Source organism: Pseudomonas sp. LS-2 (genome assembly GCF_003605735.1).
GTDB lineage: Bacteria > Pseudomonadota > Gammaproteobacteria > Pseudomonadales > Pseudomonadaceae > Aquipseudomonas.
Genome location: NZ_QXTJ01000039.1, coordinates 252,173 through 298,112, shown reverse-complemented (window position 1 = coordinate 298,112; position 45,940 = coordinate 252,173). Strand labels below are relative to the sequence as shown.

Sequence of the window (45,940 nt, the reverse complement as noted above, 5' to 3'; positions counted from 1 at the left end):
GAAAGAGCTGCGTTCATCGGTCCCAATAACAGCAACTTTGCGAGTCTGCCCGGCAATCCAGTCTTGAGGGAAATACAGGAAGAGCTCTATGCCCGATTTGCGGCACAGCGGGATGCGCTGACGCAGTTGAAAGGCGCCAGTCCAGACCCTGCCACGGGGCTGGACCCCTATATGGTGAAGATCTTCGAAGTGACAGGGCCGCGTTTTTTCCTCGACACATTGAAGCACTTGCGGGCGGATATTGGAGCCGTGCTCGATGGATCGCTAAAGCCAAAGTGGGGAATACGATCATTGATCTATCGTGAGTATGGCGATGACTTGAGAGACTTCTATGCCCCGTTCAGGCATCGTCTGCCCATCGAGGCAGGCCGTGAGAACTCCTGGCTGTCTCCTGCCACGTGAGCCGAGCCAGTAAGGGCGACGGGAGGACGCGGCTGTCCTCTCGTTGACCTTGGCGCAGCTTTTGATCGAGGGCGTTAAAACCAGCTGTTCTGCATCGTCAGGCAGACATCATCACGCGCCTCCAGAATCGCCAACTCGTGATGACAGGCCGGTACTTCCCAGGTCAGGAAGTACCGCGCCGCTTGCAGCTTGCCTTTGTAGAAATCGACGTCGGCCGTTTTACCTGTCGTCAATCCTTGTTCGGCACGAATGGCTTGCTCCAGCCAGCGCCAGCCAATGACCGCGTGGCCGAACGCTTTCAGGTACAGCGCTGAGTTGGCGAGTGTCGCAGTGACCTTGCCCTCGGCCAAATCTGTCAGTAACTCAACGGTTACCGATTGCAGGCGAGCGACCAGGTGTTCAAGGGGGTGGCGCAACGGGTCCAGCGACTCATGGGCTTGAGCCCGCTCGCAAGTGTCGGCAATCAGGCGGATCAGTTGCTTGAGCCCCGCGCCACCGTTCTGCGCCAGCTTGCGGCCCAGCAAGTCCAGCGACTGAATGCCGTGAGTGCCTTCATGAATCGGGTTCAGCCGGTTATCGCGGTAATACTGTTCGACCGGATATTCGCGTGTGTAGCCATGGCCGCCGAGGATCTGGATCGCCAGCTCGTTGGCCTTCAGGCAAAACTCGGAGGGCCAGGATTTGACGATGGGGGTCAGCAGGTCCAGCAGTTCGTGGGCCAGTTTGCGTTGATCTTCGGTTTCCCCGGTTAGGGTGTCGTCGAACAGGCGAGCCGCATACAGTCCGAGATCGAACGAACCCTCGACGTAGGCTTTCTGGGTCAGCAGCATGCGTCTGACATCCGCGTGCTGAATGATCGAAACGGGTGCGCTTTCAGGATTCTTGCTATCTGGCAAGCGGCCTTGAGGGCGTTCGCGGGCGTACTCCAGTGAATACAGATAACCGGCGTAACCCAGCATGACGGCGCCCATGCCGACGCCGATCCGCGCCTCGTTCATCATCTGGAACATGTAGCTCAGGCCTTGATGCGGTTTGCCGATCAGGTAGCCGACACACTGGCCATTGTCACCGAAGTTCAGCGCTGTAGAGGTCGTTCCGCGCCAACCCATCTTGTGAAAAAGTCCGGCCAGCAGTACGTCGTTTCGGTCGCCGAGGCTGCCGTCGTCGTTCACCAGAAACTTCGGCACGATGAACAGCGAGATGCCTTTCACGCCCGCAGGCGCATCCGGCAGTTTGGCCAGTACCAGATGCACGATGTTTTCCGACAGTGGGTGATCCCCGCCGGAGATGAAAATCTTGTTGCCGCGCAGGCGATAGCGGCCGTCTTCGGCGGGTTGAGCGCGTGTCCGGATGTCCGAGAGCGAGGAGCCTGCGTGGGGTTCGGTCAACGCCATCGTGCCGAAAAAACGTCCCTCGATCATCGGTTGCAGAAAGCGCTGTTTCTGCTCCTCACTGCCGAAGTTTTCGATGAGGTTCGCGGCTCCCATGGTCAGAAACGGGTAGGACGTGGATGCCGCGTTCGCCGACTGAAAGTGCGCAAAACAGGCTTGTGACAACAGCGTCGGCAATTGCATGCCGCCGGCTTCGAAACTGCGTGCAGCATTGAGAAAGCCTGCTTCGAGAAACGCGTCTACCGCCGGCTTCACTTCCGGAATCAGCACCGCTTCGCCGTTCTCGTAGCGCGGCTCGTTTTCGTCGTTCTTGCGGTTGTGCGGCGCGAAGAACTTCTCGGCGATGGTCCGTGCCGTGTTGATTGCCGCGTCGAATGTCTCGCGACTGTGTTCCGAAAAACGCGCGCGCCGGGTCAGCGCTTCAGCATCCAGCACTTCGTAGAGCTCGAAAGCCAGATTGCGGGAACTGAGCAGCATCTCGGACATGGCGGCGTACCTATTGTTGGAGTGCCGTCGAGTCTAGGTGGGCGAGGAAGGGGTGAACAGGAACATTGATCTGGGTGATAGAGGGGTAAAGCGCGGGGTAGATGCGGCGCTGGAATCAGTGAATTTCCCGTAGCAGTCCGGCTTGCCGGCGGTTGCATCCTCAAGGACGTCACCGCCGGCAAGTCGGACTGGTACGGGAGCAGGCCAGCCGTTACCGGTTCGATTACCCGATCGTCATCAGGCTCGCATTGCCACCGGCGGCAGCCGTGTTGACGCTCAGCGCACGCTCGATCACCAGACGCTCCAGCGCAATCCCGGTTTCGCCTTTGGAAAGGCCGTGAACTCCGATGATAGCGCCGCTGCGTCGGGCGACTTGTTCGCAGATGGCGCGCAGTTGATCGGAGTCGCCGTGGTGCAGAACGGCTTCGATGACAACGTCGTCCTTGCTCCAGTCGCCGACCAGCTTGATGCGCGCCTGCACTTCCTTTGGCAGGCGCTTGTGCAGCGGCTTGCTCAGCTCGTTGTCCGGCACGACGGCGGTGCTGCCCACAGCCAGGACGGCGGCCAGTTGCGTTAGCAGATCGGCCTCGTCTTCGGCCAGGCACAGCACATGCTCGCGCGGCAGAATGCTGTAGCTGTTGCGCTCGCCGGTCGGGCCAGCCAAGAGTCGACTGATCCCGCTTTGCGATTGCTCTGCGAACTGGCTGCACAGGGCGTCCAGCTCGGATTGCTGATTGCTCGCTGCCCAGGCTTTGAGGGCGTTCAGCGGCTTGAGCAGGCTTTCACGCAGTCGGGTATCCGGTGCGGTCTCGGCATCGCGAGAGGCGAACGACTTGTGCACGGCATCGGCCGGACGGGTCGACAGCAGTCGGTACAGGTACAGCGGGCCACCCGCTTTCGGACCCGTACCGGACAGACCTTCGCCACCGAACGGCTGCACACCGACCACGGCACCGACGATGTTGCGGTTGACGTACATGTTGCCGGCGTTGACCGAGTCGATCACCTTGGCGATGGTCTCGTCGATTCGAGTGTGAACACCCAGTGTCAGGCCATAGCCGGAAGCGTTGATCTGACCGATCAACTGATCCAGCTCCTTACGCTTGTAACGTACGACATGCAGAACCGGGCCGAAGATCTCGCGCTGCAATTCGTCGAAGCTTTCCAGTTCGATCAGGGTCGGCATCACATAAGTGCCGCGCTTGATTTCGTCGCTGTCGGCGATGGCGACCTGATACACACTCCGGCCTTTGTCGCGCATGGTCTGGATATGTTTCTCGATGCCGGCTTTGGCTTCGGCGTCGATCACCGGGCCGATGTCCACCGAGAGACGCTCAGGGTTGCCCAGGCGGTTTTCGGCCATGGCACCTTTGAGCATCTCGATGACGCGGTCGGCGGAATCTTCTTGCAGGCATAGCACGCGCAGGGCAGAGCAGCGCTGGCCGGCGCTGTCGAACGCCGAGGACACCACGTCGATAACCACTTGTTCGGTCAGGGCGGAAGAGTCGACGATCATCGCGTTCTGGCCGCCGGTTTCGGCGATAAGAGGAATCGGACGGCCCTGAGCGTCGAGGCGACCGGCGATGTTGCGTTGCAGCAGGCGAGCGACTTCGGTCGAACCGGTAAACATCACGCCTTTGACGCGATCATCACCCACCAGGCGCGCGCCGACAGTTTCGCCACGACCAGGCAACAGTTGCACGACGCCTTCCGGGATGCCGGCTTCGAGCAGCAGGCGAACGGCCTGAGCGGCGATCAGTGGGGTCTGCTCGGCAGGCTTTGCCAACACCGGGTTGCCGGCCGCCAGGGCTGCGGCGACCTGACCGCTGAAAATCGCCAACGGGAAGTTCCACGGGCTGATGCACACCACGGGGCCCAGCGGACGATGAGCATCGTTGCTGAAGTCGTTGCGGGCCTGCACCGCGTAATACCGCAGGAAGTCCACGGCTTCGCGCACCTCGGCGATGGCGTTGGCGTAGGTCTTGCCGGCTTCACGGGCCAGCAGACCCATCAGCGGTTGAATCTCGGCTTCCATCAGGTCGGCGGCACGCTCGAGAATCGCTGCGCGCTCGGCTGGCGGCGTGGCTTGCCAGATGGGGCCTGCACTCAGGGCGCTGAGCAGAGCGTTGTCGACGTCTTCCAGGCTTGCTTCCTGAACATGGCCGACCACGTCCCGCAGGTCGGACGGGTTCAGAACAGCTGCTTCAGCGCCGGCGCTTACCGCACTGCCCAACATCGGAGCGGCTTTCCAGTCGTTGTGCGCGGTGGCCAGCAACGCGGAAGACAGCGATGCCAGACGATGTTCGTTGGCCATGTCGATGCCGGCCGAGTTGGCGCGTTCGCTGCCGTACAGATCACGCGGCAGAGGGATGCGCGGATGTGGCAGACCAAAGCCGCCTTCCTGAGTCGCCATGCGTTCGATGCTGGAGACCGGGTCGGCCACCAGTTCCTGGATCGAGATCGATTGATCGGCGATTCGGTTGACGAACGAGGTGTTGGCGCCGTTTTCCAGCAGACGGCGAACCAGATACGCCAGCAGGGTTTCGTGAGTGCCGACCGGGGCGTACACGCGGCACGGTCGGTTCAGCTTGCCATCGGCAACTTTGCCGACGACCTGCTCGTACAGTGGCTCACCCATGCCGTGCAAGCATTGGAATTCGTACTGGCCGGGGTAATAGTTCTGACCGGCGATGTGGTAGATCGCTGACAGGGTATGGGCGTTGTGTGTGGCGAACTGCGGGTAAATCACTTCCGGAACTGAAAGCAGTTTGCGGGCGCAAGCGATGTAGGAAACGTCGGTGTACACCTTGCGGGTATAGACCGGATAGCCTTCCAGACCCTCGACTTGAGCGCGCTTGATTTCGCTGTCCCAGTAGGCGCCTTTCACCAGACGGATCATCAGGCGGTGGCGGCTGCGACGAGCCAGGTCTATCACGTAGTCGATCACGTACGGGCAGCGCTTCTGGTACGCCTGAATCACGAAGCCGATGCCGTTCCAGCCGGTCAGCTGAGGTTCGAAGCACAGGCGTTCGAGCAGGTCGAGCGACAGCTCAAGGCGGTCGGCTTCTTCGGCGTCGATGTTCAGGCCGATGTCGTATTGTTTGGCCAGCAGGGTCAGCGACAGCAGGCGCGGGTACAGCTCTTCCATGACACGCTCGTATTGAGCGCGGCTGTAGCGTGGGTGCAGCGCCGACAGCTTGATGGAGATGCCAGGGCCTTCATAGATGCCACGGCCGTGGGAGGCCTTGCCGATGGAGTGAATGGCCTGCTCATAAGACGCCAGGTATTTCTGTGCGTCGTGCTCGGTCAACGCCGCTTCACCCAGCATGTCGTAGGAGTAGCGGAAGCCCTTGGCTTCGAACTTGCTGGCGTTGGCCAGTGCTTCGCCGATGGTTTCGCCGGTGACGAACTGCTCGCCCATAAGGCGCATGGCCATGTCGACGCCCTTGCGGATCATCGGTTCGCCGGACTTGCCGATGATGCGGCTCAATGACGAGGTCAGACCGGCTTCGTTGTGGGTACTGACCAGTTTTCCGGTCAGGAGCAGGCCCCACGTAGCCGCGTTGACGAACAGCGACGGGCTGTTGCCCAGATGGGGGTGCCAGTTGCCGGTGCTGATCTTGTCGCGGATCAGCGCATCGCGAGTACCTTTGTCCGGGATCCGCAACAGCGCTTCGGCCAGGCACATCAGAGCGACGCCTTCCTGAGACGACAGGGAGAATTCCTGCAGCAGGCCTTGAACGATACCGGCACGGCCGCCGGTGCTCTTCTGGTTGCGCAGTTTTTCGGCAATTGAAGCAGCGAGTTTGTGGGTGGCATCGGCCATCGGCGCAGGCAGCCGAGCCTGTTCCAGCAGCATCGGTACGACTTCAGGCTCAGGACGACGATAGGCCGACGTAATGGCAGCGCGCAGCACCGACTGAGGCAGGATGCTCTCTGCGAATTCGAGGAACGCCTGGTGGGCGTTGTCTGCTGGCAGCTCGCCCTGATCGTCGGCGTCTTTGCTGCTCAGGCCGTTGAGGTCATTAAGGGTTGCACCACCCTCGAGCTTTTCCAGGTAATTGAAAATCGCCTGCTTGATCAGCCAATGCGGAGTCCGGTCGATGGACTGTGCGGCAGCTTTCAATCGCTCGCGGGTCGGGTCGTCGAGTTTGACACCCAGGGTGGTGGTCGCCATGTTTTGTCCTCATAAGAGCCACCGTTCGTGTGGCTGTAGCTGCCGCCAAGATTAGCTGCGCCTCAAGTCGGGTGCAACCGGGTGCAACCTGTTTTTTCCAGATATTTCGCGCNGACGTGTGCGGATCCCCGAAAATGCCCAAATAAAGCGCAAAAGAGCCAGGCTGTTACATTTTTTAGCGATAAAAGGTGCAACTAGTTCTTCTCTTCGGGTTGCGCCGGCGCCGTAATCTTGCATAGCATGCGCGCCCTTGGTGCAACCAATTGTTCCGAACACTGTCTGGCGGCCGATTCGCTTTTGCGGACTCGTCAGGCACGGGCGATCGAGAATGCCGGCGACAGACGCGACATTACTCGCAACGCTCCGACCATAAAAACAACGCACGGGCATACACAATGAGCGTCAGCAACCCAACTCTGATCACTTTCGTGATCTACATCGCGGCGATGGTCCTCATCGGACTCATGGCCTACCGCTCCACCAACAACCTTTCTGACTATATTCTCGGCGGCCGAAGCCTCGGCAGCGTGGTCACCGCATTGTCGGCCGGCGCCTCGGACATGAGTGGCTGGTTGCTGATGGGGCTGCCAGGTGCGATCTACATGTCCGGCCTGTCGGAAAGCTGGATCGCCATCGGCCTGATCGCCGGTGCCTACCTGAACTGGCTGTTCGTCGCGGGTCGCCTGCGGGTGCAGACCGAGCACAACGGCGATGCACTGACCCTGCCGGACTACTTCTCCAGCCGTTTCGAAGACACCAGCGGCCTGCTGCGGGTGATCTCGGCCATCGTTATTCTGGTGTTCTTCACCATTTACTGCGCGTCGGGCATCGTCGCTGGCGCTCGTCTTTTCGAAAGCACTTTCGGTATGTCCTACGAAACGGCCTTGTGGGCCGGAGCTGCCGCAACCATCGCCTACACCTTCATCGGCGGCTTCCTGGCTGTGAGCTGGACGGATACCGTGCAAGCCACCCTGATGATTTTCGCGCTGATTCTGACGCCGATCATCGTGCTGCTCGCCACGGGCGGCATCGACACGACTTTCCTGGCGATCGAGGCGAAAGACCCAACCAACTTCGACATGCTCAAGAACACCACCTTCATTGGCGTGATATCGCTGATGGGCTGGGGCCTGGGGTATTTCGGTCAGCCACACATTCTGGCGCGTTTCATGGCGGCAGATTCCGTGAAGTCGATTGCCAAGGCGCGCCGCATCTCCATGACCTGGATGATTCTGTGTCTGGGCGGCACCGTCGCTGTAGGCTTTTTCGGGATCGCGTACTTCTCCGCGCATCCGGAGCTTGCCGGCCCCGTGACCGAAAACCATGAGCGTGTGTTTATAGAGCTGGCGAAAATCCTGTTCAACCCGTGGATCGCGGGTGTGTTGCTGTCGGCCATTCTCGCGGCGGTAATGAGCACGCTGAGCTGCCAGTTGCTGGTGTGTTCCAGCGCGCTGACCGAGGACTTCTACAAGGCTTTCCTGCGCAAATCTGCCTCGCAGCGTGAGCTGGTGTGGGTTGGCCGTGGGATGGTCTTGTTGGTGGCACTGATCGCCATCGCACTGGCGGCCAATCCGGAAAACCGCGTACTGGGCCTGGTCAGTTACGCCTGGGCCGGTTTCGGCGCAGCGTTCGGCCCGGTCGTACTGATTTCGGTGGTCTGGAAAGGTATGACTCGCAATGGTGCATTGGCCGGTATTCTGGTGGGTGCTATCACCGTGGTTGTCTGGAAGCATTTCGAACTGCTGGGTCTGTACGAGATCATCCCGGGCTTCATCTTCGCCAGCATCGCAATCGTGCTGTTCAGTCTGATGGGCAAAGGCCCTACGCCAGGCATGCAGGCACGTTTCGAGGCAGCCGAGAAAGAGTACAAGGCGGCGTAAGCACTCCGTCGTAATGAAAAGCCCGCGTTCCTCTGGAACCCGGGCTTTTTTTGCATTTTGTGGAAGCCAGCAAGCCGCATCCCACAGAATGTCTCGCGTTCGGCGATCAGCTCTTGTTGTGATCGATGTCCAGATTGAAGAACATTGTTTTGCCGCCTTCGCTGGTGTAACCCGTGTGATCCTGGGTGTAGACGCCCGCCTTGAAATAGAGCTGCTGTTTGCTCCAAGTGGCGCTGATACGATCACCCCAGATCATATTGTTGGCCTTGACGGTAAGCAGGCCGGCCTTGTTCAAGTGAATGACGTAATTGAAGGTGTCGTTGAGGCGAATGCCTTCGGCAATCGTAAAGATCCGGGCCTTCTTGTCGTCCGGGTGGAATCGGACCTTGGCGACGATGATGCCGTCTTTGGTAGCGTCCTTGTATTGGTACTCGACTTTCAGCAGAGGTTGAGTGCTTTCATAGACATGGATCTGACCAATGACGACTCGCCCTGAAGAGGGCACCTGCAAGACCTTGAGCTTGGCATTGAGGAAATTATCGGCGTCGGGGTAGTACCAGTTGTGCAAGGTGCCGTCGGACCAGGTTTCCCGCAGTTCGGTACGCGGATAGATCGCATTGGCGGTCTTGCTCCCGGTCACCGGAGCCCAGAAGGTGACGTTCGATGTCCCGGATTTGAAATATTTGTCGTCGTAGCCCTGAAGCAGTTGGCGTGTTTCGATGGTGGCGGGTGGCGAGCCCACTGGAATGCTCAGATTCCAGGATCCCAAATCAATCATTGTGTCTATCGTCCGATATGTCTCATTGCCAGCAACGTGTCTGGCGCAAGGGTTTGAGGGGTGCTCCTTATACGTTTCAAAACGTTGTTTGTTAACGTGAATCCGTCGAATGGCTGGCGTCAATGTGCCGCCATTTCTCGTGTGCGGTGGCTGGTAGAGGTGGTGCAGGGTGAGTACCGTTAGTCGGGTTGCCGGTGCTTTTTGGATGGCATAACGATGGCCTTACTTCTTTTTTTTTTATTCCAGACTAGAGTAAATTCCATTCGGATCATGGGCGGAGCCCTTTCACCAGGCAGTAATGTGAATGAGTAGCAGCATGGAGTGCGTGCAAACCCAGCCACCTGATGGCAAGTCGGTTTTATTGGTCGTCGATGACTATCCGGAAAATCTGGTCACGATGCGTGCGGTCCTGCAGCGGCAGGACTGGGAAATCGTCACGGCCAGTTCGGGCATGGAGGCGCTGGGCCTTTTGCTGGACGTAGACGTCGATCTCGTCCTGCTCGATGTGCAGATGCCGGAAATGGACGGGTTCGAGGTGGCGCGTCTGATGCGCGGCAGCCAGCGAACCCGTTTGACACCCATTATCTTTCTGACGGCCAACGAGCAGTCCCGCGACGCTGTGCATAAGGGTTATGCCAGCGGGGCAGTGGACTACCTGTTCAAGCCCTTCGACCCCAATATTCTCAAGCCCAAGGTTCAGGCGCTGCTGGAGCACCAGCACAACCGCCGGGCGTTGCAAAAGCTCAGCCGCGAACTCGAGTCGGCGCGGGCTTTCAATGCGTCGGTGCTCGCCAACGTCGCCGAGGGCATCCTGGTGGTCAAGGAGGATGGCCTCATCAGTTTTGCCAACCCCGCGATCTGCAGGTTGCTGGGCATGACCGATGGCGAGCTGCGGGGTACTGCTCTGAGTTGTTATCTGCAGGAGCCCGTTATTCAAGACTGGACCGATTCCGGTTTCTACCATCACTATCGCCGTGCGGATACCTACCGCGTGCACGACGCCATCATGCGTACGCCCGAAGGCCATCAGGTGCCTGTGGCCTTATCCTGTGCGCCGCTACCGGACGAGCAGAAAGCCATGGTGCTGAGCGTGCTCGATATGTCGGTGGTGCGCGATCTGTATCGACAGCTTGAACAGCAGGCCGTTACTGACTCCCTGACAGGATTGCTCAACCGTCGCGGGTTCTACCAGACGGTGGAGGGGATGCTGCTGCGCAACGAGCACGCCGGGAAATATCTGGTGGTGTTGTATCTGGATCTGGACGGATTCAAGCATGTCAACGACTCGCTGGGCCACGACGCCGGAGATCAGGTGCTGGTCTGGGTCGCCGAGCAGTTGAAGGAATGCCTGCGGCCCTATGACGTGCTGGCAAGAATGGGCGGGGACGAATTCGTCGTGGTCATCGATGGCCTGGACTTCCCTGAACATGCGGCCAAAGTCGCGGAAAAGCTGATCGAACGCGTATCCGCTCGGCGTCATGTCGACGGTATCGAGGCGACTCTCGGTGCCAGCATCGGCATTGCGGTATACCCGGACTGCGGCACCAATCTGGACGGGCTGCTGCGCGCTGCGGATATCGCGATGTACGAAGCCAAGCGGGCAGGGCGTCAGCAATACCGCTTCTATGACCAGTACATGAACGGTCGTGCCCGCTCGCGCCTGATGCTCGAGGAAAGCGTGCGCACGGCTATCGAGGGTAAGGATTTCTCCATCGTCTACCAGCCGCAGATCAACGTGGCGACTGGTCGCACCCGAGGATTCGAGGCATTGCTGCGCTGGAATCATCCCGATGCAGGCGATGTGCCGTCGAGTCTATTCATTCCTCTCCTGGAAGAGACGCGATTGATCAACAAGCTCGGCGGATGGATCTTCGAGCAGGGTGCCGCTCAACGCCAACGCTGGGACGGTGTGTTTCCAGATGATCTAGTGATGAGTGTCAGCGTCAGCCCGGCTCAGTTCAGCATGCCGAATCTCGCCGCCGAGTTGCAGCGTGCCATTCATATTCATGGCCTGCAGCCACGGCAGCTGGAAGTGGAAATCACCGAGCCGTCGCTGGTGCATAACCTGGTTCATAGCCGTAAACAGCTGCAAAGCCTGCATGACATCGGAGTGCGGGTCTCACTGGACGACTTCGGGGCGGGGGACAGTTCGCTGGCGCACCTGCGCAATCTGGACCTGGATACGCTGAAGATCGATCGGCATTTTATCGGGGGGATGATGAGTTCTCCCCGGGACCTGGCGGTGGCGCGCAGCATCATCGACCTGTGCCGAACCCTGGACATCGAAGTAATCGCCGAAGGTGTGGAAACGCTAGAGCAGTATCAATGGCTTGTGGCGAACGGGTGTCAGATCATTCAGGGGTTTCTGTTGGCGCATCCGCTAGCGCCGGGCGATGCGTTGCGGTTCGTCGAACCGATCGAGCTACCGACGGCTCACCCGCTGCTCAGCGAGAGCTGACGCGGTAGACTGGCGCCTTTTCGGCTATTCGATCTGACCATGACTTCCACCGCAGCAGCGCCGCTCAAATACCTGCAGGCCTATCCCGCTTCGTTGCAGGATCAGGTCCGGCAGCTGATTGCCCAGGACAAACTGGGTGCCTATCTGGAGCAGCGCTATCCTGGACGTCACGACGTGCAGAGCGACAAGGCGCTCTACGCCTTCGCGCTGGCGCTCAAGCAGGAACACCTGCGCAATGCGCCGAATATCGACAAAGTGCTGTTCGATAATCGCCTGGACCTCACCCATCGGGCCTTGGGTCTGCACACCACGGTGTCCCGTGTGCAGGGTGGCAAGCTTAAGGCCAAGAAGGAGATTCGCGTAGCGTCCCTCTTCAAGGACGCCGCGCCTCAGTTCCTCAAGATGATCGTGGTGCATGAACTGGCGCATTTCAAAGAGACCGAGCACAACAAGGCGTTCTACAAGCTGTGCGAGCACATGCAGCCCGGCTATCACCAACTGGAATTCGACCTGCGCGTCTACCTGACGTGGCGGGATATGCAGCAGGGTTAGCGATCACTTTTCTCTTCGACAAGGACCTGACGATGGACGTCAGCAAGACCAAAAGCAGCTTCTATCGGCGTCTTTACGTCGCTTACCTGATCGACAGCGAGGTCGCCAGCAGCGTTCCTGCACTGACCGATGTCACAGGTATGCCGCGCCGTACCGCGCAGGACACTATCGCTGCATTGGCCGATCTGGATATCGTCTGTGAATTCGAGCAGCTTGATGGCGCTCGCAACCACGCCGGGGGGTATCGGATACGTGAATGGGGCGCGATCGACAAGCAATGGATTGCGCAGAATCTACAGCAGATCAAGGCGGTACTGGGCTATCCGTGAGTTATGGGCGCGACTCGGCGCATAGGAACCCGCGATTTCAATCCAGATCCCGACGCATGCCGATGCGCGAGATGCCTTCCTCGACGTAAACATCCCCCACCGGGTTAAAGCCGTAGCGGCTGTAGTATCCCTGCAGATGCGGCTGTGCCGAAAGATAGATCGGCTGGTCCGGCCAGTTGCGTTCGGCATGTTCCAACGCCTGCACCATCAGTTCATGGCCCATGCCCTTGTTGCGCATGGACGGGGCAGTCACTACACGGCCAATGGTCACGTCGCCGTCCTGTTGTATCGGGTCGAGCAAGCGCAGATAAGCCACCAGCTCTTCATTCTGCCAGGCCATCAGATGCCGCGTATCGCCCACTAAATCCTGACCGTCGACGTCCTGATACCAGCATTTCTGCTCTACGACGAACACCTGCGCGCGCAGCTGCAAGATGGCGTACAACTGCTCTTTGCTCAGGGCAGTGTGGTGTTTGCAAATCCAGTTGATAGACATGACGCCGGCTCACGAAATGAAGTCCATGGCGGATACTAAACGCATATTGCGCTCATCCCAAAGTAACTGCGTAATGACCTGAAAGCGAATGAACGAGACATTGCGCTTTTTTCTTGAACTGCGACACAAACAGCGCTTTGTTATCGGTTGTGGAAAACGCGGAACAGGTCTTCAATGAAGGCCACTTGCTATCCACGTACGTCGCTCACACCCGTTTGTCTCGCTGGTCGTTGCTTGTATCAGGGATGTCACGGTGCCGCTTTATCGCAGCTGAAATCGTCGCAGGCTGTTCGTCTGCCTAAGGATCTTGAGCATGTCGCGTTTGCTTCGAGCCATGGGACTGCTGGGAATGCTGCTGATCGCGCAAGATGCGTGGGCGCAGAAGCTACGTCTGGCAGGCGATGCATGGGCACCTTATGCCGATGTTTCGCTGCTCAATGGCGGCTTGTCTATCGACCTGATCCGTACCGCCTTGACCCGTGCCGGTTACACCACCGAATACGAGCAGGTGCCTTGGGCTCGCGCGATTCACGGCGTCGGCGAGGGGCGTTACGACATCTTGATCAATGCCTGGTACAGCCAAGAGCGCACCCACATCGGGCAGTTTTCCGGCGAGTACCTGATCAATCGCCTGCGTTTTCTCAAGCGCAAGGCGTCCCCCATCGAGTATCAGGATCTGACGCAACTGCACCCGTATTCCATCGCGGTGGTGCGCAGCTACGCCTACTCGCCCGAGTTCGACAGCGATGCTGATCTGAAGAAGGTACCCGTGGCGAGCTTCTCGACCGCCGTGCGGATGCTGGCCGCCGGTAGAGTCGAACTGACTGTCGAGGATGAATACGCCGCGCGTTTCGCCCTCGGCGGCGAGCCTGATGAAGTGCGGACCAATGTGGAGTTTCTGCCAAAGTCACTGAGCGAAAACAGCCTGCACATCCTCGTCAGCCTGAAGAACCCCGATCATGGGAAAATCGTCGCGGATTTCGACAGGGCGATCGCTGCCATGAGGGCCGATGGCACCTACGACAAGTTGTTCAAGCTGCACGGCCTGTGACGTCCGGCTCTTTTTCGGGTGCCTTGATCAGATGCGCAGCGAGTGTGCGCAGCGGCCCCAGCTGACGGCAGATCAAGGCCAGTTGTGTCTGCACCAGCCGCTGGCCCTCGTCGATTTCTTCGGGCATTTGTTCCAGTTCCGTCGCCAGAGCTTCTTCAACGTCACTCTGTACCGCCACCGGCTCGCGCATGGCAAGACTCTGGGCGATTTCATCGATACTCGCGGCCAGATTGGCGCCGGCGCCTTCGATCAATTGTTCGCGTACCTCGTCGGGCAGTTGGGTTTCCCGGTGGGCGCCCAGGCCGGAAAGGTAGCTGAGCAGCGTGTGCGACAGCACCAGAAAGCGGAAGCCCACATCGGCCTCTTTGCGGAAGTGCCCTGGCTCCATGAGCATGTTGGCCAGCGTGGTCGACAGCGCCGCATCAGCGTTGTGAGCGTTGCGCCGGGCCAGGCGATACGCCAGGTCGTCGCTCTTGCCCTTGGCGTATTGCTGCATGATCTGGCGCAGATAAATGCTGTTGCAGGAGAGGGTGTTGGCCAGCACCTTGTTCAAGCGGCGGCCCTGCCAGTCCGGCAGGAACAGGAATACCGCAAGACCTGCGATCAGGCTGCCGAGCAAGGTGTCCATCAGCCGTGGCAAGAACAGCCCGTAACCGTTGCCGACCTGATTGAAGCAGAACAGGATCATCACCGTGATCGCCGCTGTCGACAGCGTGTAGCGCGTGGTTCGGTTGACGAAGAACACCACCCCGGCCAGAACCGCGCACATCGATTGCAGAACGGGCGTGGTGATCAGATCGAACAGAATCCAGCCTGCCGTGAGGCCGATGGCCGTGCCGATGATCCGCTGGCCGAGCTTGCGCCGGGTTGCGCCATAACTCGGCTGACAGACGAAAACCGTGGTCAGGATGATCCAGTAGCCTTGCGACGGGTGAATCAGGTGCAGCGTGATGTAGCCGATCACCAGCGCCAGCGGCAGGCGCAGAGCGTGGCGGAACAGCAGTGAGGTGGGCGTCAGTTGCAGGCGCAAGCGCGTCCAGACATCCTTGAAGTTGCGTGGCGAACGATCCAGCAGGCTGCTGTCGGTGGCATCTGCCAGCGCGTCAGGGTTGCTCGCATCGCTGAGCAGCCGGTCCAGTGTCGCCAAGTTGTTAGCAAGTGCGCGCAGCGAGCGCAGCAGGCCGCGCCAGGCCGGATTGCTCTGAATGCGCAGGTGCTCCAGTGATGCGCGCAAGTCTTCCAGCGCATGGGCAAAGCTGTCGTCGTAGATGAATGGCTGGCGCAGCTGGATCGAAACCGACAGATCGCGACAGGCGTTGCCCTGTTGGCGCAGGAGGCGCTGACAGCGGAACAGCACGTCGCTGTGAAAGAACGCTTCGGCCAGGGAGTTGTAGGGATAGTGCGAGGAGCTGGCGCGCTCGTGGATGTCCTGGGCGAGAAAGTACAGCTTCAGGTAACGACTGACCTTCGAGCCGGGGCGGCCACTGCCTACGCGGTTGAGGATGATTTCCTTGGTGACGTTGAGCGCGGCCACGACCTTGCCGTTCTGCTTCGCCAGTTCCAGACGGCGGGCTTCGACGTCCAGCGTGCGGATCGGTTCAAACAGCTCGGATTTGATCTTCAGGTAGAGCCCCAGCTCACGGAAAAGCCTGGCGAGTGCCTGTTGCACGGGTTGATTGGAGAACAGCATTTGCCACAGCACCGACAGCAGGCCGTACCAGGCGGCGCCTGCGACCAGCAGCATCGGCTCATGCCAAAAGTTGGTGACCTCACCGCCCCGTTGGTCCACGCCGATCATGGTGTAGACCGAGAGGATCAATGTCGCGTAGGCAATCGCCCCATAGCGTTCACCCAATGCACCCAGCATCGTCAGGCAGAACGCGGCGAAGGCGAAGGCGCAGATGAAGAGGACGGGGTAGGGGAACAGCAACTCCACGGACAACGCCGCGATGCTGAAACACACCAGCGTGACCGCCAGCGCATTGAGGCGACCCTGCCAGCTGTCGTCGGTTTCGGACAGGGCACTGGCGATAATCCCCAGGAACAGGGGGATCAGCAGCGACATCTCGTTTTGATACCAGCACAGCGCCATGCTGCCGGTCAGCGCGATGAATACGCGCACGCTGTAGGAAAACTTGTCCAGCGCCCAGAGGCGCCGGAAGGTATTGCGCAACGATTTCGATGCCATGAACGCTGACGGCCTTGTTCGCGATTTTTCGATTTTGCTGAGTGAGTATGTACAGCGCCGAATGCCCGCTGTACATCCGCGAAGCAAAATTTATTCCGCAAGCCTTGCGGCAATTGTTGTTCGAACACGAAACCTGTAGCAGTCCGGCTTGCCGGCGGTGACATATTTGAGATCGCTACCGCCGGCAAGCCGTGCTGCTACAGGGGAGGTGTAATTCCGAAGGTTAAACGTACTGCGCCGCCGCATAGGCGGAGGCCCAGGCCCACTGGAAGTTGAAGCCACCCAGATGCCCGCTGACATCCAGCACTTCGCCGATGAAGTACAGCTTCGGCGACTTCAGGGACTCCATGGTCTTGGACGACACTTCTCGTGTGTCGATCCCGCCCAGAGTCACTTCGGCGGTGCGATAGCCTTCGGTGCCGGCCGGAACCACCTGCCAGCTCGCCAGTTTTTCGGCGATGTCGGCCAGCTCGGCGTGGGTGTACTGCTTCATCGGTTTGGAGACGAACCATTGCTCGGCGATCAGGTTGGCCATCTTCTTGGTGAAGATTTCGCCAAGCAGGGTCTTCAGTTCGCTGTTGGGACGTTCGGCCTGTTGCTCGGTCAGCCAGTTGTGGGCGTCGAGATCGGGCATCAGGTTGATTTCGACTGCGTCACCCGGATTCCAGAACGAGGAAATCTGCAGGATCGCCGGGCCGCTCAGGCCACGGTGGGTGAACAGGATGTTCTCGCGAAAGCTGGTGTCGTTGCAGCTCACCATGCAGTCCACCGAGGTGCCGGTCAGTTCGGTACAGAGTTCTTTCAGCTGATCGGTGATGGTAAACGGCACCAGGCCTGCGCGGGTTGGCAACAGGGTGTGACCGAACTGCTTGCCGACCTGATAACCGAACCCGGTGGCGCCCAGCGTGGGAATGGACAGCCCGCCAGTGGCGATCACCAGCGATTCGCAATTGATGTTGCCCAGAGTGGTTTGCAGCAGATAGCCGCTTTCGGTCTTCTCGATGGACTGCACCGAGGTGTCCATGTGCAGACTCACGCCTGCGCCATCGCATTCGCTGAGCAGCAGGCCGAGGATGTCGCTGGACTTGTTGTCACAGAACAGCTGGCCTAGTTTCTTCTCGTGGTACGGCACGCCGTGTTTGCCCACCAGCGCGATGAAATCCCACTGGGTGTAGCGGGCCAGAGCCGACTTGCAGAAGTGCGGGTTCTGCGAGAGGAAGTTGGCAGGCTCGGTGTACAGGTTGGTGAAGTTGCAGCGGCCGCCGCCCGACATGAGGATTTTCTTGCCCGGCTTGTTCGCGTGATCGATCAGCATCACCTTGCGGCCACGATTGGCGGCGGTGAATGCACACATCAAACCTGCGGCGCCGGCGCCGATGATCACAACGTCAGTAACGGGCAAAGCGGTGTCCTCGGGGGGGTATTGGGAGATCTGTGTTCGATCGTTCCCACGCTCTGCGTGGTAACGCATATTGCGACGCTCTGCGTCGCAGGGACGCGGAGCGTCCCGCACGGCATTCCCACGCGGAGCATGGGAACGATCAATGGATAGCGGGTACTTACAAAATCCGGACCCGCAACGACTTGCCCTTGATCTTGCCGTTGTTCAGACGCTCCAGCGCCTGCTTGGCGATGCTGCGCTCAACGGCCACGTAGGCCTGGAAATCAAAAATCGCGATCTTGCCGACCTGAGTGCCAGGAACCCCGGCTTCGCCCGTCAACGCACCAAGGATGTCGCCTGGACGCAGTTTGTCCTTGCGGCCCGAGCCGATGCACAGGGTGGTCATCGGGGGCAGCAGTTTGCCGCCTTCCTTGCGCGTTAGCTGGTCGTACTGTTGCCAGTTCAGCGGCGCCTTTTGCAATTCTTCGACCGCGCGGGCCCGCTGGCTCTCACCCGGCGCCACGAGGCTGACGGCAATGCCGGTCTCGCCTGCACGACCGGTACGGCCGACGCGGTGAATGTGGATTTCCGAATCACGGGCCAGTTCGACGTTGATCACCATGTCCAGCGCATCGATGTCCAGGCCACGGGCGGCAACGTCGGTGGCGACCAGTACCGAGGTGCTGCGGTTGGCGAACATTGCCAGTACCTGATCACGATCACGCTGCTCCAGGTCGCCGTGCAGGCCAACTGCGGACATGCCCTTGGCGGTCAGGTGATCGACCACTTCCTGAACCTGCTGCTTGGTGAAGCAGAACGCCACGCAAGACTGCGGACGGAAATGGTCGAGGACTTTCACCACGGCTTCCAGGCGTTGCTCCGGCGAGATCTCGTAGAAAATCTGCTCGATCTGACTGTCGGCGTGCAGCGCTTCGACCTTCACGGTCTGCGGGTCACGCATGAACTTGGACGCCAGTTGCTTGATGCCGACCGGGTAGGTAGCCGAGAACAGCAGGGTCTGACGGCGTTCCGGGGTTTGTTCGATGATGTCGGCGATCGAGTCGTAGAACCCCATGTCGAGCATGCGATCGGCTTCGTCGAGGACCAGCGTGTTCAGGCCGTCCAGCACCAGTGAACCCTTGCGCAAATGCTGCTGGATGCGGCCCGGCGTGCCGACGATGATGTGCGCGCCATGCTCCAGTGAGCCGATCTGCGGGCCGAAGGACACGCCGCCGCACAGGGTCAGGACCTTGATGTTGTCTTCGGAACGGGCCAGGCGACGGATTTCCTTCGCCACCTGGTCGGCCAGTTCGCGGGTCGGGCACAGCACCAGCGCCTGACAGCCGAAATAACGCGGATTGATCGGGTTGAGCAGGCCGATACCGAATGCCGCAGTCTTGCCCGAGCCGGTCTTGGCCTGGGCGATGAGGTCCATGCCCTTGAGGATCACCGGCAGGCTCTGCGCCTGAATCGGCGTCATCTCGGCATAACCAAGGGATTCCAGGTTAGCCAGCATGGCGGCGGAAAGGGGCAATGAGTTGAACGCGGTGTTAGTCACAAGAGTGGCCTGCAAAACAAAATGTCGCGCAGTGTATCAGGTCGCAGCCCCTGCCTTGGGGCTGCGGGCGATAAATGGTGGCGCTTTATGATGATCCATGCGGTGAACATCTGTAGCCGTGGCGGAATCACTACGCCTCGATCTCAGGCTCGGTTTGCGGTTTGCGCGGTGGATTCTCAGGCGGCATGCGGGGCGAGAGCTGCAGGAAAATCGACGCCGCCAGCATCGCCAGCACCCCGACACACAGGAACGTCAGCTGGAATGCCCCCAGAACGCTGCTGACTTCGCCCGTCGAGACATCATCGGTGAAGCCACCCAGCAACGCCGCCGCGCAGGCAACGCCGAGGCTCAGCGACAACTGCGCGACCACCCACAGCAAGCTGTTGCCGCTCGCGGCGCTGGCGTCGTCCAGGTCGATCAGGGTCACGGCGTTCATCGCCGAGAACTGCAGCGAATTCACCCCGCCCAGGAACGCCAGATGAATGAGCAGCATCCAGTAAGGCGTGTCGGCGCCCACCAGCGACATGCTTGCCAGCAGAATGCCCAGCAAAAGGGTGTTGCCTGTCAGCACGATCCGGTAACCCAGACGCTCGATGGCCCGAGTCGCCAGCGGTTTGGCGAACATCGCCGCCAACGCCAGCGGGATCATGCTCATCCCTGCGTGGGACGGCGAATACCCCAGCGCCACTTGCAGCATCAGCGGCACCAGAAACGGAAGAGCACCGCTGCCCAGGCGGGCGAACAGGTTGCCCATGATCCCCACCGCGAAACTGCGTGTGCGAAACAGCGAAGCGGAGAACAGCGGCGCTTCCACATGCCCGGCGCGCAGCCAGTATGCAGCCAGACAAGCCATGCCGCCGAACAGCAGCATCACCACGCGCAGATGCGGCAGATGCAATTCACCCAAGCCTTCCAGCGCGATAGTGATCAGCACCATCGAGGCGCCAAACAGCGTGAAACCCACCAGATCGAAACGCGTGCGCCCGCCGCCTTGCAGGTCGGGAATGAACTTGCGCACCGCGAAGCAGCCGAGAATTCCTACCGGAATGTTGATCAGGAAGATCCAGTGCCAGCTCAGGTATTCCACCAGCCAGCCGCCCACTGTTGGGCCCATCAGCGGGCCAAGCAGCGCGGGCATGGTGATGAAGCTGAGGATGCGCACCAGCTCGGTCCGCGGGTAGGCGCGTAGCACGATCAGCCTGCCGACCGGCATCATCAATGCGCCGCCGAGTCCCTGAATCACGCGCGCGGCGACCAGCATGCCGAGGGTGTTGGCAGCAGCGCAGAGCAGGGAGCCGAAGCTGAACAGGAGAATGGCGCTGAAGAAGATGCGCTTGATGCCGAAGCGGTCGGAAATCCAGCCGGATGCCGGGATCAGCAGAGCGATGGTCAGCATATAGGCAATGATGACGGACTGCATGCGCAGCGGATCTTCGGACAGCGAACCGGCCATGGACGGCAAAGCGGTGTTGAGGATCGTGCCGTCCAGGCTTTGCATGAAAAAGGCGATTGCGATGACCCATGGCATCCAGCGCAGGGTTCTGGCGTCCAGTTGCGGCGTCGAGGTCGGCATGTGAATCGTGGGTCCTTATTGGTTTTCCTGGGAGTCGGAGCGCGGTGCATTTTTGTAGGAGCGCGCTTGCCCGCGATAGCGGTATGTCAGTCGGCATTTTCGGTGCAGACAGATTGCATCGCGGGCAAGCGCGCTCCTACAGGTATGCCGGGTTTATCACAGCGTCAGCGTCAACCTGCTCACCAACGCCCCGGGCAGCAGATTCGAGGCTGTCTGGCGTTGACTGTAGGTGCTCGCCGAGAGGATGAGTTCCCTTTCCGTCGTCAATTGTTCCAGCGAGCCGCCGAGCAGGCTGAAGATGCTGTCATCAAAACGCATGGTACTGACCGGTGCCTTGATCTTGCCGTCCTCGACCCAGAAAGTCGCAAACCGGGTCATGCCGGTAATACGTCCGGCCGTGCGGTCTGAGAAATTCAGGTACCACAGATTGCTGATGTACAGGCCGGTGCCCAGCTCTTTGAGCACGTCGTCCAGCGCCAGTGAGCCGCCGTTCATGCTTAGCGCGCTGGGCGACTCGCCCCAGCCCGCGCCGTTGGCAGCCAGACCGTATTCGGCTGCGCTGCGTGAGTCGATCAGGCGATCCTTCGCAGCGCCTTCGTCGATCAGAGACAAGTCCGAGCGGGGGTAGCCTTCGCCGGAAAACGCGGGCGACAAGGAGCCGGTCACCTGCTCGTCAACACTCACCAACGGATTGAGCGTGGCCTGGCCGTCATACAGCCGCTGCAACGGGCTGGTCTTGTCGGCCAGTGATTGCGCTGAAAATCCGCCCCAGCACAACATGCCCACGATTTCTTCCAGCGCGGCCGGCGCCAGGTAGGCCCGGTATTGGCCGGGCGCCAGCGTGTGCGACGGCTGGCCGAGAAAGGTCAGTTGCTCGCGCGCAAGCTCCAAGCGTCTGGCGAAGGTCTCGTCGCTCCATTCATGACCGGCGTAGTTGGCTTTCACAGCCTGCCCGTTCTCGTGGAACAGGCTCCAGTCGAAGTTGAAGCTGTTCGCCTGATGCCATCCCATGGCGCCATTGGAACTGGCGAAACCACGGTAGATCGGTCCTGCGGCGTAGATACCCACCAGATCCAGCCCTTCGCTCAGCTGCGCAATTCGTTCGGCCACATATGCGCTGTCGGGCAGCGGCGCGTCTTGAACGTTGGTGCTGTGCCAGGCGTCATCGTTGAGAAGCAGGTAGGGGTCTTCCGGCAGCAGCGTCAGGGTCTCGCGCAACTGATCCAAGGCTTGCGCGAGGCGCTGACGGTCGACGGCCTCATCGCCGGACAATGTCAGGCTCAGGTCGGCGTGACGCCCATTATCGATCAGCTTGAACTGCACGCTGGCCTGCTGCACATGACCGGCCTGACGCACCTTGGCGTGGTTGAACCGAATGAAATCCGAAGCCTCGGCGTTGTAGCTGAGGGTGAAGCGCTCCGGACCCGTGATGGCACTGTTCAGCCAGTCGGCCAGAGCGTTGAATCGAGCTTGATGGGACATCAGGCGTCACCTCCAAATACATCGACATTGGCGAATACACACGCGGGCGAAGCATGGCCGACGCGCACCACCTGATTGGGTTCGCCCTTGCCGCAGTTCGGCGTGCCCAGGACCTTGAAAGTGCTGGCATCACCGACCGCGCTCAGGTTGCGCCAGAATTGCGCGGAAATCGCCCGGTAGTTCGGGTTCTTCACCACCCCCTTGAGTTCGCCATTCTCGATCAACTGACCCCACTCGCAGCCGAACTGGAATTTGTTGCGCGCGTCGTCGATTGACCATGACCGGTTGGTGCTCATCAAAATGCCGTGCTCGATGCCGCCGATCAGTTGCGCCATCGACTTGTCGCCCGGTTCGATGTTGAGGTTCGCCATGCGGTCGATGGGTGCGCGGTTCCAGCTGCATGCACGGCTGTTGGCCACGCCTTCCATGCCGGAACGGTACTGCGACAGCGCGCCTCCCAACGGCCGCTCGAGAATGCCGTCCCTGATCAGGAACTGCTTGCTGGCCGGGGTGCCATCGTCGTCGAAACCGTAGCTCGCCAGTTGCTCGGGGATCTCGGGGTCGAACGTCACGTTGAGCAGGTCCGAGCCGTACCGCAGGGTGCCGAAGTCGCTGGCTTTGACGAAGCTGGTGCCGGCGTAATTGCGCTCGTCGCCCAGGATGCGGTCCAGCTCCAGCGGGTGGCCGATGGATTCGTGGATCTGCAGGATCATCTGATCCGGCGTCAGCAGCAGGTCCCGCGGGCCGGCCGGCGTGTTCGGCGCCATGATCAGTTGCAACGCCTGATCGGCCACATTGGAAGCAGCACCGATGATGCCGCAGGAAGTGATGACTTCCGCGCCGCCCTGTTGGCCGAAGTTTTCACGACCCAGGCTACGGGTCTGGCTGTCCTGGCCGTCATAGGCCGTGACGCTGAGACCCGGGAAGACAAAGCGCTGGGCCTGACGAATCTCGGCGCCGGCGCTGTTCAGGTAAATCTGCTCGACGTTTTCCAGGCCCAGGCTGACCTGCCAGTTAACCAGACGCTCGTCTTTGGGCACGGACGCGGATTCGCTACCCAGCAGTGCATAGCAGTCGCTCAGCGAGGGGAAAGCGTTGGTCAGGTTCGGCGACAGATAATCTGCGCGGCTGGTGGCGACGGCGTGTTCACGAAGATCGAGCAACGAGTGCGGGGCGAGCATTCGGGCCAGCGATTCGGCCTGCTCGAGGGCGGCCTGCAAGCCACGCTGCGAAATATCGTTGGTGGCCGCATAGGCCTCGACGCCGTTGATGCGCACGGTCAGCATCGCCCCTTCGTCGGTGCTCAGTTGCGGCGGCTCAGGGACGTTTTTGCGGACCGACAGGTGCTGACTGGTCTGTTTGACGTAACGCAGGGAGAAAAAACGGGCGCTGCTCTGCAGGGCTGCAAACCGCTGTTTGAGTTGAGCGGAAAAGTCGAACATGCAGGAAAACTCCTTGGCGATTCGGACGGGCAACGGTCCGAATCATAGCGCGCTTGAGCGGTTCGGCGGGGGACAGATGTCCAGCAACCTCCTGAGCGACGCCATGCATCTGTAGCAGCACGGCTTGCCGGCGGAGGCGATCTCAGGTCCGCTACCGCCGCAAGCCGTGCTGCTACAGGCCAAGGGGTGTCAATTTGCAGCCGGAGCTACCTCACGCATTGGCTTGCCGCGCACCGGTGCATCTCCGGCCACGTAATACTTGGCAGTGCTGCGTGGCAGTGGCGAACGCCCACGGATTCTGTCGGCGATCTTCTCGGCGATCATGATCGTTGGCGCGTTCAGGTTGCCGGTGGTGATGATCGGCATGATCGAGGCATCGACCACTCGCAGGCTCTGCATGCCATGTACGCGGCCCTCGTGATCGACCACCGCCATTTCATCGGTGCCCATCTTGCATGAGCAGGAGGGGTGAAACGCGGTCTCGGCGTGCTCGCGGACGAACTGGTCGAGTTGCTCGTCGGACTGCACTTCCAGGCCAGGGCTGATCTCGCGGCCCCGGTATTTGTCCAGCGCGGGCTGCTGCATGATCTCGCGGGTCAGGCGGATGCCGTCGCGGAATTCCTGCCAGTCCTGCTCGGTGGACATGTAGTTGAAAAGGATGCTCGGGTACTCGCGCGGGTTCTTCGACTTCAACTGCACGTGGCCACGGCTTGGCGAGCGCATCGAACCGACGTGCGCCTGGAACCCATGCTCTTTCACGCCATTGCTGCCGTTGTAATTAATCGCCACCGGCAGGAAATGGTACTGAATGTTCGGCCACTCGAATTCTTCGCGGGAGCGAATGAAACCGCCGGCTTCGAACTGGTTGCTGGCGCCGATGCCTTTGCCCAGGAACAGCCATTTGGCACCGATGGCCGGCTGGTTCCACCAGAGCAGGGAAGGGTACAGAGAGACCGGTTCCTTGCAGGCGTATTGCAGGTACATCTCCAGGTGGTCCTGGAGGTTTTCGCCGACGCCCGGTAGGTCGTGAACCACCGGAATGTCGAGCTTGTTCAGCAGCGCGGCAGGGCCGACGCCGGAGCGTTGCAGGATCTGCGGCGACGCGATCGCGCCGCTGCACAGCAGAACTTCTTTGCGCGCACGGGCTTCGACGCGGGTGTCGCTGTCGCCGACCAGATACGCCACGCCTACCGCACGCTTGCCCTCGAACAGGATGCGATCGGTCAACGCGTGGGTGACGATGGTCAGGGTCGAACGCTTCTTGGCTTCATCCAGATACCCGCGCGCGGTACTGGCACGACGGCCGTTCGGGGTGACCGTGCGGTCCATCGGGCCGAAGCCTTCCTGCTGATATCCATTGAGGTCGTCGGTGCGCGGATACCCCGCCTGCACGCCCGCCTCGACCATTGCGTGGAACAGCGGGTTATTGCCGGCTTTGGGCGTGGTTACGCTGACCGGGCCTTCACCACCGTGGTAATCGTTGGGGCCGATGTCGCGGGTCTCTGCCTTGCGGAAATACGGCAGGCAGTCCAGATAGCTCCAGTCTTCCAGACCGGGCAGCTTTGCCCAGCCGTCATAGTCCATGGCGTTGCCGCGGATGTAGCACATGCCGTTGATCAGCGATGAACCGCCCAGGCCCTTGCCGCGACCGCATTCCATCCTGCGGTTGTTCATATGTGGCTCTGGCTCGGTCTCGTAGGCCCAGTTGTAGCGACGGCCCTGCAGCGGGAACGCCAGCGCGGCAGGCATTTGCGTGCGGAAGTCGGCGCGGTAGTCCGGGCCGCCGGCTTCGAGCAACAGGACGGTGACGCCCGCGTCTTCGGTGAGACGGGCCGCCAGGGTATTACCGGCCGAGCCTGCGCCGATGATGATGTAATCGAATTTCTGAGGCATGAAATCCTCCGTTCAGAAAGTGGAGCCGGGAAATTCCATGTAGGAGTGAGCTTGCTCGCGACTGCAGTGTGTCGGACAAAGATGTTGAATGTGCCGACGCTATCGCGAGCAAGCTCACTCCTACAGTTTTGGGTGTAGGCGTAGGGCTTTAGAAAACCGACGCGTAATCGCCCAGCTCGACCTGTACCGATTTGATCCGCGTGTACTGCGCCAGCGAGCTGATGCCGTTCTCGCGGCCGACGCCTGATTGCTTGTAACCACCTACCGGCATCTTCGCGTCGGACTCGCCCCAGGCGTTGATCCAGCAGATACCGGCTTCCAGCTGATGGATCACGCGATGGGCGCGGTTGATGTCGCGAGTGACGATACCGGCGGCCAGACCGAACTCGGTGTCGTTGGCGCGGCGGATCACTTCATCTTCGGACTCGTAGCTGAGGATGCTCATCACCGGGCCGAAGATCTCTTCTTTGACGATGGTCATCTCGTCGGTGCAGTCGGTGAACACGGTCGGCGCAACGAACGCACCCTTGGCGAAGTCGCCGTCGGTCATGCGATCACCGCCGATCAACAGACGCGCGCCCTCTTCCTTGCCCTTGGCGATGTAGCCCAGCACGCTTTCCATGTGGGCGAAGCTCACCAAGGGGCCGAAGTTGGTGTTGTCGTCTTCCGGGTTGCCGACACGGATGCGTTTGACGCGCTCCAGGATCTTCGCCTCGAACGCCGCTTTCAATGCGCTCGGCACGAACACGCGAGTACCGTTGGTGCAGACCTGACCGGAGCTATAGAAGTTAGCCATCATCGCGATGTCCGCGGCGCGATCCAGATCGGCGTCGTCGAAGATGATCAACGGGGACTTGCCGCCCAGCTCCATGGTCACTTCCTTGAGCGACGAACTCGAAGCGCTGCCCATGACTTTCTTGCCGGTATCGGTGCCGCCAGTGAACGAGACTTTCTCGATGCGTGGGTGCTCGGTCAGCCAGGTGCCAACTTCGCGACCGCTACCGGTCAACACGTTGAACACGCCATCCGGAAGACCGGCTTCGGTGTAGATCTCAGCCAGTTTCAGCGTGGTCAGCGAGGTGACTTCGCTCGGTTTGAAAATCATGGCGTTGCCCGCAGCCAGCGCAGGCGCAGATTTCCACAGGGCGATCTGGATCGGGTAGTTCCAGGCGCCAATACCGACGGTGACGCCCAGTGGCTCGCGGCGGGTGTAAACGAAGGAAGACGTGCGCAGCGGAATCTGCTCGCCTTCGATGGCCGGGACCAGACCAGCGTAATACTCCAGAACATCGGCGCCAGTGACGATGTCGACGTATTTGGTTTCAGAGATTGATTTGCCGGTGTCCAGGGTTTCGAGCGCGGCCAGCTCGTCGTTGCGCTCGCGCAGGATATCGACGGCGCGACGCAGAACGCGGGAGCGCTCCATGGCGGTCATTGCAGCCCAGATTTTCTGGCCTTTTTCGGCACTGACGACAGCGCGTTCGACGTCAGCTTCAGTGGCTCGCTGGACCTTGGCGAGCACTTCGCCATTGGCCGGGTTGATGGCTTCGAAGGTCGCGTCGCTGCTGGCGTCGACGTAACCACCGTCAATGTAGAGTTTTTGCAATTCGAAACGGGCCATAAAGTCCTCGCGGTTGTCTGTGAATGGCATTGATCGAGTGCGCCGAGCGCCACATCGAACATTGTGCGGCGGCTTCAGCTCACCGCTTTTGCCAATTGGAGATCCATGTATTCGAAGGCGATCTGTTGCGCCTGCTCGGTATCGAAGGCGTCGCCGGAAAGCGCGCCGCGTAGCCACAGGCCGTCGATCAGCGCGGCCAGACCGCGGGCAGCGGTGCGTGCGTCATCCAGGGTCAGCACGCGGCGGAACTGGCAGCACAGGTTCGAATACAGGCGGTGATCGTTGATCCGCTGTAAGCGGTGCAGCGGCGGCGAGTGCATGCTGGTCGCCCAGAAGGCCAACCAGGTTTTCATCGCCGGGCCGTTGACCTGGCTGGCGTCGAAGTTGCCCTCGATGATGACTTTCAGATGCGCCCGGGGGCTGTCGTCGGTCAGGGCCTGGCGGCGCTCGGCGACGTTGATGATCAGTGCATTCATCAGGTGGCGCATGGTCGCTGCGATCAGGCCGTTCTTGTCCTGAAAGTAGTGACTGATGATGCCGTTGGAGACGCCCGCCAGTTTGGCGATCAGCGCGATGCTCGCATCCCCCATCCCGACCTGATCGACCGCCGAAAGCGTGGCCTGAATCAGCTGCTGACGACGAATGGGTTGCATACCGACCTTGGGCATCTGGAGTCTCCTTGGCTCGCCGAGTGAACGTGAGTGACTGAAAAACGGCCTCCAGTCTAGTGCTTTTTAATTGAACGTTCAATCAACAAAAAAAGATGGGCGTGCGCAAAGGCTGTAAACGGCAACTTCTGCGAGGCCGGATCCTATGCTGATCGTTCCTCACGCTCTGCGTGGGAATGCCGCCCCTGACGCTCCGCGTCATACCGTGGGACGCGGAGCGTCCCGAGATGCATTCCCACGCGGAGCGTGGGAACGATCAGAACGATCAGATCTGCAGGTATTGCGTTAAGCGTGTGTTGCGATCAACCGTGATTCTTGCCGAGCAATGCGTGATAGAGCTCGCTGTCGCCCAGAATCCCCACCAACTGGTTGTTCTCTTGCAGCATCAGCTTGTTACCGGTGTGATAGCGGATCTGCAGCGCATCGCGCATGCCGATGTCCGAGTGCACGACTGTTGGTCGGCGGCCCAGGTTCTCGACGGCCTGGCCCGGTTCCCAGCTTTGCAGGTCGACAGCGGCGCCGTGCTGACGCAGGCCTTTGATGGTGTTGCCATCGGCCAGGTCGATCCACGAATCGTCGCCCGGATCCAGGCATACTTGAGAGCCGTTGATGCGGGTGCAATCGGTGATCGGACGCATCAGGCTGCGACCGCACAGCACGTTGAGCGGATTGGTATGAGCGACGAAGGTACGCACGTATTCGTCCGCAGGATTCAGGACGATCTCTTCCGGCACGCTGTACTGAATGATCCGGCCGTCTTTCATGATCGCGATCCGGGTGCCGAGCTTGAGGGCTTCGTCCAGGTCGTGGCTCACGAACACGATGGTCTTGCTCAGTTTCTTCTGCAACGCGAGCAACTCGTCCTGCAGACCCTGACGAATCAGTGGGTCAAGTGCGGAGAACGGTTCGTCCATCAGCAGAATGTCGGCGTCCATTGCCAGTGCGCGCGCCAGGCCGACACGTTGCTGCATACCGCCGGAAAGTTCGTCGGGCTTCTTGTTGCGCCACTGCGTCAGGCCCACCAGTTCGAGCTTTTCGTCCACCAACTGGCGGCGCTCTTTCTCGGGACGACCCTGCATTTCCAGACCGAAGCTGATGTTCTCGCGAACGGTCAGCCATGGCATCAAGGCGAACTTCTGGAACACCATGGCGATGCGCTTGGTGCGCATCATCTTCAGTTCTGCCGGGGTGCAGTTGGCGATGTTGATCTGCTTGCCTTCGTGCTCGACGAACAGCGAGCCCCGACTGACCGTGTTCAACCCGTTGATGCAGCGCAGGAGGCTGGATTTGCCTGAGCCCGACAAGCCCATCAATACACAGATTTCGCCTTTATTGACCTCCAGACTGGCTTTTTCCACGCCCACGATCTGGCCGGTTTTTTTCAGGATTTCTGGCCGCGCGAGGCCCTGATCCAGGAGCTTGAGAGCTTCACGCGGGTCTTTGGAGAAGACGACGTCTACCTGGTCGAATTTGATGATGCTCATGCGTCGGCCCTCACTTTAGCGTCGGGTTGTTTGCAGATACGGTCGAGCATGATCGCCAGCAATACGATCGCCAGGCCTGCTTCGAAGCCTAGAGCGATATCAGCAGTGTTCAGTGCGTTGACCACGGGTTTGCCCAGGCCGTCGGCGCCAACCAGCGCTGCAATCACCACCATCGACAGCGACAGCATGATGCACTGGGTGATACCGGCCGCGATGCTTGGCATGGCGTGGGGCAGTTCGATTCGGGACAGCAGTTGACGGCGGGAGCAGCCGAAGGCCTTGCCGGCGTCGAGCAGTTCTTGCGGGACATCGCAGATGCCCAGGTAGGTCAGTCGGATGGGTGCGGCAATCGCAAACACCACCGTCGAAATCAGACCCGGTACCACGCCCAGCCCGAAGAGGGTCAGGGTTGGAATCAGGTAAACGAAAGTCGGTACGGTCTGCATGAGGTCAAGAACCGGACGCATGCAGGTGTAAAACATCGGCTTGTGCGCGGCGACGATGCCAAGCGGCACGCCGATCACGACGCAGACCAGGGTGGCGAACAGCACCTGGGCCAGGGTTTCCATGGTTTCCTGCCAATACCCCAGGTTCAGGATCAACAGAAACGAAATGATGACGAAGGCGGTCAGGCCCCATTTGCGCTGAATGTAATGGGCAAGCAGAGCTATCAGGCCGATCAGGACAAAAGGGTTGAACCAGGTCAGACCCGAGGTCAGTCCGTGGATCATGGCTTCCAGTGACGAGGCAATGGCGTCGAAGGTGCTGGCGCCGTGTTGGGTCAGCCAGTCGACAAAGCCTGCGATGTACTGGCCTAGGGGGATTTTATGATCAGTCAGCATGATATCGATTGTCCGCGTGCGGGATGAAAAGAGGACAACAGGCGGGCGGACCCGCCTGCCTGTCGAGTTACTTCGTCAGCTCGGCTTTAGCGGCTTCCAGGCCAGGTTTACCGTCCACTGTGGTAACACCCGCCAGCCAGGTGTCGAGTACTTGAGGGTGTTTTTTCAGCCATGCCTTGGCGGCTGCTTCAGGCTTCATCTTGTCGTCAAGAATGTTGCCCATCAGTTCGCTTTCCATGTCGACGGTGAATTCCAGGTTCTTCAACAACTGACCGACGTTGCTGCACTCGGCCGAGTAACCCTTGCGAGTGTTGGTCGCGACGGTCGCGGCGCCGAAGTCAGGGCCGAAGAAGTCGTCTCCGCCGGTCAGGTACTGGATCTTGAAGCGCTTGTTCATCGGGTGCGGTGCCCAGCCGAGGAATACCACGGCGGTGTCACGTTTGGAGGCGCGATCGACTTGGGAGAGCATGCCGGCTTCACTCGACTCGACCATTTTGAAACCGGCGGTTTTCAGGCCGAAGGCGTCTTTGTCGATCATGCTCTGGATCAGACGGTTGCCGTCGTTGCCGGGCTCGATGCCGTAGATCTTGCCGTCGAGTTCTTTCTTGAATTTGGCGATGTCGGCGAAATCGTGCAGGCCTTTGTCGTACAGCGCTTGCGGAACGGCCAGGGTGTATTTGGCGCCCGTGAGGTTGGTCCGCACCACTTCGACAGTGCCGGCGTCACGGTAAGGCTTGATGTCGTTTTCCATGGTCGGCATCCAGTTGCCGAGGAACACGTCCATGTTTTTGCCATCAGCCAGCGACTTGTAAGTCACGGGCACGGAAATCATGGTGGTCTTGGTCTTGTAGCCAAGCGACTGGAGAACGACGCTGGTGGTGGCGGTCGTTGCGGTGATATCGGTCCAGCCTACATCGGAAAAATTGACCGTCTGACAGGCCGCGGGCTCTGCGGCCTGGGCCAGCATGGGCAGACTCAGCGCAACGCCCAGCAAAAGCTTGTGTGAACCTTTCATGGTTGGACTCCTTAGGTGTTTTCTTCTCGTCATCAGCCTGGGCTGACGCGTCTTTTTTGGTGTCGGCGAGTCAAGTGGGAAAACAGCTCTATCACTGCGTTTGGCGATTGAGTCGACAACGATCATGTAACAGGGGAAAACAAACGCCTACAGGGGGCGTCGTAACCAGTACATAGGGGGTCGTATCCAGTGTCAGTGACGTCGCTTACAGATTTTTTCCCCGCTCGCCGACCGGTTTTCGAGTGCTAATGCGGCAAAAAGTGTCAATAACGGTGGCGGCTGTTCTTTTGGGGACGTGCTCCTGGAGGCTGGGAGTAGCCGCGACGTTTGTGGACAAGAGTGAGTCGGTGTGAGACGCCGCCCCTCGAGATAAAAGGCTGATGATGCCGCCATCTCGACGGATCGCAGCTTTGAGCGTAGCAGCTCCGTCGCCGGCCGCTCAGCGCGCCGGGAACCCTGTTTTCGGAGGTTTGCGGTCAATGGCTATCAGCGTGTTCGACTTGTTCAAGATCGGTATTGGCCCTTCCAGTTCTCACACCGTGGGACCGATGCGAGCAGCGGCATTGTTTGTCCAGGGGTTGCGTGAACGCGACCAACTGGCGCAGGTAAACCGTGTCGAGGTGCGTCTGTACGGTTCGCTTTCTGCGACGGGTGTCGGCCACGGCAGCGACAACGCTGTGATCATGGGCCTGATGGGCGAGTGGCCTGACGCTATCGACCCCACCCTCATCGGTCGGCACATCGCAGATCTGCGAGAAACCGACACATTGAAGCTCAACGGGGATCATCCGATTCCTTTCGTCTGGCAACAGGACATGTTGCTCATCGACGAAAACCTGCCATTCCACCCCAACGCAATGACCCTGATCGCCTTCGACCCCAGCGGCGAGTTGCACCGCGACACCTACTATTCAGTGGGCGGTGGTTTCGTCGTGGATGAGGCCCAAGCCGCCAGCGGGGTGCTGGACATGGACAACACGGTGCTGCCTTACGACTTTTCCAGCGCCGACGAACTGCTCAGGCTGTGTCAGCAGCATGGCTTGCGCGTGTCGGAATTGATGATGGCAAACGAAAAGGTCTGGCGCAGCGAGGAAGAAATTCGCGCCGGTCTGATGCGCTTGTGGAGGGCCATGCAGGATTGCGTCGAGCACGGCCTGAAAGAAGAAGGCATTCTGCCTGGCGGCTTGAACGTGCGGCGTCGTGCGGCCCGTTTGCATCGCAGTCTTCAGGAGCTGAACAAGCCGAATGTGATTGGTTCGACGTTGAGCGCGATGGAGTGGGTCAACCTGTTTGCGCTGGCGGTCAACGAAGAGAACGCAGCGGGCGGGCGGATGGTGACAGCGCCTACCAATGGCGCGGCGGGGATCATCCCGGCCGTGCTGCATTACTTCGTCAAATTCAGCGACGAAGTCAGCGAAGCCAACGTCGTGGATTATTTCCTGGGTGCTGCGTCCATCGGCATCCTCTGTAAAAAGAACGCCTCGATCTCCGGTGCTGAAGTGGGCTGTCAGGGCGAGGTCGGTTCGGCCTGCGCCATGGCGGCGGCGGGGCTTGCGGACATCCTGGGGGCCACGCCCGAGCAATTGTGCAACGCAGCCGAAATCGGACTCGAGCATAACCTGGGCCTGACCTGCGATCCGGTGGGTGGCCTGGTTCAGGTGCCGTGCATCGAGCGCAATGCGATTGCCGCCGTTAAAGCCATCAATGCGGCGCAAATGGCCCTGCGCGGTGACGGCACGCACTTCATCTCGCTGGATCGAGTGATACGCACCATGCGCGACACCGGCGCCGACATGCATGACAAATATAAAGAGACATCCCGCGGTGGCTTGGCGGTGAGCGCGGTGGAGTGTTGATCGGATTGTGAGCGGCCCGCGTCTGTAGCAGCACGGCTTGCCGGCGGTGGCGTCCGTTGAATCGCTGCCGCCGGCACGCCGGACTGCTACAGGGGCCGTTTCGTCGGACGGATCGAGGGCGATGGCAGTTTGGCTTAACCGCTTCTGCTCGCTTTTGAATCACGCTTGAAATCGGCCGCTACCTTTTAGCGCGTGAATCTCTGGACATGGCGCAACGCCATGCCAGACAGGCGTTACCGGCGTTGCCGCCGGTCGCCTGTGCCAAGGGTGACACTTCCCGTATGTCTGATATTTCGCCTGTTCACACTTGTGCTACCGAATTGCTCATCCCCTCCGCCATTCCCGTGGCTCAGCGATCGATAGGTCGCTATCGGAACAGCCATGTCGCTACCGAATAGACGCATCGCGACGTCGCAAACAAGAGTTATTGAATGCGCATTCAACTTTAGGCATGGCATTTGCGTTGCAATAGCAAAGTCCTCCACTGATGAGGGCCAAACAACAAGAGCCTCTGCCTGGGGCCATCAACCGCTTTTCGTGTGAGGAGATACCGTGATGACTTCGTTCAACTCCGGGGCCCAACCCCAGAACCGTGCGCCTCAATCCATCGGCTTTCTGCTGCTGGACAATTTCACACTGATCTCTCTCGCATCTGCGGTTGAGCCACTGCGCATGGCGAACCAGTTGTCCGGTCGTGAGCTTTATCGCTGGACCACCCTGAGCGTCGATGGCGGCCAGGTCTGGGCCAGTGACGGTCTCCAAATCACCCCGGACGCGGCCATGCATAAGGCACCGGTGCTGGACACCGTGATCGTCTGCGGCGGCGTCGGTATTCAACGCACTGTTACCCGCGAACACGTGAGCTGGCTGCAGAGCCAGGCGCGGCAGTCCCGTCGTCTGGGCGCGGTGTGCACCGGCAGTTGGGCATTGGCCTGCGCCGGTCTGCTCGATGGCTTCGATTGCAGCGTGCACTGGGAATGTCTGGCCGCAATGCAGGAAGCCTTTCCGCGCGTTGCCATGAGCACCCGCCTGTTCACCCTGGACCGTAACCGTTTCACCAGCTCCGGCGGCACTGCGCCGCTGGACATGATGCTGCACCTCATCAGCCGCGACCACGGGCGTGAACTGTCCGCCGCGATCTCGGAAATGTTCGTCTACGAGCGCATTCGCAACGAGCAGGATCACCAGCGCGTTCCGCTCAAGCACATGCTCGGCACCAATCAGCCGAAGCTTCAGGAAATCGTGGCGTTGATGGAGGCCAACCTGGAGGAGCCTATCGACCTCGACGAGCTGGCGGTCTACGTTTCGGTATCCCGTCGTCAACTGGAAAGGCTGTTTCAGAAATACCTGCACTGCTCGCCATCGCGTTACTACTTGAAGCTGCGCCTGATCCGCGCACGTCAGCTACTGAAGCAAACGCCGATGTCGATCATCGAAGTGGCCTCGGTTTGTGGCTTCGTCTCCACCCCGCACTTCTCCAAGTGCTACCGCGAATACTTCGGCATTCCGCCGCGTGACGAACGCGTAGGTTCCAACACCGCACAGCAAGTGGCGATGATGCCGATTCCTCAGGCGATGGTCCTGGCACCACTCTCCGGCCCGCTCTCGGCCTTGAGCCAGGCGCGCAACGAGTCGACGTTTGCGAGTGTGAGGTTGTAAAAGGTTCACGCATTGCTTGCGTGCTGTAGGAGCGCGCTTGCCCGCGAGTGCGGCGTTTCAGCCGACACATCGTTTGCAGGCAACCTCTATCGCGGGCAAGCGCGCTCCTACACAGTCAAGGTCGACTGTCAGGCCTGTGCGCGGCCTTGTTTGTAAGTCGCCAACGCTGGCAGCAACTGCTGATCAATCGCCTGACGAACCGCTGGCAGGATGGTCGCGCTGCCGCTGAGCATTTTTTCCACCAGATGACGCAGAGCGCGGGCCCGGTCGTCGTTAAGGCCACACACCGCTTGGGCGCAAGCCTGTTCAGCGCTCGCGCCGGAAGGCGTTTCAAAGCCGATGGATCGGAGTTGGCCGAGGAGATCGTCCTGGTCGATCAGGTCTGCATGCATCATGACGCTCGCTCCTTTCATGGGGGTTGAGCCGATTCTGGTAGCGCGCCGCACGCTCGGCAATACCTGTCGTCGGCAATGTCTGGGATGCACAACAGTGTGTCGGTTTTGGCTATGTAACCGTTTAGTTAATTCGGCATAATTGGCCTCATTCAAAATTGCACTGACCACGGTTTGGTCACCCTCTAGTCAGCGCAAGTCCCTCAACCCCGGTTTTGTAACGGCTTAACCGGGGCTTTTTTTGCCTGTCGTTCGGGTTTGCGCGCGAGCCATGGAATGAGTGGTCTGCGCGAGGTCGGCTGTTTTGTTAAACTCCGCAGCCTTCCAGGAGCCGCCATGAACTACCGTCACGCCTTCCACGCCGGCAACCACGCCGACGTCTTCAAACACATCGTTCTGACTCGATTGATCGCGCTGATGTCGCGTAAGGAGCAGCCGCTCGCCTACCTCGACACCCATGCGGGCCTTGGTCTGTACGACTTGCAAGGCGATCAGGCTACGCGCACTGGCGAGTGGATTGAGGGCATCGGCCGTTTGTGGGACGCCGAGGACGTGCCACTGATGGCTGCCGGCTACATGGACGTTATTCGTCACATGAACCGCAAGACCGGCGAGTTGCGTTACTACCCCGGATCCCCGGAGCTGGCCCGTCGCTTGACCCGCGAGCAAGACCGCGTGCTGCTCAACGAGAAACACCCCGAAGACGGCGCCCTGCTCAAAGACAACATGAAATACGACCGCCGCGTCTCCGTGCATCTGGGTGAAGGCTGGCATGTGCCGCGGGCTTTGCTGCCGGTGCAGGAAAAACGCGCCGTGATGTTGATCGACCCACCGTTCGAACAGCTCGACGAGATGAAGCGTTGCTCCGTCGCGCTCAAGGAAACCATCGGCCGCATGCGCCAGACCGTCGCTGCGATCTGGTATCCCGTCAAGGACCAGCGTGCGCTCAAGCGCTTCTATCAGGAACTGGCCGAAACCGGCGCGCCCAAGCTGCTGCGTGTGGAGTTATTGGTGCATCCGCTGGACACGCCTAACAGCCTCAATGGCTCAGGCATGGCGATTGCCAATCCGCCTTGGGGCCTGGAAGAGGAGTTGCGCGAGTTGCTGCCATGGCTGGCAAAGAAGCTGGGACAGACCCAGGGTGACTGGAAGATGGATTGGCTGATTGCCGAATCCTGATTGATAGCTCGATCATCTGCAGCAGTCCGGCTGGCCGGCGGTGGCGTCATAAAAATCGACACCGCCGGCAAGCCGGGCTGCTGCAGGGGACTGAGTCTGGGCCAAGCGTGTGCTGGCCCTGACGTAGCTTAGGGATTCAAGCTCGGCGGCATGCAGACACCTGTCCCGCCAATCCCGCAATAGCCCTGCGGGTTCTTCGCCAGATACTGCTGGTGATACGCCTCGGCGAAGTACACGGTAGGCGCCTGGTCGATTTCAGTGGTGATTTCGCCCAGCCCGGCCTTGGTCAGTTCAGCCTGAAACACTTTTGCGGTGGCGTTGGCAGCCTCCAGTTGCTCGGGGGTGGTCGCGTAGATCACCGAGCGGTACTGGGTGCCGATGTCATTGCCCTGGCGCATGCCTTGGGTCGGGTTGTGCAATTCCCAGAACATCGCCAGCAGTTCTTCGTAGCTGACTTTCGCCGGCTCGTACACCACCAGTACGACTTCACTGTGGCCGGTCAGGCCGGAGCACACTTCTTCGTAGGTCGGGTTCGGCGTAAAGCCGCCCGCGTAGCCGACGACTGTGCTGACGACGCCCTCACGTTGCCAGAAGCGACGTTCGGCACCCCAGAAACAACCCAGGCCGAAGATCGCGAATTCGACGTCTTCAAAGAACGGGCCCAGCAGCGGATTGCCGTTGACGAAGTGCGTCTCTGGCAGGGGCATGGGTGTTTCACGCCCCGGCAGAGCCTGCTGGGCAGTAGGGAGTTCGTTTTTGTTCACAAGAATTTCCGAGCGCAAGACCATGAGGCAGATCCTCTCTGGGTGACAGGACAACCGACAGGGTTTGTCAGTAATGGGCGTATATGGGGTCAGAATCGGCTGAAGCAAATGAAAGGCGACAAGTGTGCCGTACAACGTTAAGGCGGGGAAGGGGGTGGCAGCGTGGGCTCAGGCCTGAGGCCCGCGAGGGTAGCGGCGCAGCTTGCTGATCAACTCTTCACCGGGGATCGGCTTGTCGAAGAGGTAACCCTGCCCCACGTCGCAACGATGGCGGCGCAGGAACGCCAGTTGCTCGGCCGTTTCGATGCCTTCGGCGACTACCGTCAACTTCAGGTTGTGGGCCATGGCGATCACCGCCGAGGTGATTTCCATGTCGTCCTGATCATCCGGGATGTCACGGATGAAGCTGCGGTCGATCTTGATCACATCGATGGGGAATTTCTTCAGGTAGCTGAACGACGAATATCCGGTGCCGAAGTCGTCCATCGCCAGGGTCAGGCCCAATGTTTTCAGGGAGTCCAGCTGTAGCCGCGTGTCTTCGGTGGCCTCCAGCAGCAGACCTTCGGTCAACTCCAGCTCCAGCAATGACGGATCGAGCTGTTCTTCGCGCAGGATGTTGGCGAGCGAACTCACCAGGTCCGGGTCGGAAAACTGCTTGGGCGAAACGTTGATCGCCACGTGCAGTTTGCCGTAGCCGGCGGCGGTCAGTTGCTTGCTCATGCGGCAGGACTGGCGCGCGACCCACTTGCCGATCGGGATGATCAGACCGGTTTCCTCGGCAACGCTGATGAACTGATCCGGGCGGATCATGCCCTTTTCAGGATGATTCCAGCGCAACAGTGCTTCCATGCCCAGCAAGCGGCCAGTGCGCAGGCACAGCTTGGGCTGATAGAAGACCTCGAGTTCGTTCTGCGTCAGAGCGCGGCGCAGGTTGTTCTCGACGAACAGTTTGTAGCTGGCCTCGGCGTTCAAGGCTTCGGTGAACACCTGCACCTGATGTTTGCCGTTGGCCTTGGCCTTGTGCAGCGCCAGGCCCGCGTTCTTCATCAGGGTTTGCGGATCGCGGCCATGGATTGGCGCGCAAGCCAGGCCTACGGAGCCCGTGACGCTGATCAACTGGTTGTCGACGAACATGGGCTTGTCCAGCGTGGTCAGCACCTGACTGGCGATACGCTGGCCATCTTCAGGACCGGTGTCGTCCAGCAGCACTGCGAACTCGTTGCTGGCGAAACGCGCCAGAATCCCGGTCGGGCTCAGGCTGTTGCGCAGGCGGCGGGCAAGGCTGATCAACAGCTTGTCGCCGGTCTGGTGGCCGAGGCTGTCGTTGATGCGTTTGAAGTTATCGATGTCCACCAATAGCAAGCTGATCGGCGTTTCGATGTCCCGTGCGAAGTGCTCGTCAAGGGTGCGAATGAACGCCGGGCGGTTGACCAGGTTGGTCAGGTTGTCGGTGTACGCCAGGCGCTCGATCCGCTGCTGGGAGAGCTTGGCCTGGGTGATGTCTTCGTAGATGCCGATGTAATGGGTCAGCTCGCGGTTGTCGCCGTACACCTTGGAGATCGACAGCTGACCCCAATACGGTTCGAGATTCTTGCGGCGGCTCTTGAATTCGCCCTGCCAGCTATTGCCGCTGGCCAGGCTGGAGTTGGCATCGAGCAACAACGAGTTGAGATTCTCCAGCGCCGGCAGTTCCGAGAGACGATGCCCATGAACTTCTTCAGCGGTGTACTGGGTAATCTGGGTGAAGCTTGGGTTGACGTATTCGACCACGCCGTTGCAATTGACCAGCAAGAACGCATTGGCGCTTTGCTCCACCGCCCGCTGAAACAGGTGCAAGGCGTTGGTGGCCGTGCGGCGGTTGTGGTTGTTGATGACCTGCGCGAACTGATCGGCCAGCTCCCCGGCAAAAGCGATTTCGTCGGATTGCCAGTCCCGTGGCGCGCCCGTCTGTTCCAGACACAGCACACCCACGACGTGGCCATCGATGCGCACACTGGCGTCGAGAATGGCGTTGATGTCCCGTGGAACCAGGCTCTCTGCCAGTTCACGTGTGCGGGGGTCGAGCTGCACGTCGTTGGCATCGATGGCCCGACTGGTGTGCAGCGCTTCCAGATAGCTGGGGAAGCGGCTGATGTCGATCGGCGCGGGCTTGAGATACCCGTCGATATCCCGACGATACTCGGCAATCGGCTCGAGGGTCTTGCCGTTGAGGTTCCAGATTGCGGCGCGGTCGATGTCGTAGATTTCGCAGGCGCTTTTGGTGATCAGCTCCGCGGCTTCCTGCAACGAGTTATTGGAGCTGTAGCGATGGCGCGCCAGGCGCAGGATAAGGCTCTGCTGAGCGCGCACCCGCTCAAGGTGCTGCAGCTGCTCGTGCTGAGCGCGCTGATTGAGCTCCAGCGCGATCTGCAGGCGTGAGTTCTGGACTTCCAGGTCCGGTGCGAATGTCAGCTCGCTGGCGTCGAACACATCGTCGACCACCATCAGATAGCCGCGTAACAGTTCGCGATTGTGCTGCCGATACCCTTCACCGATCTCCAGCAGACCCAACTGGCCGCGAGTGGTGTGCAAGGTATAGCGGATCACGTAATGGGAGTTGGTGGCCAGTTGCATCTGCACGGCATCGTGCAACTGGTAGCGGGCCTCTGGCTCCATCAGGCTGGCATAGGGTGCGCCGATGAGGGCGCACAGCTCCATGGCCGGCATGTCGAATTGCTTTTCGCAATTGGGGTCCAGGTACAGCATTGCCCAGCTCGGTTCATTAAGCCGCTCGAAACGCAGCATGCCGAGCCGCGAGGGCACCGGCAATTGCGTCACGACCTCGGCTGCCGATCGGGCGGCAGCATCAGGTTGGCTTTTCATGAAGGAACTCGCTTTAAGAGTACGGTCGCGCGCGGGCAACGAGCCCATCGTTAAATCGCGTGACGCAAGGTTGCATCATGGCGAACGGGCTGACAAGTGAGCGCGATGGCTTAGTGCTATAAATCTGTCGGCAAAACCGGGATTAACTAAAGGTTGCTGGTCGGATTTGTCGGGAATGGCCGGTAAGTGGTTGAAGTTGGTGCAGGGGGGGGCTTTGATCGGCCAAGCTGCGATGTGTCGGCTGAGCCGTCTGCCCCATCCCGCCGCCAAAAAGCTACGCCAAAAAAAAGCCCCGCCAAATGGGCGGGGTTGAGGTACGAGCGTGGCAGCTCGAAAACAGCGAAGGCCCGTTTCACTGGAAACGGGCCTCGTACGGCTTACAGCAGAATCGTACGGATGTCTGCCAGCAGATCGCCCAAACGCTTGGTGAAGCGAGCGGCTGCGGCGCCGTTGATCACGCGGTGATCGTAGGACAACGACAGCGGCAGCATCAGGCGCGGCTGGAAGGCCTTGCCGTCCCAGACCGGTTGCATGGTGGCCTTGGACACGCCAAGGATCGCCACTTCAGGCGCGTTGACGATCGGCGTGAAGCCGGTGCCGCCAATGTGACCCAGGCTGGAGATCGTGAAGCAAGCGCCTTGCATGTCGTTGGCCGACAGCTTCTTGCTGCGCGCTTTTTCAGCCAGCTCGGCGGCTTCGGCAGCCAGTTGCAGCAGGCTCTTCTGGTCGACGTTCTTGATCACAGGAACCAGCAGACCGTCTGGAGTATCCACCGCGAAACCGATGTGGAAGTACTTCTTGCGGATGATGGCCTTGCCGCTTGGCGCCAGCGAGCTGTTGAAGTCCGGCAGTTCCTTGAGCAGGTGCGCGATGGACTTGAGCAGCAGCGGCAGCACGGTCAGTTTCACGCCGGCCTTCTCGGCCACGGCTTTCTGCGCAACGCGGAAAGCTTCCAGGTCAGTGATGTCGGCCTGGTCGAACTGAGTGACGTGAGGAATGTTCAGCCAGCTGCGATGCAGCCCGCTCGCGCCCAGTTGCATCAGGCGAGTCATCGGCACTTCTTCGATTTCGCCGAAACGGCTGAAGTCGACTTCCGGAATTGGCGGGATGCCCATGCCGCCGGCAGCGCCGCCAGCAGCCGGTGCGTCCTTGGCTTTGGTCATGATGGATTTGACGTAAACCTGCACGTCTTCCTTCAGCACGCGGCCGTGTGGGCCGGTGGCAGTCACAGCGCTCAGCTCGACGCCGAATTCGCGTGCCAGCTGGCGAACAGCCGGGCCTGCGTGAACCTTGGCACCGTCTTTGGCAGGAGCGGCAGCGGGAGCAGGGGCTGCTTCGGCTTTCGGAGCCGGTGCAGCGGCTGGAGCGGCTGCAGGAGCGTCAGCCTTGGCCGGCGCCGGGGCAGCTGCCTGAGCAGGCGCGGCGGCCGGTGCAGCGCCAGCGACTTTCAGTTTCAGGATCAGATCGCCGGTGCCGACTTCGTCTTCGACCTTGACGCTGATGCTCTCGACCACACCAGCGGCTGGAGACGGGATCTCCATCGAGGCTTTGTCGGATTCCAGCGTGATCAGGGACTGGTCAGCTTCGATAGTGTCGCCAACCTTGACCATCAGCTCGATGATGCGAGCCTTGCCCGACGAACCGATGTCAGGAACGTGAATGTCCTGAACCGTTTCGGCAGCAGGCGCGGCTGGAGCAGGAGCGGCGGCAGGTGCCGGAGCCCCTTCAGCAGGTTTTTCAGCGGCAGGCGCCGGAGCAGCGGCGGCTGGCTCGGCAGCAGGTGCGGCAGCAGCTTCGCCTGCGCCTTCCACTTCAAGCTCCAGCAGCTCGTCGCCCTCTTTCAGACGGTCGCCGATTTTCACTTTCAGGCTTTTGACGACACCGGCTTTTGGCGCAGGGATTTCCATGCTCGCCTTGTCCGACTCAAGGGTCAGCAGGCTCTGATCGGCTTCGATGCGATCGCCAACCTTGACGAACAACTCAATGACTTCACCGTCACCGCTGCCGATGTCGGGTACACGAATTAACTCACTCACAATGTCTCTCCTTAGGAGAACCTGTTCACTCGACTGCGCTGCCGGTAGTGCGACAAAACAGCCTCGGATGCTCATTTACCGGAGTAAATTCCGCATCCTCGGCTGTCTTGCGCGATGTTGCAGCGCTCTTTGCGATCGTTAACGCAGGCCTTAGCAGTCCAGCGGGTTGCGTTTGTCCGGGTCGATGCCGAACTTGGTGATGGCTTCCGCCACGACCTTAGGTTCGATATCGCCACGGTCGGCCAAGGCTTCCAGGGCTGCCAGCACAACGAAGTGACGGTCGACTTCAAAGAAGTGACGCAGCTTCTTGCGGCTGTCGCTGCGGCCGTAGCCGTCAGTGCCCAGGACTTTGTATTCCTTGGTCGGAACCCACTGACGGATCTGGTCAGCGAACAGTTTCATGTAGTCGGTCGAAGCGATCACCGGACCTTTACGGCCGTTGAGGCACTCTTCAACGTAGCTCACCTGTGGCTTCTGGCCCGGCTTCAGACGGTTGGCACGCTCCACGGCCAGGCCGTTGCGACGCAGTTCGTTGAAGCTGGTGACGCTCCATACATCGGCGCCGATGTTGAACTGCTCACGCAGGATCTTCGCCGCTTCGCGTACTTCGTTGAGGATGGTGCCCGAACCCATCAGTTGAACGTGATGAGCCGCTTCGCGCTTGTCTTCCTCAAGCAGGTACATACCCTTGATGATGCCGTCCTCGACACCGGCCGGCATTGCGGGCTGGTGGTAGTTCTCGTTCATCACGGTGATGTAGTAGTAGACGTTTTCCTGCAACGTCATCATCCGGTGCGTGCCTTCGTGCATGATCACCGCCAGCTCATAGGCATAGGCAGGGTCATAGCTGCGCACGTTCGGGATCGTCGAAGCCAGGATGTGGCTGTGACCGTCTTCGTGTTGCAGGCCTTCACCGTTGAGCGTGGTGCGCCCCGAGGTGCCGCCCAGCAGGAAGCCGCGAGTCTGTGCATCGCCAGCGGCCCAGGCCAGGTCGCCGATACGCTGGAAGCCGAACATCGAATAGAAGATGTAGACCGGCAGCATCGGGGTGTTGTAGTTGCTATAGGCAGTACCGGCAGCGATGAACGAGGAGAACGCGCCTGCCTCGTTGAGGCCTTCCTGCAGGATCTGGCCGTCTTTCTCTTCGCGGTAGTACATGACCTGATCGCGGTCGACCGGCTCGTACAGCTGGCCGACTGGCGAGTAGATACCCAGCTGACGGAACATGCCTTCCATGCCGAAGGTACGGGCTTCGTCGGCGAGGATCGGAACGATGCGCTTGCCCAGTTCCTTGTCTTTCACCATGGAGGCGAGGATACGACCGAACGCCATGGTGGTGGAGATTTCACGGTCGCCCGAGCCGTCCAGGATGGACTTGAGGGTGTCCAGCGGCGGCGTAGGGATGCTCGTGGTGCCACGGTTGCGCTGCGGCAGGGAACCACCGAGCTTCTCGCGGCACTTGCGCAGGTATTTCATTTCCGCGCTGTCTTCGGCCGGACGATAGAACGGCAGCGATTCGAGTTCGGAATCGTTCAGCGGAATGTCGAAGCGATCACGGAATTTCTTCAGCGACTCGATATCGACTTTCTTGGTGTTGTGCGCGGTGTTCTTCGCTTCGCCCGCACCGGTGCCGTAGCCTTTGATGGTCTTGGCGAGGATGACGGTAGGCTGGCCCTTGTGGTTGACCGCCTGGTGGTACGCCGCGTAAACCTTGTACGGGTCGTGGCCGCCACGGTTGAGTTTCCAGATCTCGTCGTCGGAGAGGTTCTCGACGCGCTTGAGCAGCTCAGGGTCGTCGCCGAAGAAGTGCTTGCGCACGTAGGCGCCGTCTTTGGCCTTGTAGTTCTGGTACTCGCCGTCGATGGCTTTGTCCATGCGACGCTGCATGAGGCCGTCTTCGTCCTGGGCGAACAGTGGGTCCCACATGCGGCCCCAGATGACCTTGTTGACGTTCCAGGCGGCGCCACGGAATACACCTTCGAGTTCCTGGATGATCTTGGCGTTGCCGCGAACCGGGCCGTCGAGGCGCTGCAGGTTGCAGTTGATGACGAAGATCAGGTTGTCGAGGTTTTCACGGCCAGCCAGGGAGATGGCGCCCAGGGTTTCCGGTTCGTCGCACTCACCGTCACCGATGAAGCACCAGACTTTCTGCTTGCCGGCCGGGATGAAACCACGGTTTTCCAGGTACTTCATGAAGCGCGCCTGGTAGATCGCAGTGATCGGGCCCAGACCCATGGAAACGGTCGGGAACTGCCAGAAGTCCGGCATCAGGTGAGGGTGCGGGTACGACGACAGACCGCCGCCATCCACTTCCTGACGGAACTTGAGCATCTGCTCTTCGCTCAAGCGACCTTCAAGGAAGGCGCGAGCATAGATGCCCGGAGAAGCGTGGCCCTGGTAGTAGATCAGGTCGCCGCCGTGTTCTTCGGTCGGGGCCTGGAAGAAGTAGTTGAAGCCGATGTCATAGAGCGTGGCGCTGGACGCGAAAGTGGAGATGTGGCCGCCCAGATCAGGGTCTTGCATGTTGGCACGCATGACCATCGCCAGTGCGTTCCAGCGAACGATCGAACGGATGCGGCGTTCCATGAACAGGTCGCCGGGCATGCGTGCTTCGCGGGTAACGGGGATGGTGTTGCGGTAAGGCGTGGTGATGGAGTACGGCAGCTGTGTACCACTTCGTGTGGCCAGCTCACCCATACGGGTCATCAGGTAGTGAGCACGGTCTTCGCCTTCTTTGTCGAGAACCGATTCCAGGGCGTCCAGCCATTCCTGGGTTTCGACGGGATCGAGGTCTTGCATGGCTTGCTCCAGGGCGGAAAGGCTTCCAGAATCGGTTGCCTGAGTTTGTTGCGACTGGCCTTGTGGGCAGACGACGTAAAATTCTTGGATGACCGGAGTTGTACCCGGCGTTGTGTAGTTTTACTACAAATCTTTGGCCGTTTCAGCTTTTTGACTTGTATATACAGTAGTAAAACTACAGCTGAGCGCTGTTTTCGCTCGGGTCACGCGGTGAAACAAATTGCTAATGTTGGTAAAAACAACAAACAGATCAAGTGAAAAGTCATGCTGGGAACCAAAAAAATCTAGTCGCCAGCAATTTTTAACCTTTGTTCGACAGTCCGGTCCGTGGCGTGTGTACAACCTGCACCGCGGGTAGTCTTTTGAACGCCGATCAAGGATAGACCATGAGCCTTCCCTCGCTGGCTGATCTGCCGGCCATCCTTCTGCCGTTGGTCACTCGTGCACAGCAGTCGTCCCGCGCTGCGCTTGACTCACTGACGAATGCCGGTCAGGCGGCTTTCGATGCCTGGCCCACTGAGCGTCAGGTTGCGTTCGACCGCGTATGTGCGGCCAGTGATTTTGTCACCGAGCAGGTTGTCCGGGACCCGCAGATGCTGCTTGATCTCGCCGCCTCCGGCGAGCTGGAGCGCGGTTTGGTGCCCGGCGAGCTGCGTGGGCAAATCGCAGCAGCGGTGGATCTTGCGGCCACCGACGATGAGCTGGGGCGTAATCTACGTCGTCAACGGACGCGGCAGCAAGTCCGAATTGTCTGGCGCGACCTTACCCGCCAGGCTGATCTGGTCGAAACCTGCCGTGACCTTTCCGACATGGCCGATGGCAGTATCGACCTCGCATATGGATGGTTGTACGACAGACACTGTCAGCAGTTCGGCACACCTACCGGGCGTCGTAGCGGCGAGCCGCAGCCGATGGTCATCCTCGGCATGGGCAAGCTGGGGGCGCTGGAGCTGAACCTGTCTTCGGACATCGATCTGATCTTCGCTTATCCCGAAGGCGGCGAAACCCAAGGGGTCAAGCGCCCTCTGGATAATCAGGAGTTTTTCATTCGCCTGGGGCAGCGTTTGATCAAGGCGCTGGACCCGGTCACGGTCGATGGCTTCGTGTTCCGTGTCGACATGCGCCTGCGTCCGTACGGCTCATCGGGCGCCCTGGTCCTGAGCTTCAATGCGCTGGAGCAGTATTACCAGGACCAGGGACGCGACTGGGAACGCTACGCCATGATCAAGGCGCGGGTGGTCGGCGG

30 protein-coding genes and 1 pseudogene (1 of these 31 only partly in view) are annotated in these 45,940 nt (G+C 60.1%); 10 read left to right on the top strand and 21 right to left on the bottom strand.

Features of this window, described 5'->3' with window-relative positions:
• Positions 1–402: pseudogene (locus D3M70_RS32065) on the top strand (hypothetical protein); the annotation flags it as partial.
• 74 nt (positions 403–476) lie between these two features.
• Here D3M70_RS32065 and D3M70_RS22590 read toward each other — a convergent pair.
• Together D3M70_RS22590 and putA are read right to left on the bottom strand one after the other, a co-directional pair.
• Positions 477–2,279, bottom strand: a complete 1,803-nt coding sequence (locus D3M70_RS22590; RefSeq protein WP_120127854.1) for an acyl-CoA dehydrogenase — start codon at positions 2,277–2,279, stop codon at positions 477–479.
• A 223-nt stretch (positions 2,280–2,502) separates the two neighbouring features.
• The gene (gene putA, locus D3M70_RS22585) at positions 2,503–6,456 is read right to left on the bottom strand and encodes a trifunctional transcriptional regulator/proline dehydrogenase/L-glutamate gamma-semialdehyde dehydrogenase (RefSeq protein WP_120127853.1); all 3,954 of its coding nucleotides are present in this window, start codon (positions 6,454–6,456) and stop codon (positions 2,503–2,505) included.
• A 395-nt stretch (positions 6,457–6,851) separates the two neighbouring features.
• On the opposite strand from putA, the gene putP reads away from it, so the two are divergent.
• A complete protein-coding gene (putP, locus tag D3M70_RS22580) occupies positions 6,852–8,336 on the top strand; it encodes a sodium/proline symporter PutP (RefSeq protein WP_120127852.1) in 1,485 nt (494 codons plus the stop codon).
• 106 nt (positions 8,337–8,442) lie between these two features.
• Here the strand turns inward: putP and D3M70_RS22575 are convergent, their stop codons facing one another.
• Positions 8,443–9,114 (bottom strand): polysaccharide lyase family 7 protein, encoded by a 672-nt coding sequence (locus tag D3M70_RS22575; RefSeq protein WP_120127851.1) that lies wholly within the window; start codon positions 9,112–9,114, stop codon positions 8,443–8,445.
• Positions 9,115–9,430: 316 nt separating this feature from the next.
• Between D3M70_RS22575 and D3M70_RS22570 the strand changes: the two genes are divergently transcribed.
• The 3 genes from D3M70_RS22570 to D3M70_RS22560 are packed head-to-tail and all read left to right on the top strand — an operon-like array spanning position 9,431 to position 12,453.
• Positions 9,431–11,572: an EAL domain-containing protein gene (locus D3M70_RS22570; RefSeq protein WP_120127850.1), complete on the top strand. Its 2,142-nt coding sequence runs from the start codon at positions 9,431–9,433 to the stop codon at positions 11,570–11,572.
• A 39-nt stretch (positions 11,573–11,611) separates the two neighbouring features.
• Positions 11,612–12,124 carry a YgjP-like metallopeptidase domain-containing protein gene (locus tag D3M70_RS22565; RefSeq protein WP_120127849.1) on the top strand — a complete coding sequence of 171 codons (513 nt, stop codon included), beginning with the start codon at positions 11,612–11,614 and terminating at the stop codon, positions 12,122–12,124.
• Positions 12,125–12,156: 32 nt separating this feature from the next.
• Positions 12,157–12,453 carry a helix-turn-helix domain-containing protein gene (locus tag D3M70_RS22560; protein ID WP_120127848.1) on the top strand — a complete coding sequence of 99 codons (297 nt, stop codon included), beginning with the start codon at positions 12,157–12,159 and terminating at the stop codon, positions 12,451–12,453.
• Between the two features lie 37 nt (positions 12,454–12,490).
• On the opposite strand, the gene D3M70_RS22555 is transcribed toward D3M70_RS22560, so the two are convergent.
• Entirely contained in the window at positions 12,491–12,949 is a 459-nt protein-coding gene (locus tag D3M70_RS22555) for a GNAT family N-acetyltransferase (RefSeq protein ID WP_120127847.1), read from the bottom strand.
• Between the two features lie 313 nt (positions 12,950–13,262).
• Between D3M70_RS22555 and D3M70_RS22550 the strand changes: the two genes are divergently transcribed.
• Complete coding sequence (locus D3M70_RS22550; RefSeq protein WP_120127846.1) at positions 13,263–14,000, top strand: ABC transporter substrate-binding protein; 738 nt, start codon at positions 13,263–13,265, stop codon at positions 13,998–14,000.
• Here the strand turns inward: D3M70_RS22550 and yccS are convergent.
• The 12 genes from yccS to D3M70_RS22485 all read right to left on the bottom strand — a co-directional run bounded on the left by yccS (position 13,981) and on the right by D3M70_RS22485 (position 31,147).
• A complete protein-coding gene (yccS, locus tag D3M70_RS22545) occupies positions 13,981–16,188 on the bottom strand; it encodes a YccS family putative transporter (RefSeq protein WP_120127845.1) in 2,208 nt (735 codons plus the stop codon). The genes D3M70_RS22550 and yccS overlap by 20 nt on opposite strands.
• A 223-nt stretch (positions 16,189–16,411) precedes the next feature.
• Entirely contained in the window at positions 16,412–17,590 is a 1,179-nt protein-coding gene (locus D3M70_RS22540) for an NAD(P)/FAD-dependent oxidoreductase (RefSeq protein ID WP_120127844.1), read from the bottom strand.
• Positions 17,591–17,747: 157 nt separating this feature from the next.
• A complete protein-coding gene (gene dbpA, locus D3M70_RS22535; RefSeq protein WP_120127843.1) occupies positions 17,748–19,127 on the bottom strand; it encodes an ATP-dependent RNA helicase DbpA in 1,380 nt (459 codons plus the stop codon).
• A gap of 130 nt (positions 19,128–19,257) precedes the next feature.
• Complete coding sequence (gene mdtD / locus D3M70_RS22530) at positions 19,258–20,700, bottom strand: multidrug transporter subunit MdtD (protein ID WP_120127842.1); 1,443 nt, start codon at positions 20,698–20,700, stop codon at positions 19,258–19,260.
• Positions 20,701–20,856: 156 nt separating this feature from the next.
• Positions 20,857–22,182: a TldD/PmbA family protein gene (locus D3M70_RS22525; RefSeq protein WP_120127841.1), complete on the bottom strand. Its 1,326-nt coding sequence runs from the start codon at positions 22,180–22,182 to the stop codon at positions 20,857–20,859.
• A complete protein-coding gene (locus tag D3M70_RS22520; RefSeq protein WP_120127840.1) occupies positions 22,182–23,624 on the bottom strand; it encodes a TldD/PmbA family protein in 1,443 nt (480 codons plus the stop codon). Before D3M70_RS22520 ends, D3M70_RS22525 begins: the two co-directional genes overlap by 1 nt.
• Positions 23,625–23,813: 189 nt before the next feature.
• On the bottom strand, positions 23,814–25,517 hold the full coding sequence (gene betA, locus D3M70_RS22515; RefSeq protein ID WP_120127839.1) for a choline dehydrogenase: 1,704 nt from the start codon (positions 25,515–25,517) through the stop codon (positions 23,814–23,816).
• A 148-nt stretch (positions 25,518–25,665) separates the two neighbouring features.
• A complete protein-coding gene (betB, locus tag D3M70_RS22510; RefSeq protein ID WP_120127838.1) occupies positions 25,666–27,138 on the bottom strand; it encodes a betaine-aldehyde dehydrogenase in 1,473 nt (490 codons plus the stop codon).
• Positions 27,139–27,212: 74 nt separating this feature from the next.
• Positions 27,213–27,806 (bottom strand): transcriptional regulator BetI, encoded by a 594-nt coding sequence (gene betI, locus D3M70_RS22505; RefSeq protein WP_120127837.1) that lies wholly within the window; start codon positions 27,804–27,806, stop codon positions 27,213–27,215.
• A gap of 302 nt (positions 27,807–28,108) precedes the next feature.
• Positions 28,109–29,290 carry a choline ABC transporter ATP-binding protein gene (gene choV / locus D3M70_RS22495; protein WP_120127835.1) on the bottom strand — a complete coding sequence of 394 codons (1,182 nt, stop codon included), beginning with the start codon at positions 29,288–29,290 and terminating at the stop codon, positions 28,109–28,111.
• Positions 29,287–30,135 (bottom strand): choline ABC transporter permease subunit, encoded by an 849-nt coding sequence (gene choW / locus D3M70_RS22490; protein ID WP_177418471.1) that lies wholly within the window; start codon positions 30,133–30,135, stop codon positions 29,287–29,289. Before choW ends, choV begins: the two co-directional genes overlap by 4 nt.
• A gap of 64 nt (positions 30,136–30,199) precedes the next feature.
• Positions 30,200–31,147: a choline ABC transporter substrate-binding protein gene (locus tag D3M70_RS22485; protein WP_120127833.1), complete on the bottom strand. Its 948-nt coding sequence runs from the start codon at positions 31,145–31,147 to the stop codon at positions 30,200–30,202.
• Positions 31,148–31,626: 479 nt separating this feature from the next.
• Here D3M70_RS22485 and D3M70_RS22480 point away from each other — a divergent pair, with 479 nt between their 5' ends.
• Both D3M70_RS22480 and D3M70_RS22475 read left to right on the top strand, forming a co-directional pair.
• Positions 31,627–33,003, top strand: a complete 1,377-nt coding sequence (locus D3M70_RS22480; protein WP_120127832.1) for an L-serine ammonia-lyase — start codon at positions 31,627–31,629, stop codon at positions 33,001–33,003.
• A gap of 555 nt (positions 33,004–33,558) precedes the next feature.
• A complete protein-coding gene (locus D3M70_RS22475) occupies positions 33,559–34,662 on the top strand; it encodes a GlxA family transcriptional regulator (RefSeq protein WP_093465236.1) in 1,104 nt (367 codons plus the stop codon).
• A 128-nt stretch (positions 34,663–34,790) separates the two neighbouring features.
• Here D3M70_RS22475 and D3M70_RS22470 read toward each other — a convergent pair whose 3' ends face one another.
• Entirely contained in the window at positions 34,791–35,057 is a 267-nt protein-coding gene (locus D3M70_RS22470) for a hypothetical protein (protein WP_120127831.1), read from the bottom strand.
• A gap of 333 nt (positions 35,058–35,390) precedes the next feature.
• Here D3M70_RS22470 and D3M70_RS22465 point away from each other — a divergent pair, with 333 nt between their 5' ends.
• Positions 35,391–36,233, top strand: coding sequence for a 23S rRNA (adenine(2030)-N(6))-methyltransferase RlmJ (locus D3M70_RS22465; protein WP_120127830.1), 843 nt, complete (start codon positions 35,391–35,393; stop codon positions 36,231–36,233).
• A gap of 128 nt (positions 36,234–36,361) precedes the next feature.
• On the opposite strand, the gene msrA is transcribed toward D3M70_RS22465, so the two are convergent.
• The 4 genes from msrA to aceE all read right to left on the bottom strand — a co-directional run bounded on the left by msrA (position 36,362) and on the right by aceE (position 44,694).
• Positions 36,362–37,021: a peptide-methionine (S)-S-oxide reductase MsrA gene (msrA, locus tag D3M70_RS22460; RefSeq protein WP_120127829.1), complete on the bottom strand. Its 660-nt coding sequence runs from the start codon at positions 37,019–37,021 to the stop codon at positions 36,362–36,364.
• Between the two features lie 144 nt (positions 37,022–37,165).
• Positions 37,166–39,859, bottom strand: coding sequence for a bifunctional diguanylate cyclase/phosphodiesterase (locus D3M70_RS22455; RefSeq protein WP_120127828.1), 2,694 nt, complete (start codon positions 39,857–39,859; stop codon positions 37,166–37,168).
• Positions 39,860–40,236: 377 nt separating this feature from the next.
• Positions 40,237–41,895: a dihydrolipoyllysine-residue acetyltransferase gene (gene aceF, locus D3M70_RS22450; protein WP_120127827.1), complete on the bottom strand. Its 1,659-nt coding sequence runs from the start codon at positions 41,893–41,895 to the stop codon at positions 40,237–40,239.
• 150 nt (positions 41,896–42,045) lie between these two features.
• The gene (gene aceE, locus D3M70_RS22445; RefSeq protein ID WP_081563811.1) at positions 42,046–44,694 is read right to left on the bottom strand and encodes a pyruvate dehydrogenase (acetyl-transferring), homodimeric type; all 2,649 of its coding nucleotides are present in this window, start codon (positions 44,692–44,694) and stop codon (positions 42,046–42,048) included.
• 386 nt (positions 44,695–45,080) lie between these two features.
• On the opposite strand from aceE, the gene glnE reads away from it, so the two are divergent.
• On the top strand, positions 45,081–45,940 hold the start of the coding sequence (glnE, locus tag D3M70_RS22440; protein WP_120127826.1) for a bifunctional [glutamate--ammonia ligase]-adenylyl-L-tyrosine phosphorylase/[glutamate--ammonia-ligase] adenylyltransferase. The gene runs 2,092 nt beyond the window's last position; 860 of the gene's 2,952 nt are visible here — the first part of the coding sequence; its start codon is at positions 45,081–45,083; its stop codon lies off the right edge, out of view.

Bases quoted from the DNA above. Each gene is read 5' to 3' on its own strand.
- D3M70_RS22590 (WP_120127854.1), bottom strand. From the start codon at position 2,279: ATGTCCGAGATGCTGCTCAGTTCCCGCAATCTGGCTTTCGAGCTCTAC.
- putA (WP_120127853.1), bottom strand. From the start codon at position 6,456: ATGGCGACCACCACCCTGGGTGTCAAACTCGACGACCCGACCCGCGAG.
- putP (WP_120127852.1), top strand. From the start codon at position 6,852: ATGAGCGTCAGCAACCCAACTCTGATCACTTTCGTGATCTACATCGCG.
- D3M70_RS22575 (WP_120127851.1), bottom strand. From the start codon at position 9,114: ATGATTGATTTGGGATCCTGGAATCTGAGCATTCCAGTGGGCTCGCCA.
- D3M70_RS22570 (WP_120127850.1), top strand. From the start codon at position 9,431: ATGGAGTGCGTGCAAACCCAGCCACCTGATGGCAAGTCGGTTTTATTG.
- D3M70_RS22565 (WP_120127849.1), top strand. From the start codon at position 11,612: ATGACTTCCACCGCAGCAGCGCCGCTCAAATACCTGCAGGCCTATCCC.
- D3M70_RS22560 (WP_120127848.1), top strand. From the start codon at position 12,157: ATGGACGTCAGCAAGACCAAAAGCAGCTTCTATCGGCGTCTTTACGTC.
- D3M70_RS22555 (WP_120127847.1), bottom strand. From the start codon at position 12,949: ATGTCTATCAACTGGATTTGCAAACACCACACTGCCCTGAGCAAAGAG.
- D3M70_RS22550 (WP_120127846.1), top strand. From the start codon at position 13,263: ATGTCGCGTTTGCTTCGAGCCATGGGACTGCTGGGAATGCTGCTGATC.
- yccS (WP_120127845.1), bottom strand. From the start codon at position 16,188: ATGGCATCGAAATCGTTGCGCAATACCTTCCGGCGCCTCTGGGCGCTG.
- mdtD (WP_120127842.1), bottom strand. From the start codon at position 20,700: ATGCCGACCTCGACGCCGCAACTGGACGCCAGAACCCTGCGCTGGATG.
- D3M70_RS22525 (WP_120127841.1), bottom strand. From the start codon at position 22,182: ATGTCCCATCAAGCTCGATTCAACGCTCTGGCCGACTGGCTGAACAGT.
- D3M70_RS22520 (WP_120127840.1), bottom strand. From the start codon at position 23,624: ATGTTCGACTTTTCCGCTCAACTCAAACAGCGGTTTGCAGCCCTGCAG.
- betA (WP_120127839.1), bottom strand. From the start codon at position 25,517: ATGCCTCAGAAATTCGATTACATCATCATCGGCGCAGGCTCGGCCGGT.
- betB (WP_120127838.1), bottom strand. From the start codon at position 27,138: ATGGCCCGTTTCGAATTGCAAAAACTCTACATTGACGGTGGTTACGTC.
- betI (WP_120127837.1), bottom strand. From the start codon at position 27,806: ATGCCCAAGGTCGGTATGCAACCCATTCGTCGTCAGCAGCTGATTCAG.
- choV (WP_120127835.1), bottom strand. From the start codon at position 29,290: ATGAGCATCATCAAATTCGACCAGGTAGACGTCGTCTTCTCCAAAGAC.
- D3M70_RS22485 (WP_120127833.1), bottom strand. From the start codon at position 31,147: ATGAAAGGTTCACACAAGCTTTTGCTGGGCGTTGCGCTGAGTCTGCCC.
- D3M70_RS22480 (WP_120127832.1), top strand. From the start codon at position 31,627: ATGGCTATCAGCGTGTTCGACTTGTTCAAGATCGGTATTGGCCCTTCC.
- D3M70_RS22475 (WP_093465236.1), top strand. From the start codon at position 33,559: ATGACTTCGTTCAACTCCGGGGCCCAACCCCAGAACCGTGCGCCTCAA.
- D3M70_RS22470 (WP_120127831.1), bottom strand. From the start codon at position 35,057: ATGATGCATGCAGACCTGATCGACCAGGACGATCTCCTCGGCCAACTC.
- D3M70_RS22465 (WP_120127830.1), top strand. From the start codon at position 35,391: ATGAACTACCGTCACGCCTTCCACGCCGGCAACCACGCCGACGTCTTC.
- msrA (WP_120127829.1), bottom strand. From the start codon at position 37,021: ATGGTCTTGCGCTCGGAAATTCTTGTGAACAAAAACGAACTCCCTACT.
- D3M70_RS22455 (WP_120127828.1), bottom strand. From the start codon at position 39,859: ATGAAAAGCCAACCTGATGCTGCCGCCCGATCGGCAGCCGAGGTCGTG.
- aceE (WP_081563811.1), bottom strand. From the start codon at position 44,694: ATGCAAGACCTCGATCCCGTCGAAACCCAGGAATGGCTGGACGCCCTG.